This is a genomic window from Pyxidicoccus fallax (assembly GCF_012933655.1).
Lineage (GTDB): Bacteria > Myxococcota > Myxococcia > Myxococcales > Myxococcaceae > Myxococcus > Myxococcus fallax.
In genome coordinates, this window is sequence record NZ_JABBJJ010000075.1 from 1 (window position 1) to 42,465 (window position 42,465).

Sequence of the window (42,465 nt, forward strand, 5' to 3'; positions counted from 1 at the left end):
GGACGGGAGGGGCGCATCGGAGTTGTAGATGCAATGCTGCCCCGGCAGGCTGGCTCGGGACAAGCCGGGCTCCCTGAAAGTCAGGAGGGGGCTTCGCCTGCGAGGCCTGGAACATGAGCGAGCGTGAACTTGTCATTCGGGCACGTCTTTCAGCACAGCGCGCATTCCTGGGGGAGGTGCCGCCAGCGATGCGTGCCGCGGTGCTGTCCGTCGACGGGAACGACATCGAGGTGCGTTGCTACTTCGACGGAGCCATCGCTCCCGCCGATATCGAGTCCGTCTCAGTTGCTGAGACGGAAATGATGGCCGACTTCGAGCCGGAGCACTCAGTCGGTGTGAGGTGCATCCGTCTCGATGCGCCGGAGCCCATCACTGATGACGGGGTGTGGATCTACTTCAGGCGCGAGCGCACGACCTGAGCGGCTTCACTGCGGTATGGAGGGCCCGGTCCTCGATGCGCGGAGATGGGGAACGATGCTGCCGGACCTGGAGTCGCTGCGCTGCTTCGAGGCCGCCGCCGTACGGCTCAACTTCCGTGACGCCGCCAAGGCGGTGGCCCTCTCCCCCGCCGCCTTCAGTGAGCGCATCAAGCAGCTCGAGTACCAGGTGGGCCGCCCGCTCTTCCAACGCACCACCCGCCGCGTGTGGCTGACACCCTGGGGAGAGGCGCTCCTGCCGCAGGCGCGCCGGACGCTGGAGGAGGCGCGCCGCTGCCTCGGCGCAATGCCCCGGCTGCCCTATGCGCTGACCCTCGGAACACGCTTCGAGCTCGGCCTGTCATGGCTGACGCCAGCGCTCACACCGCTCCGCCGCGCTCATCCCGAGCGCACGCTGCACCTGACGTTCGGCGACAGCGCGGAGCTGCTCTCGGCGGTACGCCGGGGAGCGGTGGACTGCGCGGTGAGCAGCGTGCGCCTGGCCGGTGGCGACTTCCGCTACGCCCTGCTGCACGAGGAGCGCTATGTGCTCGTGGGGGCCCGCGCCCTGCTCGACGAGCGGCCGCTGCGGCGCGCCGAGGATTCCCGGCGGCACGTGCTCCTCGACGTCCACCCCGACCTGCCCCTCTTCCGGTACTTCCATGACGCCCGGCCCGCGGGCCAGCGCTGGGACTTCGCCAGCGTGGAGTACCTTGGCACCATCGGGGCGGTGCGCCTGCGCCTGCTCGAAGGCTGCGGAGTCGCCGTGCTGCCGCACTACTTCATCCGCGAGGACCTTGCCGCCCACCGGCTGGCCGTGCTGCTGCCCCGCGCGGACATCCTCCACGACCACTTCCGCCTCATCTGGCGCGCAGGCCACCAGCGCGAGTCCGAGCTTCGTCAGCTCGCCGAGGAGCTTCGGGCCTTCCCCCTGCGATGAGCCGCCGTTTGTTCCGCGCAGCCGAACAGTGGCGTTCACGTCGTTCTGATTCTGCGGGAAAGTCGGCTCTGACATGCTTTCCCCATCGATGCGGCGGCCCAGGTGGCGCGGTCGCACGAATGGGGAGGAATGCACATGCGGTCATTTCATTCCGTGGTGGGTAGCGTCGTCGCGGCATCGTTCGGCTGGGCCTGCGGAGGCGCCGCGGTGGCATCGGACGCGGAGGCCGTCGGAGCACGGCCAGAAGCGGTCCGCGCCATCGCTCAGGAGGCGGCGCTGACGGGCACGTGCCTCGCGACCGCGAGCGGGTTCGATAACGCGGTTCCGGAGGACCTGGTCCACGCCGTCGCGGCCAGCTACGTGAGCGACTACCGGATTGCCGTGCCCGGCGCCATCGAGCTGACCTGGGCGTACGGCGCCGTTGCCCACATCCCGGCCCGGGCCATCATGGAGCTGACCAGCCCGGACGGCTCGCAAGGGTGCGAGGTGCCGGAGGTCTCGTTCGGAGACTCCGACAACCCCAACGACACTTTTCCGGCCAACGCGGAGTTCAAGGCGGCCCAGCGACTCTACAACGCCATGACCCGCGCGCAGCAGACCCTCCTCGGGCCGGGCTGGACCCGCCGAAGCTCGCCGCAGGGGTTGGTGAAATGCGAGCGCCTGGTGGCGCAGGACTACGACGAGTTCCGATGCACCTTCTCGCGCGCCAGGAGCACCACGCCTGGCTTCAGGCCATGCCGGTAGCGGCGACCGCGCTGACCGGAAGCCGATACGCGGCCTGACGCACGCTGGCGCAACCCCCTGGGTTGACGCTGGCGCGCCCCAGGGCGAGAGTCTCCGGGCCGATGCTCAAGCTCCAGTGGCTCCAGGTCCACCAGTACCGCTCCGTGCGCTCCGGGACGCGGCTGTCGTTCAGCCCGTTCTTCAACGTGCTGCTCGGCGAGAACGGCACCGGGAAGTCGACGCTGCTGGACCTCGTCGCCGCCGTCGTCAGCTCGGACTTCACCGCGCTGACCCAGGAGCCCTTCGACCTGGAGTACGAGCTGGCCGCCGACACCGGCCGCATCACGGTGCGCGTGCGCAACCTGCCCTCGGAGGGCTCCGCCATCCCGGGGCTCGCCATGGACATCGCCGTGGCGCCCAAGGGCATGGCGTGGCCGCTCTCCATCCACCGCGAGGGCCCGCAGGTCACCATCTCCCGGCAGGAGGATGCCTCGGACGTGGTGCACGAGCGCATCGCCCCCGAGGTCGGCGGGCGGCTGTGGCTCGTCCTCATGTCCGGCGGCATCGCCTGGGTGGAGAAGACGGGCGAGGGCACCGCCGCCGTCGAGCCCCTGCTCGCCATGGCCCGCGAGGTGTCCGCGCAGGCCGGACTGAGCCGCTTCGACGAGGGGCTCGCCTACTTCGACCAGCTCTGCCAGGTGGAGCTGCGCCTGTCCCGGCGCGCCGAGGGCGTGCTCGCCACCGGCACCGGCCTCGCCTCCGAGGACCTCCTCGACGGCCTGCGCAAGGTCGCCGCCTCGCAGTGGGGTGCCTCGCGCTTCGTGCTCCCCGCGGAGAACGTCCCCTTCCTCCGAGACTCCGCCCGGCTGCTCGGCTTCCCCTCCGCCGAGGCTCGCCTCTTCCCGCTCGCGTCCCAGCCCCAGGGCAAGTACGAGACGCTGTCGCTCGGCGGCCTGGAGCTGTCCTTCGGTGACTCAGGCGGGCAGCACGTCTCCGCTCGGCAGCTGGGCTACGGCCAGAAGCGCCTCGTGGCCTTCCAGCACTACCTCTCGCACGCCCGCGCCGTGGTCATCGCCGACGAGCTGGCCCACGCGCTCCACCCCCGGCAGCTGCGCGCCTGCGTCGAGCAGCTCGGGCCCCGGCAGTCCTTCCTCACCAGCCAGAGCCCGCTCCTGTTCGACAGCCTCACCTTCGACTCGGCGGAGCAGGTGCGCTCCACCTTCGTCGCGTGCCGCCGCGAGAATGGCTCGGGGCTGCTCGTCTGGGAGGACCTGTCCCCCCAGGCCGCCGAGGCCTTCTTCACCGCCTGGCGCGCCGACCCCCACCGGATAGGCGAGCTGCTCCAGGCCCAGGGCCTCTGGTAGCGCTCCCGGCGGGACGCACTCCGGGTGGGGTCGAGAGCCTGCCCCCTACGACTCCGGGGCAATGGGGCGTTCGCTTCATGACGGACGGCGCTGCTTCGGGGTGTCACATCGCGTCACGGCCTGGCCTATCCTTCCCTCCCGGGGAGGGAGCCGCCAATGCCGATGCTGTCCGTCAATGGAACCGAGCTGTACTACGAGGACACGGGAGGCTCCGGGCAGCCCATCGTGTTCAGCCACGGCCTGCTGTGGAGCACGCGCCTGTACGACCCGCAGGTGGATGCGCTGCGCGGACGCTACCGCTGCATCGCGTATGACCACCGGGGCCAGGGCCGCAGCGCGGTGCCGCCGACGAGCGTCATCGACATGGAGACGCTGTACCTGGACGCGGTGGCGCTCATCGAGAAGCTCGGCGTGGGCCCGTGCCACTTCGTGGGCCTGTCCATGGGCGGCTTCATCGGCATGAGGCTGGCGGCGCGCCGGCCGGACCTGCTGCGCTCGCTGGTGCTGATGGAGACGTCCGGCGACCCCGAGCCCCTGGCCAACGTGCCGCGCTACACGCTGCTCAACCTCATCTGCAGGCTGGCCGGCGTGCGCCCGGTGGCGGACGCGGTGATGCGCATCATGTTCGGCCGCACCTTCCTGAACGACCCGAACCGCGCCGAGGAGCGGGCCCTGTGGCGCGCGCGGCTGATGGAGAACCGCAGGGACATCTGGCGCGCCGTGAATGGCGTCATCAAGCGCCAGGCCATCGCCCCGGAGCTGCCCAACATCCGCGTGCCCACGCTCATCGTCGTGGGCGAGGAGGACGTGGCCACCGTCCCCGCCAAGGCCGAGCGGCTCAGCCAGCTCATCCCCGGCTCGCGCCTCGTGCGGCTGCCGCGCGGCGGGCACTCCGCCACCGTGGAGGAGCCGTCCCTCGTCAACGCCGCCCTCGGCACCTTCCTGGATGCCCAGTCCCTGCAGGGAGCGTCCAGGACGGGGTGAGAGAGCGGCTGCGCGGCGGGCCTGACTCCCTCGGCCGGGGCTGGCTGGGGGCTGTTGTTCCTGCTGGGCGCGTCACCGCCTCGGCGGCGCGGGCACTGACGCCCGCGCGGCCGAGCGTGATGCGGCTCACGTCTCCAGTCTGTCAGCGCTCCAGCCGCTGCTGCCTCCGGCGCAGTTCCTCCCGTGCGCGCGCCGCGGCGGGGTCGCTCGCGCGCGCCGTCGGCGCGTCGCCCGCCGGACAGAACCCGTCGGGTGCGAGCGCGTCGCTCACGAGGTGGGCGGTGACCGCCTCCGTGACGCAGGCGTTCGCGGTGAAGACGTAGATGGCGTGGCCACCCTGGTCGACGGTGAGGAGGCTGGCGCGGCGGCCAAGCTTCTGCCGCATCGCGATGCCACCGACGTACGGCGTCGCCGGGTCGCGCAGCCCCTGGACGATAAGCACGTTCCGCGGCCCCTCCGCGGAGAGCTCGACCAGCGGCTCGGTGGGCGTGGTCGCCCAGAACGCGCAGGGCCAGACGTTCGAGCCGAGCTCACCGAACATGGGGAAGGCGAGCGTGTCGAACGCCAGCTCGAGGCGGTACTGCTCAACCGGGCGCGGCCATGCGACGTCGCCGCACAGGATGGCGAGCGCGGACGCCGTGCTGTTGTCGACGGGCACCGGCCCGGGCGGAAGCGGCGCGGGAGGCGGTTGGTCGACGCCGGCGCGGACCTCGCTCCAGAGCGTGACAATCGCGGGGAAGGTGTCGTCGCCATAGAGGAAGGCGAACGTCAGCTCGCGGAACCACTCCCCGTCGGCCACGTACCCGAGCGACGTCCTCACCGGCCGCGCGGTGGCCTGCCGCAGCAGCGCGAAGTAGGTCGAGCGGACCGCCTCCGGCGTCGCGCCGAAGCCCAGCTCGGCGTCCCGCGCCGCGGCCCACACGGCGAAGTCGCGGAAGCGCGGTTGGAGGAGCGGGCCCTGGCCGAAGTCGGGGTCGCCGGCGAGCTTCCAACTGCGGAACTGCTCGCGCCACACCCAGCCGGGATGAACGGCGCTGTCGAGCACGACCCGGTCGGTACGGTCAGGGAAGAGCGACGCGTAGACCGCACCGAGGTACGTGCCGTACGACCAGCCCAGGTAGGAGAGCCGCTCCTCCCCGAGCGCGGCCCGGACCCGGTCGAAGTCGCGCGCGGTGTTCGCGGTGGTCATGTGGGGGAGGAGGTCGCTGGACACGTGCGTGCAGCGCTCGGCCACGCCGCGCATGAACGCCGCTGTCGGTCCGAAGCCTCCCGGCTGCATCAGTGGCACGAGGGCTTCCGATGCCTCCTCCGCGCTGAGCCCGCATGAGACCGGGGTGCTACGCCCGACGCCGCGCGGGTCGATGCCGATGACGTCGTACCGGTCGCGGACCTCCTGTGGAAGCAGCGGCCGGATGAGCGCCGGCAGGTCGAGGCCGCTGGCGCCAGGCCCCCCCGGGTTCGTGAACAGGACGCCACGGCGCAGGGCGGGGTTCTCCGCCCGGATGCGGGAGACCGCCACGTCGATCGCGCGCCCGCCAGGGTTCCGATAGTCGAGCGGCACGGCGAGCGTCGTGCATTCGAGCGCGGGGTCGAGAGCGGAGGGGCACGGACCCCACGTGAGCGGCTCGGCGACCGTGGAGGACAGGTCGAGCGTCTCCGCCGCCAAGGCGGGTGAGGGCCCCAGGAGCGCCATGGAGGAGAGGGTCAACAGTCGGAGCAGATTCATTCTTGGAAGAGGCATCACGGTCTCCAGGACGGGGGCGAACTACCAATCTCCTGATGCATCGAGGAGCGGCCACGGCACGTCCCCGCTTTGATAGGCCGGCGGTTGCCAGGTCGCATTTGCCGCTGCATTGCATGTTCAAAAGTCCGTATTGACCCGGCCGCTCCTGCACGGGACATCCGCGCGGACGGACTCCTGGGGTGAGCGGGCCCGTGCGTAACGCCACTGCAGAAGTCGTGGCGTGGCGGAACGCATCCACACGAATGCGCGATGAAAGCGCGGGCCCGGGTTGATGCGCGCGTGCGGGCGGCTCTAGCGTTTCCGGAATGACCCATCTGACGAGCAGCTTGTGGCGTGGCGCTGTCGCGAGTGCCCTCCTGGGGCTGTCCGCGTGTGGTGGAGGAGGTGACGCCGCCGCGCCGGACGCGACGAAGGTGGAGGGAATCGTCTCCTCCGAGTCCCAGCTGACGTGCACGACGTGCGGCACCACGCGCTATTCCGACATCCAGGGAGGCTTCGGCTACATCTGCTCCGAGGCTCGCGCCGCCGCCGTCAGCGCCCTCGACTACACGATGCAATCGCAGTGTCCGGCGGGGAGCTGCAACGTGGTGTACACGAACGGACGGTGCACGCCCGTGGGGCCGAACCGAACGGACGGCTTCGAGATGAACGTCACCGCGACGTACTCCTGCTGCCAGTAGGCCGGGAGACGGTGTGGAGCACCTGACGGTCGGGTGCTCCACCCATGCGCACTCGTGACCGGGCCGTTATCGCCCCCTTCCGAGCGGTAACCCGGAGGAGGTGGCTCATGCCTGTCGCGAAGTGGAACGGGGTGGTGATTGCCGAGAGCGCCCGCTGCGAGAAGGTGGAGGGCAACTGGTACTTTCCGCCCGACGCCATCCGCCGTGAGTACTTCCGTCCCAGCGACACGCACACCGTCTGCCCGTGGAAGGGGACGGCGAGCTACTACGACGTCGTCGTCAACGGGCAGGTGAACAAGGACGCGGCCTGGTACTACCCGGAGCCGAAGTCCGCCGCCTCCAACATCACCGGCCACGTGGCCTTCTGGCGCGGGGTGACGGTGGAAGGCTGAGTCCCCTACGCCTTCTCTCCGAGCACCTTCTTCGCCGCGCGGGACAGCGTCTTGTCCCCGGCCACGGCGGGAATCGCCATCAGCGCCGAGGCCACCTGCTTCCCGGCGCCGTGCAGGTTCTCCGCCGCGAGCTTGAGGTACACGCCGCAGCGGTCGATGAACTCGGGATGCTCGCGCGAGGCCTCCACCCGCGCGAGCAGCACCTCCGTCAGCGCGTCAGCGGGGAATCGCTCGAACAGGTTGCGCAGCGCCTGACGCTCCACGGCTTCTGGCCGCACCTCCGCGAGCCGCACGGTGGGGTGCAGCATCGCGAGGCCGAAGGTGCGCAGCGACTCGGAGACGACGCCGGGCTTCCAGCCGTCCACGAAGGCCGCCAGCAGCGTCTCCGCGCCGCGCACGTCGCCCAGCACGCCCAGCGCGTACGTGGCCGTCTTCGCCTCCTCGTCGTCTCCGCCTCGCGCCTCCACGCTTCCCACGAAGCGCTCCAGCACCTCCGAGTCCCCCAGCCACGCCAGCGCCATGGCCGCGCGGTTTCGCACGTCGCGCGACGGGTCCCCGTACAGCACCTGCCGCAGCACCGGCCACGCCACCGTCAGCCCCAGCGCTTCCAGTTGGTCCACAGCGCCCCGGCGCGCCTCCTTCGTCGACTCCGTCAGCGCGCGCTGTGCGTGCGGGTGGATGCGCTCCTTGCGCGTCTTCAAGAGCGCCGCCACGGCCTGGGGACCGGACTCGCGCGCTCGTACGTCCTCCAGCACCTCGCGCGCGTACAGTCGCAGGCCCGCGTCGTGGCCCTTGCGCGTCAGCGCGTCCAGCAACTGCCGCGCCTCCGGGCCGCCCAGCAGGCCCAGCACGCGAATCGCGGTGCGGCGCACCATGCGGCTGTGGTGCTCGGCCAGCGCCCGCTTCGCCACGGCCAGGGCCTTCTCCCGCGAGCCCTCCGCCACCGCGCGCGCCACGAAGGTGCTCGCCGCGCCGTCGCTCCACGCCGGGTACAGCTCGCCCAGCAGCGCGTCCGGGTCCATGCTCGCGTAGTAGTGCGCCGCGTGCGCCGCCGCCTCGTACCGCGTCAGCTCGCCGCGCGCCCGCTTCAACAGGGCTTCTCCTGGAAGCAGCGGCACCTCGGGCTTGCGCACGTGGATGCTCGGGTGCGTGGGGACGGGCCGCAGCGCGCCCGCGTCCACCTGCACCGCGCCCGCCAGCCGCACCAGCGCGATGCCCAGCACCTGGTACACCTTGATGAAGTCGTCCAGCCGCTCCGCCGCGTCGGGCCGCGCCGCCAGCGTTTCCAGCAGGGCCGCCGGCTTCTCCAGCCCCAGCTCCCGCAGCCGTGCCACCAGCGGCTCCATCGCTCGCGTGGACACGGCGGGCAGCCCGTTGGCGAAGGCCTCCGCCAGCTCGTCCCGCACCTCCGCCAGCGCAATGGCCGCGCGCGATGCGCCCGCCGCCCGCGCCGACTCCGCCCACCCGCTCCGGGGCACCGCCACCGCCGCCGCCGGCCGAGCGCCTCCCCGCCGACGCGACGTCGTGGCCTCGTCGCCGGGCCTGCCCAGGCCGCGCAGCTCCAACCCCTCCGGCGTCTCCACCACCAGCGCCAGGGGGAACAGCGTGGGCAGCGCCGCCTCCAGCCCGATGTCTCCCATCACGCCCCGCAGCCTCGCGCCCTCCAGCGCCGCCGCCAGCGGCTCCTCCAGCTTCGCGTCCGCCGGCAGGAACAGGCCCCGGTCTCCGGAGTCCACCAACTGCGAGCGCTGGCCGCTCGCCAGCAGCGTCTCCACCCGCAGCGTCACCGGCAGCAGGTCCGGCGCGAAGACGTCCTTGCGGTGCTCCTGGAAGGCCGTCAGTGCCGCGCCCACGTCCGGCAGCGCCACGTCCAGCAGCCTGTGCAGCGCCGCGCCGTCCAGCGGCGGCTTCCGCGCCTCCGTCTCCAGGTCGAGCCGGTGCGGCGCGAAGCCCGGGTACTGGCCGCCCTTCGCTCCCTCCAGGACGAGCCCCGCGTGGCTCTTCTTGGGCTCCACGCTCCGGAGGAACGCGGGAAGAATCTGCTTCTCCGCGTAGTGCTTCCCGGACGCCAGGTCCACGAAGCGACTCTCACGGATGAGGAAGTTGTCCGGTGTGGCGCGCGTGGTGAATGCGTACTCCACCAGCGTCAGCCCCTCCACGGGCGCCCGGTCCTTCTTCGTCCAGGTCCGGCCAATCAGCTCCTCGACGTAGCGGTCCTCCAGCGCCTCACCGCCCAGGTGCTTCTCCACCTTGCGCACCGTGAGCAGCATGTCCGCCACGAGGTCCGTGTACACGGGTGCCTCGAAGGTGCCCGTGCGCGCCACCGCGAGGTCCAGGAGTCCCGCCACCTCCACGGTGCGCGCCGCCAGCCGGCGCAGGCCGTTGGCCCGCAGCGCCTCGCCGAGCTGCCGCACCTGCTCCGGCCGCTCCGCGCCCATCGACACCACGCCGGACAGGCCCAGCTCGCGCACCAGCGTGGACACCTGCGCCACGCCCGCCTTCATCAGGTCCGTGCTCTCCGCCTTGCCCTTCTTGACGCTCTTCTTGCGCGCCCCGTCCGTGCCCCCCGAGGGCGCCGCGTCCGCGGTGACGAAGGCCTCCGGCGCGCGCGCCCAGGCCACCAGCAGCGCCGCCGCGTGCTTGCAGAAGGGCCGCGAGCGCGCCGCCATGCACGAGCATCGGCCCTTCACCTCGCGCCCGTCGCCGAAGACCAGCGACACCTTGTACGGCGAGGCCCCCGAGCCCGACGCGTCCGCGAACAGCCGGTTCTCGAACCGCGACAGGTGGGTGAGCTGCTTGCCGTCGAAGAGCTGCGCGCCCTTCGCCAGCTCCGAGCGGTCGCTGATGATTTCCGTCAGCGCCCCGAGTCCCCCCGTAATCCTTCGCACCTCAGCCATGGCGCGTCTCCTTGTCCGCCGCGAGCAGGGGCGCCAGGTCCTGGTTGCGCATCACCCGCTCCACCACGTCCACCAGCTTGCGAGGCGTGCACCCGAAGCATGGAATCCCCAGCGCGGTGAGCCGCTCCGCCATCGCGTGGTCGTACGAGGGCTTGCCCCCATCCGACAGCGCCAGCAGGCACATCACCTTCGCCTTCGAGTCCACCAGCTGCCGGAGCCGTGACACCAGCTCCTCGGCGTTGCCGCCCTCGTACAGGTCGGTAATCAGGATGAAGAGCGTCTTCTCCGGCCGCCGGACGTGGTTCGCCTGCGCGTACGCCACCGCGCGGTTGATGTCCGTGCCGCCCCCGAGCTGCGCGGTGAAGAGCACCTCCACCGGGTCCGCCAGCATGGGCGTCATGTCCACCACTTCGGTGTCGAACAGGACGAGGCTCGTGCGCAGCACGTCCAGCGACGCGAAGATGGCCGCCATCACCGAGCTGTACACCACGCTCTCCGCCATGGAGCCGGACTGGTCCACCACCAGCGTCACGTCCCACTCGTGGTGCCGCCGCTGGTTGGGCCAGAAGTAGAAGCGCTCCGGCACCAGCCGCTTGCGCTCCGCGTCCCAGCCCTTCAGGTTCTGCCGAATCGTGCGCTTCCAGTCGATGTTGCGGGCAATGGGCAGCGGGCTCGTCCTGTCTCTCTTCAGCGCGCCGAACACCGCCGTGCGGATGGGCGCCTCCAGCTTCTTCCGCAAGTCCTCCACGACCTCCCGGACAATCTGCCGGGCGAGGTCCTTCGCCTGGTCCGGGATGAGCCCGCGCGCGCTGACCAGCGTCGTCACCAGCTCCACGTTCTTGTCGAGGAAGGGCAGCGTCTCCGGCTCGAAGAGCAGCTGCGTCAGCCCCTTCTTCTCGATGGCATCCTTCTGGACGAGCGCAATCACGTCGTCGCGGAAGAAGCCTCGCAGCGCGCTCAGCCACTTCGGGATGTAGGGCCGCGAGCCCGCCGTGCCCGCGCTCCGCTCGCCGTAGACGAAGGAGAGCGCGTCATCCAGCTCCTCCAGGTCGCCCTCGTCCACGCCCACCGAGGCGGCGGCGCCGCCCAGCGAGCGCAGTGACGGACACGCGCCCGTCTTCTCCACCGCGGGGCCCAACGCCAGCCGCCAGCGCAGCAGGGCATCCCGGTCCTTCTCCGACAGCGCCTTGGAGTCCACGCTCATAGCAGGTCGTCCAGGTCATCGAGCGCCTTGCCCAGCTCGGCGCTCATGCCCTCGAGTCGCTCCTTGTCTTTCTCTTCGAGCACGCCCTTCACCGCGTGCGCCCGCGCCCCGAGCTGCCGGACCGCCACCACGTTCTCCATGAGGTAGCGGCGCTCCGTGGGACCCAGCGCGCCCAGTGCTCTTCTCAATACCGGGAGGGTCTGACGGAAGCGCTCGGCGTCCACGCCGGAGAGGAAATCGTCCAGCGCCTTCACCACCTCGCGGCTCTTCACCAGCACCAGCGCGTTCACCTGGAGGAAGCCCTCCAGGTACGCGGCGCCCGCCTCCGGCTCCACCGCCAATGACAGACGCCGCCCCACCTCCAGCGCCACGTCCGACTCGGACAGCTCCCGTGCGAGATAGAGCAGGCCCGTGGCCAGTCCCGACGTGGCCGGGTGCACCGCGTGGCTCTCCATCAGCGCGCGAGCCTCGGCCAGCCAGCCGGCCTTGTCCGCGCGGGGTTGCGCCAGCGCCACCTCGTGCAGCGTGCGCAGCGCCTCCAGCACCGCGCCCACCGCGTCCGGCGCGCAGGCGCTGGCCTCGCGGACCCGCAGCAGCGCGCGGCCGAAGGTCTTCTCGCACAGCACGGCCACCGCCTCGTCGCCCACCTCCGCGTGCGCGCGGGATGTGCCGTACGCCACCAGCCCGGACAGGGCTCGTGCCGCCGACGCCAGCGAGGGCAGGTCCGAGTCCGTCGCCGCGCGCGCGTCGCAGGCCCGCAGTGCCGAGGCCACCGTCTGGGGACAGCCGGTAATCACGGACTCCAGCAGCACGTCCGCCGCCGCGGCCGTGGTCTTCGCCGCGGACAGGCGCTCTTGGAGGACGCGCGTCGTCACCGCCTCCAGCGTGTCCCCGAGGACGATCTTCTCCACCAGCGCCACGTCCGTGGACGGTGTCCACTGCGCCTGCCAGGACTCGCGCACCCGGGTGAGCGCGGCGTAACCCCCGGCCTCCTGGGGTGCCGCTCCGCGCTGCTGTCCCGCGCCAGAGAGGGAGGCGTACGGAATCCCCGCCACCCGCAGCCGATGCAGGAAGACGGACGAGCCCACCTCCACGTCGTTGTTCAGCCGCAGGGAGAACGTCTCCGGGCTGTCCGAGCGCGGCAGGCGGCGCGCGTCCACCTCGCGCCAGAACTCCGCCTGCAGGGAGTTGCGCCCGATGCGACTGGCCACCCGGCCCACCTGGTGGCCGATGACGCTCTTCCACAGGAAGTCATCCACATGCGTGGCGTCTCCCCGGCACAGCGTGGCCACGGTGGCCTCGCGCAGCTCGTCCAGGCCCGGCGCGCTCTTCTCGCGCATGTCCGCCAGCGCTAGCGCCAGCCGGTAGGCTTCCAGCACGTCCGACAGCGACGCGGTGAACCCGCGCATCCGCAGGTGCCCCGCGAAGTCGATGAGCACCTCCAGCGTCGCGCGCCGGAAGTCGCCCTGGGCCTCGTGCGCCTTCTGGTAGAAGTGCGGCGCCCGGTTGCCCGCGCCATACCCGAGCTGCTCCGCGAGCCGGGGGAAGCTGTACGGAATCACCGTCACCGCGCAGGGCACGCCTTCTGGCAGCCTCGACTCCTGCGCCGCATCCACGTCGTTCGCGAGGAAGGCCGCCACGTGCGCCGCGCCCGCGATGACGGCCACCTTCTCCGGCGGCACGCCCGATGCCACCACCTCCAGCACCCGGCGGGCCATGAAGGCCTCGCGCCAGCGGTGGTACTCGCGCCGGGGCCCGGCGTTCAGTACGTCCGCCCACGCGAGCAGCACCGGGCGGAAGTCCTCCGGCGTCCAGGCGGGCGCTTCGAAGAGCGCCTCCCAGAGTTCCTCGAAAGAGCGGTAGCCACGCTCGCGCGCGAAGCGCTCCGAGATGGGCTCCTCCCAGACATCGGACTCCTGTGCCTCGTCGTCAGGAGCGGGCTCGCCCGTAGCGGCAACGGCCCCTGGTGCCTTGGCGGGCTTCCGCGACACATTGCCGGGAGCACGCTTGCCCGTGGCGGTACCGGTTCCCGGTGCCTTGGCGTTCCCGGAGGCGGACTCGCCGGGCGTGACGCCGGACTCAGGTGCTTCCTCTTCTCCGTGCGCCTCCTCGCGGTCCACCTCGAGGCTGACGCCGACGGGGATGTCGATGAACTCCGCACGGGCCTTGGTCGCCTTCGCCCAGCGCAGCGCCGCGTACTCCGGCGAGTACTCCGCGAAGGGCCACAGCGCCGAGCCGGGCGTGCCGTCCGTGCGGTAGCCGAGGATGGCCACCGGCGGCTTCGTGCCCTCGTCACACAGCACGTCCACGAGGCCCGACGCGTCACACGGACCTTCCACCAGGACGACTTCGGGCCGGACGCGTTCCAGCCAGCGGACCAGCACCGCCGTGGTGCGCGGCGAGTGGTGGCGCACCGGGAACAGGTGCACCCGGGAGAGCAGGGCGAGGTCCATCAGCCCCTCAGCAGCTTCTTGCTCGCGGTGTACAGCTCCTTCCACGGACCCGTGCGGCCCTTGGCCACCGTCTCCATGTACTCGCGCAGGGCCTTCACATCGTCTTCCTGCTCCTTCACCACCGCGCCCACCAGCGACGCGGCCAGCTCGTTCGGCGTCACCTTCCCGCCGCCGAACTGCTCCGCGAGGATGGAGCTGTTGAACAGCACGCTGATGGCCTCCGCCGTGGACAGCACCGCCCCCGGCGTGCGCACCTTCGTCTTGCCGTCCTTCGTCACTCCCTTGCGCAGCTCCTGGAAGAGCGTCAGCAGCAGGCGCGACAGCTCCTCCGGCGGCGGCACGCCGACCTGATAGTCATTGCGCAGCTCCGCCTCGCGCTTCGTGACGATTTGAATCTCCTGCTCCAGGTCCTCCACCACCGGCACGGTGACGAAGTTGAAGCGGCGCTTGAGCGCGGCGCTCATCTCGTTGACGCCGCGGTCTCGCGTGTTCGCCGTGGCGATGAGGTTGAAGCCCCGCTGCGCGCTCACCACCTCGCCCAGCTCGGGGATGGAGACCTGCTTCTCCGAGAGGATGGAGATGAGCGAGTCCTGAATCTCGGGTGACGTGCGCGTCACCTCCTCGAAGCGTGCGAACTTGCCCAGGCGCATGGCGCGCAGCACCGGAGAGGGGACGAGCGCCTCCGCCGACGGGCCCTGCGCGAGCAGCAGCGCGTAGTTCCACGAGTACTTCAGGTGGTCCTCGCTGGTGCCCGCCGTGCCCTGGACGATGAGGGCCGAGGTGCCGCTGATGGCGGCGGACAGGTGCTCGGACAGCCAGCTCTTCGCGGTGCCGGGCTCGCCCACCAGCATCAGCGCACGGTCCGAGGCCAGCGTGGCGATGCACACCTGGATGAGGCTCTTGTCGCCAACATACTTGGGTGTGATTGGCACGCCGCCCACGGGCTTGGGGCTGCCCAGGATGTACGTCTCCACCGCGCGCGGCGACAGCGCCCAACCCGGCGGGCGGGGTCGGTCATCGTGCGCGGCGAGGGCTTCGAGCTCGTTCCGATACTTCGCTTCGGCAGGCAGGCGGATGTCCGGCATGCGGGAAAAGCTATCCGCCAGGTCTGACACTCCCGCTCAGCCAACACCCCAGAGTCCGCGCGCCTCTTCGGCGATGAGGTCCGGGAACTCCTCGGGGAAGAAGAGCTTTGCTCCCGGTACCCGCCGCACGCCTCGCGAAGCGCCGAACGTCCGGTCCAGATAGTCGGGGCTCTCCGGCGAGAAGATGGTGTCTCCCGTTCCCCAGAGGATGCGCGTCGGCGCGGTGCAACGCTTCAACGCGGGCTCGATGCCAGCCAGCGCATTGCGCTCCAGTGCAAGGGTATAGGCATTGACCTGCGCCCGGCCTCGCGGCGTGCTCACGAGGGGCGTGAGGTAGTAGTCCAACGCCTCGTCCGTGGGATTGTTGGAATGGGTATAGGTCATCCCGCCCAGCCCCTTCTCCGACCGCGCGAGGACCTTGTCCGCGAGCCAGGGCGCCAGCCACGTGTCCACGTACTTGTCGGCACGCGCCATCTCGATGACGGGCAGGATGGCGGGGGGCGGGCAGTCCTTCTCCGTATCGCAGTTCGTCAGCAGCAGCGTGCGGACGCGGTCCGGATGCCGGGTGACGAGGAGTTGCGCCACCGCGCCGCCGCTGTCGTTCGCGATGACGTCCACGGACCGGATGGAGAGCTGGTCCAGCAGCGTCACGAGCATGGCGACCTGCGCGTCGGGGGCGCAGCTCTGGCCTTCGGCGACCTCGGTGTAGCCGAGGCCGAGGAAGTCGGGAGCGACACAGCGGCGGTGCGGGGACAGGCGCTCGATGGCGCCGCGCCACTGGAAGTTATTGAGCGGGAAGCCGTGCAGGAACAGCGCGGCGTCACCCGTGCCGCGCTCGACGTAGGCGATTCGCCCGAAGCGCGTCTGCGCATAGCGCCGCGAGGCGCGGAAGGCCGCGGCATCCAGCGTCTCTCTCTCGCCTGTCATCGGCGAGGCGACACCGCCTCGTGAGGCCTGGGCGCTGCATCCCGCGAGCACGCTCCCCGCGAGCGCACCGGCCGCCAGGGTGACGAACTCGCGGCGGTGCAGGCGCAGTACGGGGCCGTTCGCGGTGCGCTCCGGTGAGGGGGTCTCCGCCGCGTGGGGTGTGTCTCTCCTCGAGTTCATGACGTCTGCCTTCCGTCCCTGATGTGAGTGGCGGGTGCCACGCTGTGACGGCGGGCTTGTAGCGAGGCGGCTCGGGGCCCCACTTGGTGGAAATTGCGCTCCTGCTAGGCTGCCGGCATGGGGCGCTCCAAGGGGGCTCAAGCACCGACGCCGACACCCACGTCCCGCCGCGAGCTGGGACGCGACGGGCTGGTGCGTGTCTCCGAGTACCGCTGTCCCCTGGAGAAGGGCGCGCCGACCGAGCCGGAGCAGTTCACCTCCACGTCCATCACCCTGGTCCGCTCGGGCGTGTTCGGCTTCCGCAGTGAGCGCGGGCCGCAGTTGCTCACCGCCGGCTTCGCGATGCTCGCCAACCCGGGGCAGCAGTACGAAATCTCGCACGAGCACGCCGGTGGAGATCGCTGCATCATCTTCCACATCGACGAGGCGCTCCTCGAAGAGGCGGTGGGGAGCGCGCCGCGTGGCGCCCCGCGCCGGTACTTCGCGCGGTCGGTGCTCCCGCCCCTGCCTCGCGTCGAGGCGCTCAGGCATCTCGCCGAGCAGCGGCTCTCGGAGAATGGGCCGGCGCTGGGTCTCGAGGAACTGGGGCTGGCGCTCGCCGCCAGCATCGGCGCGCAGCTCGGGCGCGCTCCCAGGTCCGAGGTGCCGCGTGACAGCCGGACCGCCCGGGACAGCGTGCAGGCCGCCCTCGCCGAAATCGAGCACGGTTCGGCGGACGAACTCCGCCTGGGAGACCTGGCGCGGGTGGCCGGCCTGAGCCCCTACCACTTCCTCCGCGTGTTCAAGCGCGAGACGGGCGTGACGCCGCACCGCTTCCTCACGCAGGTACGCGTCCGGCGGGCCATCGAGCTGCTCCGCGACACCTCCCGGCCGGTGACGGAGATCGCCCTCGACGTGGGCTTCGGCGACCTCTCCAACTTCATCAACACGTTCCGCCGCGAGGTGGGCTGCTCTCCGGCTCGCTTCCGCAAGACGACGCCGGAGGACTGGGCGGCCACCGTTCTCGCCACGCGTGCCGGTTAGCGACTCCCAGGCTTCGGGTCCGGAATCTCTTCCCCGGGGAACAGGGCCCCTGAACCCGAGACGGGTACCGGCTTCTCTTCGATCCAGGTGAGCTCGGCCTCTTGCGCGCAGACGTGCAGGTCCTGCCCGGTGTCTCGAAAGTAGATGTAGTGGACGAAGTGGCCTTCCGGAGTCGGAGGGTGTGAGGCCGCGGCCTCGGGCCGTGCGTGGCCGGAGCCAGCATCAATCCAGGAGCCCCTTTCCGGGTCTGGAGCGCCTTCCGGCGCGCTTCCCGTGGGCGGCGTCATCGTGAAGTAGCGCAGCCCGGAGAGTGTGATTCCAGCGAGCTGGTCCGTCTTCTGGTGTTCGTCCATCTTCACGCGGACATGCAGACTCAGCTTCCCTCGCCCCCAGTCGACCCACATCCAGGTGAGTCGGGCATCGTGAAGCCCCCAGGGCAGCGCGTCCTCGATATCGCTGAGTGTCATGGGTTTGCCCCTGGCGCGCCGGAGGCCCGAGGCGACACGGTACAGGCGCTCGCCCCAGCCCATGGCACGGTACAGCACGAACGGCACCAGCGCCCCGAGCAGCGCGCCTGGAAAGACGCCCACCCACCCGAAGTGACTCTGCATGAGGCTGGCCGAGCCGCCGATGCAGGCAACCCAGAACAGGATGACGAGAAGCTCGATGACCGTCATTCCACCTCCCGGGCGCCTGCCCCTTGCAGCGCACATGCCGCACCCACCGTCCGAGGAGGCCCGCTCCCAGACCGTGCGGCCGTGTGACGGAATGTCATCCGGGCCGGTCAGGAATCGCGCCGCCCGGTCATCCGTCCTTCCCGGAGAAACACGTCCCGTCACGAGCCGCTTGCCTCGCCTGGGGGTTCGCTCTACAGGGGGCGGGACCGCGGTCCGGTGGGGAGAATCGTCAGATGCGACAGAAGGTGCGCGCCGTCGTCGATGAGACGCTGTCGGCGCTGAAGTCCAAGGGAGTGCTCTCGTTCGAGCAGGTGCCGGGCTACGCCATCGAGGTACCCAAGAACCCCGAGCACGGCGACTGGAGCTGCAACGTCGCCATGGTGATGTCCAAGGCCGCCGGCAAGAAGCCGGGCGACATCGCCGATGCCATCATCGCCAATCTCGTGGACCCGGACGGCATCGTCACGAAGGTGGAGCGCGCCGGCCCCGGCTTCCTCAACTTCCGCCTCAAGGACTCCGTCTTCCAGTCCGTGACGCGCGACGTGCTGCGCGCCGGCGAGTCCTTCGGCCGCCAGCCCGCGAAGTCCTCCGGCAAGCGCGTGCAGGTGGAGTTCGTCTCCGCCAACCCCACCGGCCCCGTCCACATCGGCCACGCGCGCGGCGCCTTCATGGGTGACGCCCTGGCGCGACTCCTGGACGCCGCCGGCCACGACGTGACGCGCGAGTTCTACATCAACGACTACGGCAAGCAGGTGGAGACGCTCGGGCGCACCGTGCACAAGCGCTACCGCCAGCTCTTCGGCCAGCAGGTGGAGCTCGTCGAGGGCGAGTACCCCGCCGCCTACGTCATCGACATCGCCAAGACGTGGCGCGAGGAGGTGGGCGAGCGCTACCTGAACGCCCCCGAGTCCGAGTGGCTCCCCGCCGCCATGGAGGTGGGCATCCGGAAGAACCTGGAGGCCATCCGCGCCACCCTGGCGCAGGCCGGCATCCAGCACGACGTGTTCTACAGCGAGGCCTCCCTGCACGCGGCCGGCAAGGTGCGCTCCATCGTGGACGTGTACCGCGAGCGCGGCGCCACCTACGAGGCCACCGAGGCCCGCCGCAAGGACGCGAAGGTCCGCGCCGAGGACTCCAAGGCCGCGCAGTACTCCGACCGGCAGCGTGGCGGCACCTTCCTGATGACCACGCAGCTCAAGGACGACGAGGACCGCATCATCCTCCGTCACGACGGCACGCCCGTGTACCTGACGGCGGACCTCGCGTACCACAAGGACAAGTTCGACCGCGGCTTCGACCTGATGATCGACGTGTTCGGCGCCGACCACGCGGGCCACGTGCCGCGGCTCGAGGCCGGCATGCACCTGCTGGGGTTCGACCACAAGAAGCTCAAGTTCGTGCTGGTCCAGATTGTCCGCATCACCCGCGGGGGTGAGGAGGTCAAGGTCAGCAAGCGCAAGGGCACCGTGTTCGAGCTGGCGGACCTCATCGAGGAGGCTGGCGCCGACGCGTGCCGCTTCCTGTTCCTCATGAAGACGCCCAACGCCCAGTTCGACTTCGACCTGGACTCCGTGCGCGAGCAGAAGAGCACCAACCCGGTGTTCTACTTCCAGATGGGCCACGCGCGGTGCGCCGCCCTCCTGCGCAAGGCCGAGGAGAAGGGCCAGCCCTTCGTCGGCGTGGACCGGGTGACGGACGCGCAGCTGGCGCGGCTGACGCTGCCGGAAGAGAAGGCGATGCTTCAGAAGATGAGCCGGCTGCCCGACGTGGTGCAGACCGCGGCGGCCAACCTGGAGCCGCACCACGTGCTCTACTTCTGCCAGGAGCTCATCTCCGACTTCCACAGCTACTACACGCGCTACAAGTCGGACCCCATCGTCAGCGCCGACGCGGAGAAGACGCAGGGCCGGCTGGCCATGGTCGCCGCGCTCAAGCAGGTCCTGAAGGCCGCGTTCGGCATCCTCGGCATCCAGGCGCCGGAGGTCATGGAGGCGCCCCCCGAGGAGGAGGAGGTCGCCCAGTCATGACCCGGGCATTCGAGCACGTGGTGACGGAGCGGCTTCTGCTCCGCGCGCTCCGGGAGACGGACCTGGAGGTGATGTACGCCATCCACGCGGACCCGGAGACGAACCGATACCACCCGGGGGGACTGAGTCCGACACCGACCCTCGACGCGGCCCGCGCCCGGCTGGATTTGTGGTTGGGCGACTGGGCCGGGCGCGGCGTGGGGTACTGGGCCGTGGAGCGGCGGGAGGCTCCCGGCGTCGTCATCGGCTTTGGAGGCGTCCGGCACCGCGAGCTCGAAGGTCAGCAGGTGCTGAACCTGGCCTATCGCTTCACGCCGTCCGCCTGGGGGGCGGGGTACGCGACCGAGCTGGCTCGCGAGGCCCTGTCCCTGGCCGGGACGCACATCCCTGACGTCCCGGTGGTGGCCATCATCAGCGTGGCGAACGCGCCCTCGCTCCGTGTCGCGGAGCGGCTCGGTATGCGGTTCGACCGGCTCATCGACTACGAGGGCTTCCCGAGCCGCGTGTACCTGTCGCGGTGAGGGGCCTGGGGCTGTCCCTCATGGGTGCGGGACGGCGATGCCGAAGCGGGCGGAGAGCCAGCGGGCGATGCCGTCCTTGCCCGTGATGAAGCGGCGGCCCTCGTGGGTGCCCGTCGCGCAGCCGTGGTCGTCGGAGCCCTCGCCGAGCACCAGCAGGGGCAGCCACTGGTGCTCCTCGCCGACCCGTTCCACCACGGCGGCGCGAGGCCGGGGGAAGGGGATGCGCCGAATCTCCAGCGCGCGCGCCACTGACGGGAAGTAGCCGAGCACACCCTCCAGCTGCGCGCAGTGCTCGCAGTAGAAGCGCACGCCGGGGTACTGGGAGTCCTCGAAGTCGGGGGCGAGCAGGAACAGGGTGTCGGAGGGCATGGCGGGCCGTGGCTTACCTCCAGGGCACGCCCCTGGCGAGCCATCGCCGCACGGTTCTTCAGATTCTTGCAAAGCGGGAATTTCAGGGTCCAATCCTCGTATCAAGCCACTCCGAGAGGCGGATACGAACGATGAGGTACACGCGGACCTGGAAGCGGACCCTGCGGTTGCACGTCATGCCGGCACTGGCGCTCCTGATGGCGGGGAGCGCCGGGGCCGTGACGCCCACGGGTGTGACGAAGGTCTCGCGCGTGACGGGGGCGACTCCCGCCGGGGAGGTGCTGCCGAACCCCAACCAGACGCACTCGAACTACGAGGTGTACGGGACGGACCTCGGCATCGTCTGGGACAAGGGCGGTGGCGAGGTCTTCGTCCTCTTCGGTGACACGTTCGGCGCCGGGTGGTGCGGCAACGGCGGCTGCGGAGGCGGGTGGCGGAGCAACGTGCTCGCCCGGTCCTCGGACACGGCGCTGGCGAACGGGCTCTCGTTCTCCACGATGATTCAGGACTACGCGCGCCACGCGAAGGAAATCCTGCCGTCGAGGAAGATCGACAATGACGAGATGACCGTCATCCCCACGGCGGGCGTCACCGTCGGCTCGCGGCACTACATCCACTACATGTCCGTCCGCCACTGGGGGGAGGCCGGCACGTGGCAGACCAACTACGCGGGCATCGCGTACTCGGATGACAACGGGCAGAACTGGGTGAAGCACCCGACGGCGCGGTGGCAGAACAACGCCTCCTGGACGAACAACTTCCAGATGGCCGCCTTCGTGAAGAACGGCGGGTTCGTCTACATGTACGCAACGCCGAATGGCCGGCGCGGCAACGTCCACCTCGCGCGCGTGCCCGAGGGCTCGCTCCTGGACATCAACGCGTACCGCTACTGGGACGGCAATGGCTGGTCCACGTCCCAGGCGGCGGCGCGACCCGTCGCCATCGGCATCGCGGGGGAGCTGTCTGTCTCGTACAACGCCGCGCTCGGCCGGTTCTTGATGACGTACCTGAACGAGCACCGGCAGGCCATCGTGATGCGTGACGCCGCGACGCCCACGGGCCCGTGGAGCGGGGAGAAGGTGCTCGCCAGCGGCAGCGCGTTCCCCGGCCTCTACAACGCCTTCATCCACCCCTGGGGGAACACCGCCACCGAGCTGTACTTCGTGATGTCCCAGTGGACGCCGTACAACACGTTCCTCATGCGGGCGACGCTGACGGGGGACACGGAGGGAGACAACCTGCTCTCCGAGCCGAGCTTCGAGACCCAGGCGGCGACGCCGGTGATGGCGCCCTGGTACGTGCAGGGGCAGGCTGGCATCGACCGCAACCTCTTCTCGGCGCGGACGGGACAGGACAATGGCTTCGTGCGCAACAACAGTGGTTGGAACGCGCTGAAGCAGAGCGTGGTGGTCCAGCCGTACACGGACTACACGCTGCGCGGCTGGGTGCGCACCTCGTCCAACAACACCGCCGGCTACTTCGGGGCGCGAGGGGTGAACAACGGCCCCGTCCTGAGCGAGCGGGCCTTCGGCTCGCTGCCGGGGTACACGGAGCAGGTGGTGAGCTTCAACTCCGGGGCGAACTCCGTGGTGGAGGTGTACGGCGGCCTGTGGGCCAACGGGGACACGTGGCTCCAGCTCGATGACGTGAGTCTGACCCGCGTGGGGAACCTCGTCGCCCAGCCGGGCTTCGAGCAGCAGCCGTCCACGAGCGCGACCTCACCGTGGTACGCCGATGGCAACGCGGGCATCGACCGGGGACTGGGGTTCGCGAGGACGGGTGCCAACAACGCCTGGGCGCGCAACACGCAGGGGTGGAACGCCATCAAGCAGGAGGTCGCGGTGACGCCGAACACGCGCTACACGCTCACGGGCTGGGTGAAGACGGCGGGCGCGCACACGGACGGCTACTTTGGCGCGCGGGTGCTCCGAGGAGGGCCCATCCTCAACGAGGTCCCCTTCACGCAGCCGCTGGGCAGCTACACGCGGCTGTCGGTGACGTTCGACTCCGGTTCGAATCACAGCGTGGAGCTGTTCGCTGGGATGTGGGCGCACGGCACGGACACCTGGATTCAGGTGGATGACGTCAGCCTGACCCGAGAGTGAGGGGCCTCGGGTTCACGCCCGGCATGGGAGGGTGTGGCCAGCGCACGGTCCGTAGACGAAGCGGTTGACCCTCCCCCGTGTTTCGGGCGTGCTGTGCGGCATGTACCTGAAGAAGGTCGTCCTCAAGAACATCCGCTCGATTGATGCGCTTGAGTGGGAGCCGCCTTCGGCTCCCACTCTGGCGGGATGGCACGTCATCATCGGGGACAACGGTTCGGGGAAGAGTTCGGTGCTTCGGGCTATTGCCCTCGGTCTGGTGGGGCCGAAGGAAGCGAATGCCCTGCGCCAGGATTGGAACGAGTGGCTGCGGTGGAGCAAACGGGTCGGTTCGATTGGCCTCTCCTTGGAGCGGGACGAGTTCTGGGATCACCCTGAAGGGGAGGGGAAGAGGCCCGAGGACTTCGACCTCGAGCCTGAGCTGTGGCTGGAGCGCCTCGGCACTCATGTCGACCTTGGCTTCCCTTTCAGCTCTCGTTTCGAGAGCGGAGTCTTGGGAGACAGCTACGGCTGGTTCTGTGCCTCGTATGGACCCTTTCGCCGATTCACAGGCGGCGACAAGGACCAGGAAAAGATCTTCTCCTCCAATCCCAAGTTGGCACGGCATCTCTCGGTCTTCGGAGAGTCCGTCGCCCTGACGGAGTGCTTGGAGTGGCTCAAGCTGCTCCAGTTCAAGAAGCTGGAGGGGGGACTCAAGGAAGAGAAGTTGCTCGACTCCCTCAGGGAATTCATCAACCAGCCCGACTTCCTCCCCCATGAGGCCCGGTTGGAGTCCATCTCCTCGAACGGCGTACGTTTCGTCGATGGCAACGGCTGCGACGTTCCGGTTGAGAACCTGAGCGACGGCTATCGCTCCATCCTGAGCATGACCTTCGAGCTGATCCGTCAACTCGTAAGGACGTACGGCGCGGAAAACATCTTCGCCCCTGGCGATTCAACGACGATTCAGGTTCCGGGTGTCGTCCTCATCGATGAAGTCGACGTCCACCTGCACCCCACCTGGCAGCGACGTGTTGGCCACTGGTTCCGCAAGCACTTCCCGAAGCTCCAGTTCATCGTGACGACGCACAGCCCGCTCATCTGCCAGGCCGCGACGGTAGGAAGCATCTTCCGTCTCCCTCGCCCCGGGAGTGAGGAGCGAGGCGGCATGGTCACCGGCGTTGCGCGTGACCGGCTGCTCTACGGAAACGTCTTGGATGCCTACAGCACGGGCGTCTTCGGAGAGGTCTCCACCCGCTCGCCCGAGGCACTCGAACAACTCGAACGGCTCGCCATCCTCAATCAGAAGGAACTCGCGGAAGGGCTGACCGAGGAGGAGCGCGCGGAGCAGCGGAAGCTACGGGAGCGGCTCCCAACCGCGGCCAGCGCGCTCCCGTCTTCTAGCGTGGAGGTCATGGAGAAGTGATCCGGCTCCCTGATGTCCCACTGCCAGCGGATGCCCTCGCCAGCCTCGCGGACTACCAGCGGGACGTGGACGCCCAACCGGACTACGCGGCGCGCGTGACCCACGCGAAGGAGCGGTTCAGGGCGCTGAACACGAAGGGCAACAGAACCTTCGATAGTGTCAAGGCAACGCTGACGAAGATGAGTTCCGGTGCGCGCCGCTGCGCCTACTGCGAAGACTCCGCCGCCGACGAGGTGGAGCACATCCGCCCCAAGGCGCTCTACCCCGAGCTGGTCTTCGCCTGGACGAACTACCTTTATGCATGTGGTCCCTGCAACGGACCCAAGAACAACCACTTCGCCGTCTTCGCCGAAGGGACGGGCGTCCTGACGAACGTGGCGCGCGCACGGAACGCTCCGATCGTGCCTCCCATCGCAGGCAAGCCCGTGTTCATCGACCCCAGGGTCGAGGACCCGACCGAGTACCTGTCCCTGGACCTGGCGGATACCTTCTTCTTCACCCCGCGCGCCAAGCCAGGGTCGGTGGAGCATGAACGAGCTGGCTACACGATACGCGAGCTCCAGCTGAACATTCGGGACTGGCTGCCGCAGGCCAGACGCTCGGCCTACCTGGACTACCTGGCCCATCTGAAGGTCTACGCGCGGGACAAGGCGGAAGGCCTGCCGCAAGCCCATCTCGACAGGCTGGCGGAGGACATTCGTACGCGGCAGCACCCCACGGTCTGGTTCGAGATGAAGCGCCAGCACGCTCTCTTGCCTGAGCTGACGCTTCTCTTCTCCAGAGCTCCAGAGGCGCTGACCTGGTGAGGGAACGGACCGAGGTCACCCCCGGCGCGCCCAGCGCTCCGACCACTCCACGAGCGGGAGGAAGCGCTCCAGCAGCTCCTGGCCCAGGGGCGTGAGCGCGTAGCCCTCCGCCTCGTTGAGCGCCACGAGGCCGCTGTCCCGCAGCTCCTTCAGGCGCGTGTTGAGGACCGTGGGGCTCAGCCCGTCGCACGCCTCTCGCAGGGCCCGGAAGGTGAGGGGCCCTCCGCGCAGCTCCCAGACGATGCGCAGCGTCCAGCGCCGGCCCAGCAGGTCCAGCAGCACCATGATGGGTCGGCCGGTGCGGGAGCCTCGGACCGCGGAGCCTGTCCTGGGGGAGCGTGCCATGGGGGTTTCCTTGCGCTACGAAAAGCGTAGCGTTAATGCCAGGGTGCTACGGAATTCGTAGCAACTCGCAGCCAGGGAGGCCAGCCATGACCGAGGCCCGTATCGCACCCATGGAACCGCCGTACACCGAGGCCGTCGCCACGGCGCTCGAGCGGCTCATGCCAGCGGGCGTTCCGCCGCTCGTGCTCTTCCGCACGCTGGCGGTGAACGAGCGCGTCTTCAGCCGGATGCTGGCGGGCGGCCTGCTGGACAAGGGCACTGTGAGCCTGCGCGAGCGGGAGCTGGTCATCGACCGCACCTGCTGGCGCTGCGGCTCCGAGTACGAGTGGGGCGTCCACGTGGCCTTCTTCGGCGAGCGGGTCCGCCTGACACCCGAGGAGGTCCAGGGCCTGTGCACGGACGACCCGGAGGCCACGCCCTTCAGCCCGCGCGAGCGCCTGCTGCTGCGGCTGTGTGACGAGCTGCACGCGAGCGCCACCGTGTCCGACGCGCTCTGGGCCGAGCTGGCCAGGGAGTGGACCCCGTCCCAGCTCCTGGAGTTGCTCGCGCTGGCGGGCTACTACCACGCCATCTCCTACGTCACGAACGCGCTGCGCCTGCCGCTGGAGTCCTTCGCGGCGCGCTTCCCCATCAACCCTTCGCCGCCTGACTCTTCGCGCGGCGCTGGAGCCAGTTCTTGAGGAAGGCCTTCACCTGCGGGTGCTGGGATTCCTTGACCTTGTCGGGCGGGCCGGACTCGACGATCTGCCCCTCGTGCATGATGACGATCTGGTCCGCCATGCCGAACGCGGAGGCCACGTCCGGCGTAATCACCAACGACGTGGCGCCGAGCTGCTGCTTGCCCGTGAAGATGATTTCGTTCACCGCCGCCGTGGTGAGCGGGTCCAGGCCGGCCGTCGGGTCGTCGTAGAGGAGGATTTTCGGCTGGAGGATGGTGGCGCGCGCGAAGCCCACGCGCTTCTGCATGCCGCCGGACAGCTCGCCCGGGAAGCGCGTGGCCGCGTGCGACAGCCCCACCTTGGCCAGCGTCTTCTCCACCGTCTCCTTGATTTCCGCCTCGGACATCTTCGTGCGCTCGCGCAGGGGGAACGCCACGTTGTCGTAGACGTTGAGCGAGTCGAAGAGGGCGTTGGCCTGGAAGAGGATGCCCTGCTTGCGGCGCATCTCGTCCAGCGTCTTCTCATCCATCTTCGCCACGTCCTGGCCTTCCACCAGCACCACGCCCCGGTCCGGCTTCAGCAGGGCCATGATGTGCTTCATCAGCACCGACTTGCCGGAGCCGGACACGCCCATCAGCACCGTGGTGGTGCCCTCGGGCACCACGAGGCTCACCCCCTTCAGGGCCGGCTGGGCGCCGAAGGACTTGTAGAGGTCCCGGACCTCGATGGCCGGCGTACCCGCCGACGCGTTGCTCGTGTCGCTCATCGCCCGGCACCATAGTGCGTGTGGTCCCCTCGCGCCGCTGAAGACGTCCCATGACACGGCGGGCCACCTGTCCTCTGGCATGTCGACTGGTGGGCACACGGGCCGGTGTGCCGTTGGGGGCCCAATCCCCCCCTGGGAGGAGGCTTCCCCAGGAGCCGTCGGGGCTGGGATGCTCTCGCCCGTCCTCGGGCAGGGCCGGACCGCCGAGCACGGCGAGGTCCGACGCGGGTGGAGCCCCGGGGACGCGGGACGGCCGAGATGGAGCACTCGACGGGTTCGGAGTCGCTGGACGTCCGGCGGGGACAGCACGCCTGCCTTCTGTACGGAAAGGACGACGACCCGCTCGCCACGGTGGCGCCGTTCGTCGCCGCCGGCTTCGAGGCAAAGGAGCGCTGCATCTACGTGGTGGGCGAGCAGGACCCCGCGCGCATCCGGCGCAGCCTGGAGGCCGTGGGCATCGACGTGGCGGCCCGGCTCGCCAGCGGCGCCCTGGTCCTGGTGGAGCGCTGGGAGGTGTCCTTCCCGGACGGCGAGTTCGACCCGGCGGCGATGATTGGCTTCGTGCGCCAGGCCATCCAGCAGAGCCTCACGGACGGCTTCAGCGGCCTGCGCGTCATCGCGGAGATGACGTGGGCCCTGCAGATGGGCGTCAACGCCAACCGGCTCATCCACTACGAGGCGCTCGGCAACCACCTGTACCCGGATGAGCCGCTGGTGGCCGTGTGCATGTATGACCGCTCGCGCTTCCCGGCGGCCGTGTGCCGCGACGCCATGCGCGTGCACCCCTGGGTGTCCGTGGGCCAGGCGGCGTACGACAACCTGTACTACGAGCCGCCCGAGGCGGTGATGGACGGCGCCGCCGCCGAGCACCGCGTGGAGTGGATGCTGGCGCAGCTGGAGCGCATGCGGCAGGCGGAGGCGCAGCGGCTGGAGCTGCACTCGGCCCGCGTCGCGCGGGAGGAGGCCGAGGCGGAGGCGCGCTCCCGGGATGCCCTGCTGTCGATGCTCGCCCACGAGCTGCGCACGCCGCTGGCGAGCATGCTCGTGTACTCGCAGGCGGCGCTGCGCGGCATGGACCGGGCGCCCGCGGTGGAGCCGGGCACGCTGCGGCGCAGCCTGGAGGTCATCGTGCGCCAGGCCACGCGGCAGGCGCGGCTCATCGACCAGGTGCTCGCCGCGGCGCGGCTGGCCTCGGGGCAGCTGGCCCTGGAACCCGGGCCGTGCGACCTGTCGGCCCTCGTCCACGAGGCGGCCGAGATGATGCGGGCCATGGCGCCGGAGCACACCCTGGTGGTGCGCGCTCCCGACAGGGCCGAGGTGGTGGTGGACGCACGGCGCCTGGAGCAGGTGGTGATGAACCTGCTCGACAATGCGCGGAAGTACAGCCCGCCCGGCACCCGCATCGAGGTGGACGTCACCCGCGAGCCCGGCGGCGTCACCGTGGAGGTGAGGGACCATGGCGCGGGCATTCCCTCCGAGGAGCACGAGCGCATCTTCGAGCGCTTCCGCCGGCTGCGGACCGACCAGAACGGGCTGGGCCTGGGGCTGCACATCAGCCGTGAGATTGCCCGGCGGCATGGCGGCGACCTCCACGTGGAGCAGCCCCCGGGCGGTGGGGCGCGCTTCGTCGTCCGGCTGCCCCAGGAGGCGTCCGGGCGTGTGGCCGCGGGCTAGGGTCGGGCGGTCCTTGTTCCTGCTGGTGTAAGACGCGGAGACTGCCAGCGAGGGGAGCTCAACGTGAGGGGAGGCGTCGATACACGGGGAGGCACCGGGCCCGAGTCGAGGCGGGACGACCGGCCACGGCCCGGGCTCGTCGTCGTCTTCTCCGGAGGGACGCCGCTGGTGCGCGCCGTGGCGCTGGACGGCGCGCGGCTCATCCTGGGCCGCGAGGACGCGGGCGGGCAGCCGCTGCCGGACGAGCGGGTGTCCCGGCTCCACGCGGAGGTGGGACGCGAGCCGCGCGGGTGGACCGTGGCGGACCTGGGCAGCCGCAATGGCACCTGGGTGGATGGGGAGCGGGTGACGGGGCGGCGCATGTTCGCCTCGCCGCGCACGCTGCGGATGAGCAACACGGTGGCCCTGTTCTTCGAGGACGTGCGGCGCCTCGAGGAGGGCGGGACGTCCGCGCCGGACCTGGAGTTGGGCGTCACCCTGCGCGACCGGATGGAGGAGGTGCCCGGGCTGATGCTCCAGGCCGTGAGGGAGGTGGGCAAGGGCGCGCCGGAGGTCCATGCCAGCTTCGTGGAGGCGTGCCTGCTGCGGTCCTGGCCCGGGGAGGTCCGTGAGCTGCTGGACGAGGTGCGGCGCACGGCGCGGGAAGCCCAGGTCCTGGGCGTGCGCATCCTGCGCGCGGAGCATCTGGCGCCTGGCGCGGGGATGCCGCTGCCCTCGGACGCGGTGACGCCGTTCATCGGGCGGCGGGTGATGCCGATGCTGGCGCTGTCGGGCGCGGTGCCCGGGGCGGGCGGGCCGCAGGCTTCTCCGGGCGCGGTGTCCAGGCCGGGCGGAGCGCCGGTTCCTTCCGGTGGGGTGCCCGGGAAGGCGGATGGGGTGCCTGTTGCTCCGGGGGCGGTGCCGGCCTGTGCGGGCGGAGTGCCGGAGGCCACGTCGGGCCGGGGCGCGGTGTCGGGCCTGGACGCCGGAGACGGAGTGCCGGCAGCCACTCCGGACCGCGCGGCGGTGGAGGCCGCGCTGGCGGCCCACGCGGGCAACGTGAGCGGGGCGGCTCGGGCGCTCGGGCTGCATCGCACGCAGCTCTACCGGCTGATGCGGCGGTGGGGGCTGGTGCCGGAGTCCTCCGAGCCCGGGGAGTAGGGGCCGCTCCTGTCCGCGGGTGCACTGCCGGGTGAAGGAGTGCTTGCCGGGGGATGCGGGGAGGGCGCCATGCTCGGGCCATGCGGAGGACGGACGACTCGCGAGAACAGTCTGACACGCGGTGGGCCCGGGGCTCGGGCGCCGGGGAGGCGTAGCCGCGTGGCGACGGTGTCCCTGGAAGACGTGCGCAAGGTGTACCGGGGTGGCGTGGCCGCGGTGAAGGGCGTCACGCTGCACATCGCCGACGGCGAGTTCATCTCGCTGGTGGGCCCGTCCGGCTGTGGCAAGTCCACGACGCTGAACCTCATCGCCGGCCTGGAGGAGCTGTCCGGCGGCACGCTGCGCATCGACGGCGCGGTGGTGAACGGCATGTCCCCGCGCGAGCGCGACATCGCCATGGTGTTCCAGAGCTACGCGCTCTACCCGCACATGGACGTGGCCCGGAACCTGGCCTTTCCCCTGGTCGTCGCCGGCATGGCTCGCGGTGACATCGACGCCCGCGTGCGCGAGGTGGCGTCGGTGCTGGGACTGGAGGCCCTGCTGTCGCGCCGGCCGAAGGAGCTGTCGGGCGGGCAGCGGCAGCGCGTGGCGCTGGGACGCGCGCTGGTGCGCCGGCCGAAGGTGTTCCTGTTCGACGAGCCGCTGTCCAACCTGGACGCGGCGCTGCGCACGCAGATGCGCGGGGAAATCAAGAAGCTGCACGAGCAGCTCAAGGCCACGTTCATCTACGTCACCCACGACCAGGCCGAGGCGATGACGCTGTCGGACCGCGTGGTGGTGATGAACCAGGGCGAGGTGCAGCAGGTGGCGCCGCCGCGCGAGCTGTACGACGCGCCCGCGAACCTGTTCGTCGCGGGCTTCTTCGGCTCGCCGCGCATCAACCTGGTGAAGCCGGCGACGCTGGCCCAGCCGGAGGGGAACGTGGTGCTCGGCCTGCGTCCGGAGCACCTGCACGTGGGACAGGGTCCCGCGCCGGCTGGCACCCTGGAGGGCCGCGTGTACCTCGTGGAGCCCATGGGCGCGGAGAGCTGGGTGACGGTGGAGGTGGCCGGAGAGCGCATGGTGGCGCGAGCACCCGGAGACTTCCATGCGCCCACCGGCGCGCCCGTGTGGCTGCGCTACGACGCGGCCCGGCTGCGGCGCTTCGACGCAACGTCGGGCCGGGCGATGTGAGCCCGGTGGGGGCTATCTCCGCTCGCTCCGGCGCGCCGCGACCGCCGAGAGCGCCACTCCCACGGGCTGGGCGAGCAGCATGAGCATGGCCGCGAAGATGCCCGGACCATCCGCCACCACGCCGATGAGGAGCGGCAACGTCATGTCCAGCGAGCCGAGCAGGGAGCCCGTCGCGAGCACGATGTGGGGCCGGTCCGGCATGGCGGCGAACGCCCGTGCCCGCAGCAGCGGGTAGTGGGCCGCGGAGAACATCCCCGTCAATCCGAGCATGAGCGCGCTGGTGACCCAGGTGCTCGCCAGCATCAGCCACACGGAATAGGCGACGGCGCATCCCAGCCCCGACACGGCCAGCAGCGTGGAGGGACGGAAGCGCGAGGCGAAGCGCTCCAGGAGCGCCGAGCCGAGCAGTCCTCCCACCACCCACGCGGAGAGGATGGCGGCCCGCTCGGTGGCATCGGCTCCCAGCCGCTCGGTCATCCAGATGGCGCCGAAGCCGACGAGCAGCTCGTCGAGCAGGCCGCACAGCACCGTGACGGCGGACCAGGCCAGCAGCGGCCGGCAGCGCAGGGCCGCGCGCAGGGCCTCTCGCAGAGGGGCTTCGGTTTCCTCGTCTTCACCCGGGCCGTGCTCGGCGCCACCCGTCACACGTGAGGCGGCCACGGCCTGCGCCAGCGCGACCAGGCCCACCGCGAACAGCGCGCCTCGCCAGCCGAAGCCCAGGGCCACCGAGAGGGCCACGGCGGCGGGAGCGAGCAGGTCTCCGGCGTAGCCCAGGAATGTCCAGCGCGCGAGCACGGCCTCGCTCCGCTCGGGGTTCGCGGAGACGAGCGCCGCCTGGGCGAGGTTCACTCCGACGCCGCTCGCCGGGCCGTAGAGCATCAAGGCCGCGAGCAGCAGCCAGTACGAGGGCGCGAGCGCCGCCGCCAGGGTGGTGAGCGCCAGCACGGCCAGCCCCGCCACCCGCATGGGGCGCTCGCGCCGGCCATGGGCCATGGCCAGCAGCGGTGGCTCGAGCAGGGCGCCGAGCACCTGATAGGCGAACAGGGTCCAACCCGCCGCCCGCGCGGGCGTCAGGTCGAAGGCACTCAGCAGTTCGGGCGCGCCCGAGGGCACCACGCCCGTGGCGAGTTCATCCGTGAAGACGACGGCCAGCAGGACCGCCGTCCAACGTCGTTGAGCAGCGAGTACGGCTCAGGGGGGAGAGGTCTGCTTGAGCATGAGAGCATTCTAACCGTGCATCTCCATGGGCGCATGCGCCCGCTCGCCGGGGCGGTCCCGGACGATGTGGCCGAGCAGCGGCTCCTCCAAGGCGATGAAGTCCTCGAACGCCAGCTCGATGGCCTCCGCGTGTGAGCCCGCGCGGAACCACAGCCGCTCAGCCTGGCGCAGGTGCTCGTCCACCAGCACGGGCAGCCCGTAGAGCTGGCCGAAGGGGGGCTCGGCGCCCACCTCGCACTCGGGGAAGAGCTCGGCGAACTCGGACTCCTCCGCCAGCCGCAGGCGCCTGACGCCGAGCATCTCCGAGACGCGCCCCAGGTCGAGCGTGTCCGGCGCGCTCGTCACGCACAGCCACAGCCGGTCCTGCGCGTGGAGGATGACCGTCTTCGCCACCTGGAAGCCGCTGACGTGCAGCGTCGCCGCGAGCGCCTGCGCGGTGATGGCTCGCAGGTGTGGCCGGCGCTCGAAGGGGATTTGGTGGCGTTGGAGATACTGGATGATGGAGTCCGGAATCATCGAGCCACCCTGGCCATGGTCAGGCGTACACCTGGTTGCCTTCGAGCGACATCTCCAGTCGCCGGTTGAGCTGGTCCATCCGGTCGTACCGCTCGCGCAGCATGTCGCGATACGCGCGTTGATCCGCATGCGCGATTTCGTCCAGGAGCACGCGCAGCGCCGACTCGAGCGCCTGCTTCAGCTCGCGCGCCTCCACCGCCGACAGTTCCAACAACATGGGGCACCTCCTGCGGCGAACGTTAGCCACGCCTGGAGACGCGGGCTCCGCGCGCGAGTCCACCCGACGCCGGCTCCCTCTCCGGCACCGCATCGTGAAGGCGTGGCGCCCCGCCTCCTGCTCCGAGGCCCGCGTCGCGGGCATCGCTCGGCCACCCGCCACCCTCGGCCCAGGGGACTTCTCACGGTGGCGACCGCGCGGCGCGGAGGGAAGGGGGACGTCACGTCGCCGGGCTCCGGAGCAGGACGCCCGGTCGAGCGCTCCTCCGGCCGCCACCCCATGAGTGCCGTCCGCTCCCCGAGCCCGCACTGTTCCTCCTACGAGGGCCCGGATGGTCCGGGCACCGTGAGCACGAGGAGGCCCAGATGGTTCAGGTAGGGGAGGTGCGCGAGGGAATGACGGTGCGGACCGCGGACGGGCGCGTGGTGGGACGGGTGGCCGCGGTGGGTGACATCCACTTCGAGCTGGAGCAGGGACTCGTCCCCATTCCGCGGCGCGACTACCTCGTCGAGTACAGCGACGTGGACTTCATCACCGGGCAGGACGTGTACCTGGCGAACGCGGACCATCCGCTGCTCACGCTGGAGGAGGATGACGACGGCGGAGCCCTGCCGCCGCGCCGCCACGGGAGCATGGATGCCGAGCCCGTGAATGCCGCCGCCGACCTGGACGCCGGGCCCGCCCGGCACTGAGTGACGCGGGGCGCCAGGGCCCTTCCGGCGCGCCCCCCGTCACGCTCCCGGTTTTCGGGAATTCTGACCCGCGGGGCGGGGTAAGCGTCGGGAATCATTCAGGTGGGATAGCCCGGCGATGTCAGACCGTCAGGCTACACGAGCCCTCTCCGACCAGCCTTTCGGGTGGGCTCATGCAACGGTTTTCGACATCCTGCGTCACGGTAGCGCTCTTCGTGCTGGTGTTCTCGTGCAGCTCCGGTCCGCGGACCGAGGAGGGCGACACGGGCACGGTGGCACAGCCGCTGGCGTTGACGACGCCGCGCAAGCTGCTGCCCTTCGTCGCGCTCGCGGACGGGCGCGTGCTCGCGGTGGGCGGGCACGACGGGAATCGCACGCTCGCGAGCTGTGAGCTGTTCGAGCCCGCGTCGGGAACGTGGCGTGTGACGGGGGCCCTGCACACGCCGCGGCGCAACCACGCGGCGGTGCGGCTCGCGGACGGGCGCGTGCTCGCGGTGGGCGGCACGCACGGCGTGGCCATGGGAGCGCTCGCGAGCGCGGAGGTGTACGACCCGGCGAAGGGCGTGTGGTCGCAGGTGGCGCCGATGGCCGAGGCGCGCAACGACCCTGCGGCGGTGAGGCTGGCGGATGGGCGCGTGCTGGTGGCGGGCGGCACGGACGTGGACCGGCGGCCGCTGCGCACGGCGGAGCTGTTCGACCCGGTGACGGGCACGTGGAGCGCGGCGGAGGCGCCGGGCTTCGCGCGGGGTGGCTCGCGCTCGGCGGTGCTGCTGGCCAACGGCAAGGCGCTCTTCGCGAGCGGCCTGCAGGCGGAGCTGTATGACCCGGCCACGGGGCGCTGGGAGAAGGCGGGGCCGGCGGGCGGCGCGGCGGGAACGCACCGGCTGGCGCACACGGTGACGCTGCTGCCAGATGGGCGCGTGCTGGTGATGGGCGGCACGACGGCGCGCGCGGCGAGCACGGCGGAGGTGTACTCGCCGGAGACGGGCGAGTGGACGCTGGTGGCGGCGCCGGCGGTGGCTCGCGAGCACCACGCGGCGGTGGTGCTGCCGGACGGCACGGTGCTGGTGATGGGCGGTGAGCACTACACGACGGGGGCGCTCGCGTCGGTGGAGCGCTTCGACCCGGCGACGGGGACGTGGGCCTCGGCGCACACGCTGGCGGAGCCGCGCGGGAAGACCGGGGCGGTGGTGTTGCCGGACGGCGCGGTGCTGGTGATGGGCGGTGAGAACGAGGCGGCGGGCATGCTGACCACGAGCGAGCGCTACGTGCCGGGCGGCTGTGTGCCGGCGGTGTGCTCGGCGCGAGACGGCCGGTGCGGGGTGGTGCCGGATGGGTGCGGCGGGACGCTCGACTGTGGACCGTGCGCGGGCGACGTCTGCGCAGCCGGGGAGTGCCGCGCGGAGGGCACGAGCGCGGAGTGAGCAGGCGGGCACGCGGCGTCGCGGAGCATGGCGGCGCCGCTCGTGCTCCATGAGGAGGGCACGCGCGCGGAGCGGGTGGACGGGCACGCGGCGTCGCGGAGGATGGCGGTGCCGTGTGGGCGGGCAGTCACGCCGCATCGCGCGGATGACGGCGCCACCCGAATGGAGCGGGCGGACGGGCACGCGGCGTCGCGGGTGACGGCGGCGCCGCGTCCGGGTCAGATGCGGGGCATGAGACGGCTGATGGGAATGCTGATGGTGGCCGGGTTGCTCGCGGGCTGCGCGGGGACGGAGGAGACCGGGCTCACGTACGCGGAGCTGTCGGAGCGCACGGCCGAGGCCCGGTGCACGTACGCGGAGACCTGCTCCGGGAGCACGACGCCCCATGCGGAATGCGTGGCGGCCATCCGCGAATACTACGCGGCGGCGGGGCCCGAGCTGGACCGCGCCGCCGCGGGCGCGAAGTCAGGCTGTGTGCAGTGCATGCGCACCCTCGTCGCAGAGCTGGAGGCGTCGCTCGCGAGCAGCTGCCAGCGACCCGTCGACGAAGCGCGCGTGGTCGCGATGTGCGGCGAGAACGATGCCGCGTGCGTGGGCGCTCCGTGAGTTCCGCGCTGACGGGGAGTGCCGTTCAGGCAGAGGCTTCATGAGGTGTCGCGCGCCCGCCGTGCACGTCGCAGCGGCATGCCGCGCCGGTGCGTGACAGACTGCGCGCCCATGCGAACCCGGACCCGTCTCCTCGCGCCGTTGCTGCTGTCCACCGCCTGTGCCACCGCGCCCGCTCCGACTCCGACGCAGGGCGAGGCGATGGCCGTCACCGCCACCCGCGTCTCGCCGCCGGAGCGCCCCTTCGGCACCCTGCGTGAGCAGGCCCAGCGCCAGCAGGCGTGGCTCAACGAGCGCATGGAGAAGGCCCTGCCGCAGCTCATGCGCCAGTACGGCATCGAGATGTGGGTGGTGCCCATGCGCGAGTACAACGAGGACCCCGTCTTCACCGCGCTGTCCGCCCCCACCACGTACGCCGCCCGCCGCCGCACCATCTACGTGTTCCACGACCGCGGCCCGGAGAAGGGCGTCGAGCGGCTGGCGCTCGGCGGCGGCTCGCAGGGAGGCGTCTTCACGCCCCGCCGCGCGCAGCGCCAGGTGGACGGCGGCGGCGTCAGCCGCGAGGCGGAGCTGTGGGGCCCCGAGCAGTGGCTCGTCCTCAAGCAGGTGCTGGAGGAGCGCAATCCGAAGGTCATCGGCATCAACGTGTCGCGCACCTTCGCCTTCGCCGACGGCCTCACCCACGGCGAGTACGAGGGCATGGCCGAGGCGCTCGGCCCCGACTGGGTGAAGCGCTTCAAGCCCTCGGGAGGCCTGCCCGTGGACCTCATCGCCTGGCGCGGCCCGGACGAGGTCCGCTTCTACGAGGACCTGACGAAGCTCGTGTGGAACATCATCGAGCAGGCCTTCTCCAACAACGTCATCACCCCCGGCGTGACGCGTACGAGCGACGTGGAGTGGTGGATGCGCCAGCGGCTGGCGGACCTGGGCCTGGACACGTGGTTCCATCCCTCCGTGGACCTGCAGCGCCAGGGCGTCACCGAGGCGCAGCTCGGCGAGGACCCCGTCATCCAGCGTGGCGACGTGCTGCATTGCGACTACGGCATCACCGCGCTGCGGCTGAACACCGACACGCAGCACATGGGCTACGTGCTGCGCGAGGGCGAGACGGACGTGCCCGAGGGAATCAAGGCCGCGCTCAAGGTGTCCAACCGCCTCCAGGACATCGTCTTCGAGGAGCTGCGCCCCGGGCGCACGGGCAATGAGGTCCTGCGCGTCTCGCGCGAGCGGATGAAGGCCGAGGGCATCGACGGCACCATCTACTCGCACCCCATCGGCCTGCACGGCCACGGCGCGGGCGCGATGGTGGGCCTCTGGGACCGGCAGGAGGGAGTCCCCGGCAACGGTGACCACAAGGTGATGCCGAACATGTGGTACTCCATCGAGCTGCAGGCCACGAGCCCCGTGTCCGAGTGGAACGGGCAGCGCGTGCGCTCGGCGCAGGAGGAGGACATCACCATCGACGCCGAGGGCAAGGTGCACTGGGCCTGGAAGCGCCAGACGGCCTTCCACGTGGTGCGCTGAAGGCCTCGAGCGTCACGGGCGGGGCTCCCACCACCAGGAGGGAGCCCCACACCTGGGAGCTCAGTCCTCCCGGCCCGTCATCGACTTCAGCAGGTCCACGAGCGCCCGCTTCTCCGCGTCGGTCAGCTCGAGCGGGACGAGGGTCTCCGTCTTCTGGCCCACGAAGGTGCCGGCGGCGTCACCCCCCTCGTTGTAGAAGTCGATGACCTCCTCCAGCGTGGCCTGCGCCCCGGTGTGCATGTACGGCGCCGTCAGCGCCACGTTGCGCAGCGACGGGGTGCGGAACGCGCCCTCCAGCTCCAGCTGCTTCGCCTGCGTCCGCAGCGCGCGCAGCCGCAGGGCATCCGAGCCGGACGGCGCGTCGCTGTAGCGGCCCTCGGCGTTGAACGACCAGCCCAGCAGTCCCTCCAGCGACGCCCACTGTCCGCCCGAGCCCGGCCCGGTGTCCTCCACGCCGATGTTGTGGAACAGGTCGTCGCTCAGCGACGGGCCCTTGTGGCAGACGATGCACTGGCCCTTGCGCACGAAGGTCTTCAGCCCGAGGTACGCCGGGTCCTCCTCCGCCGTGCCCGCGTCCACCGCCGCGAGGAAGCGCCGCACGTCCTCGTCGAAGGGCGCGTCCACCTTCACCAGCGTCCGCTGGTACGCCGCCAGCACCTTGCCCACGTTGGCCAGCAGCACGTCGCCGGACTCGGCCGCCGGCTCCCGTCCGAAGAGGGCCTGGTACTCCGTCCGGTAGGACTCCACCGATTGCAGCCGCGCGGCCACCACCTGCGCGTCCGAGTTCATCTCGTCCGGGTTCAAGAGCGGCAGGATGGCTTGAGACCAGAGCCGGTCCGCGCGCCCGTCCCACATGAACCAGCGGTTGTAGGCCGCGTTCAACACCGTGGGCGGGTTGCGCAGCGTGCGCTTGCCGTCGCAGCCCTCCGCCAGCGCCGTGTCCACCGTGCGGCCCTCGCCGCCGTGGCAGCTCTGGCACGACACCGTCCCGCAGCGCGACAGCCCCGCGTCGTGGAAGAGCAGGTCTCCCAGCTGCTCCGCCCGCGCCACGCCGTCCACCCGGTTCGTCGGGTCCTTCGGCGGCTGTCGCGTCTGGGTGTGCAGGCTGCGGAGTTGGTCCAGTTCGTCGACGTTCGGGAACGCCTCTTCGGTGTCACACGCCAGCCCCAACCCACCCAGGGCCAGGGCGAGCACGGAGGCGCGCAAGCGGTGCGGAGTCTTCACCAGGTCATCCTTCTTCACGTCGCGGGGCGGCGATACATCCCGCCGCCCCGTGACCGGAGCCTGGAAGCTTCGCGTCCCCACCGCCGCGAAGCAATCCCCACGCCCCCTCTCAGCTTCTGAAGAGAAGAGGAGACGCGCGCTCCGTGCTCAGGCCCCGCAGCTCAGCGTGAAGTCGCGGTTGACGGTGGCGTAGTCGCCCAGCTTCACCGGGGAGGGCTCCGGGGTGATGGTGGGCGTGGCGCCGTTCTCGCACTTCAGGCCACCGTCCACCGCGACGCCCACCTGCAGGTCCGTGTTGCTCGGCAGGCTCGACACGGTGAACGAGCAGCGGCCGCCGCGGCTCGTCCTCACCATGGCGCTGCCCAGCGCGTCCGACGGGTTGCCCGGCGACGACACCACCACCCGGACCTGGTCGCAGGCGCCGTCGAGCTGCAGCCCGCTCTGGGGCAGCCGGACCACGCCGGCGACGGTGGCGTTGCCCTCGCGGCTTCCACCGCCGCCCGTGGTGGCGCAACCGGTGGCGGCAAGGACGAGGGCGGCAACGGCAATGCGATACATGAATTCCTCAATTCGTGGGGTAATGAGAAGGCGGCTCGGTCACCGCTCGGGCGACCTACGGCGCGCGCCACATACAATTGCGATGGGAATTCATTCCACCCATTTCGCATGGCTTTTTTGTGACGTGAATTGGTGAATTCGCCTGGAATTCCGGGGAGTTTCCGACGCTGTGTCTATCCCTGGAGACACCGGCTGTACCGGAAATCAGCCGGGTTCATCGGTGCAATCAAAGACAGACATGCCGCGCCGCGTGATGCCGGTCTCCGAGTCCCGGAATCGGGAATGCGTGAATCCCATTTCCGGAATCGCGAACACCGGCGAGGGGCCGCGTGGGGGGACCGAGGAGCGTGCGGCCGGGACGATGGTCCGCCGTCTGCTGCGAGCCACTCGGAGCGCCCTCACGGTGAAGGAGCAAGGAGAGGAGACGCGCATGTCGATGCAGAAGCAGGATCAAACCCAGTCCTGGTCGGGGCTGGGCGTGGGGACGGACCGGAAATCGTTTCTGGACAAAGTGTCGGCGCAGATTCCGGACTACGACGCGGAGCAGGCCGCCGAGGCGGTCTTCTGCGCGCTGACGGAGGAGCTCCCCGGAGGGCTGGTGCAGCACCTGAGGGACCAGCTTCCGCCGGACGTGCGGCCCATGCTGGGCGCCTGTCACCGGCACCGGGGCGAGGAGCCCGCGAAGATGGACCGCGACGACTTCTACCTCATGGTGGCCAACCACCTGAACGCCGAGCCGGAGAACGTGCGGCTCGTGCTGCATGGCGTGTTCGCCGCGCTGCACACGCAGATTGTCGAGGCGGAGGCGCAGAAAATCGAGCACCAGCTCCCCAAGTGGCTCCAGGGGACGTGGGCCGCGGCGCGCCTGCAGATTGACCGCCCCGCCTGAGGTGTCCCGAGCGCTGGCGCGGGAAGCGGGCGTGTGGCCCGCCTCGCGCCGGTGAAGAGGTGAGAAGGGTGGGGCGCCCGGAGCACACGCTTCCCGGGCGCCCGCCGTCATGGCGCGTGGAGGGCGCGCCTCTTCAGTAGGTGCCTCCCAGCGACAGCGTCACGTTGTAGCGGCCGTCTCCCGCGCCCGGGTCCAGCGTGGAGGGCGCGAAGTCCTGGCCGAAGAGGAAGTTGTAGTTCACGCGCGCGTCGGCGGTGATGAGACTGCCCACCTGGTAGCGCAGGCCCAGGCCCGCGGGCACGAAGCCGCTGGTGTCGTCGTCGTAGCCCAGCGGGTCCCCCAGCCTGTCGCTGCGGATGTTGTAGTTGTCGATGCCGATGCCCGTCATCACGTAGGGCTGCATCTTCGTGTCGGTGAAGTGGCCCACGATGACGGCCTGGCCGCCGTTGCGCACCAGGTCCGCGCCACCGGAGATGCCGCCGTCACCCGGGTCGAGGTCGCTGACGCCGCCGGTGTAGCCCACCTCGAGACCGAGGAAGGGGTTGGGCTTGACGCCCACCGTGGCCCCGTACGAGAAGCCGGGGTTGACGGCGGGGGCGAGCTGCCCGGTGTGGCCCTCCGCGCCGCCGCCTATCAGGGCGTAGACGCCCGTGTCGGCCTGGTTTTCCCGGGTGTCGAACTCCACCGTCTCCAGCTCCATGGACTGCGGGTTGTCACCCTGGGCCCACGTCGCGCTCCCCCAGAGCGCCACCACGCATGCTCCGCCGAGCACGTATCGCTTCATGTCGGACTCCTTTCGCCGCGTCCGAAAGGCAACGTGAAGCGCGGGGGAAGGCCCGGCAACGTCCGGATGGGGGCGCTGCCTCCACTCCCGAGCCCGTCCTCCCCACCCCGCGGGACGGGGCGGCCGCGCCCTCCGTCATCGGATGGCGGAGGACGGAGGACGGCCGGCGAGGCACCCGTCACTCACGGCAGGTACGACAGGGACTCCAGCGCCCGGCGGGCCTGCACCATGCCGTGGCCGTAGCCCTCGTCGTGGCCGACGGGGCCCAGGTCCCTCGCGGTGCTCACCAGCGCCTCGCGCACCTGCGCGGGCGTGGCGGACGGGTGGGCGCTGAACAGCAGCGCGGCCACACCGACGACGTACGGCGTGGACATGGAGGTGCCGGACATGTGCGTGTAGTCCGTCGGCTCCACGTGGACGCGCACGTTGTACCCGAGCACCCGGTCCAACATCGTGCCGCCCGCCTGGTTGATGGTGACGGCCGGCACCCACCGGCCGCGCCGGGGCAGGGAGAAGATTTCCAGGCCGCCCTCCACCACCTCGTTGCCGATGATGACGGCCTGCGCGCCCTGCTTCATCACGTTGACCATGACCTGCTCGATGGGGAGGAAGCCCGGCCGCACGTAGGCGATGAAGCCGCTGCACGTGCTGTCCTTGCACGACTCCAGCGAGTCACCCGCGCCGCAGTCCACCAGCGGGGCCACCTTGGTGCCCGCGGGGCTGTACTGCAGCGGGCGCGACATGAGCTGCGTCTCGTTCGCGTCCAGCTCCAACACCTCGGACCTGCCGCCCAGGCCGCGCGGGAAGAGGGACAGCACGTCCACGCCCGGCGCCACCAGCGCCAGCTCGTGCCCGCCGGAGGAGAAGTCCGCCCGCCGGCCCTGGTCGTCCACCGCGCCCACCGCCAGCACGGACGGGTCCGACGCGGGATAGGACACCACCTGTCCACCGTCATTGCCCGACGCGGCCACCACCAGCATCCCGCTGTCGTACGCCGCCTGGAACGCCTCCAGCGTCGTCTTCGAGGCGAAGCCCCCGCCCAGCGACAGCGAGGCCACCTTCGCCTTCTTGGCCGAGCAGTACTCCAGCGCCGCCAGCACGATGCTCATCTGCGTGCGGCCGTTCAGGTCCAGCACCCGGGCGATGACGAGCTCCGTGCCGGGCGCCACGCCCACCAGGCTTCCCGTCTCCATGCCCTTGATGGGCGCGCCCGGCCGCGCCGCGACGATGCCCGCCACGTGCGTGCCGTGGCCGGAGCCCCACGCGCCGAGGACGCCGTCACTGGTGTTCGTGTCGCCGTCCAGGAAGTCCCAGCTGGCCACCACCGCTTGCCGCAGCGACGGGTGCTCCATGTCCAGGCCGCTGTCGATGATGCACACCCGCGTGCCCGCGCCCGTGGGCCGCCCCGGGTCCGGCTGGCCGTCCTCGTCCAGGTCCCAGACCTCGTTGGCCTGCACCTGCCGCAGGCCACCGGCATATCCACCGGGGATGCGGCCCCGCGCCGCCGCGGACGCGAACGACAACGCCGGTGCCGTGGCCGCGCCCAGCGAGTGCCACACCTGGTCCGGCTCGATGCTCTCGACGCTCGGGTCCTTCGCCAGCGCCTCCCGCTCCCGGGACGACAGGCGCGCGGCCACCGCGGGCACGCTGCGGAAGGTGGCCGTCACCTGGCCGCCGAACTGGCGCACGCGCGAGGCGGCCGACACGCCGTCATCCCGGTAGCGGATGATGAACGGCTCCCGCCCGTCGTCCAGGGGCAGGCTCGGCGCGGTCAGCGCCCGTGCCTCGTCCGTGAGCGCGCCCGCGGTGACACCCGGACAGGCGCCTCCCTGGGCCTCCGTGTACAGAGTGTTCTCCGGCGCGCATGCCGCCAGTGCCATCAGCCCGACGAGTCCCCACCGATTCATGAGCCACTCCTTCCGTCAACGCCGCCTGACGACATCGTCACCGCTCGGGCCGGAAGGAGATTCCAGCCAACGGAGCGCGGATGCCTTCAGGGAGTGCATCCCTCCGCGCCTCCGCAATGGCCGCGGGGAGGCGCCGAGCACGCGAGGTGCGCGGGTTCACATCGCGTGTGTTGGGCCCCGGAACCGCGGACCCCTTCGACCCTGGCCGCCCCCAGGGCCCTCTCCTGCCT

39 protein-coding genes are annotated in these 42,465 nt (G+C 70.7%); 22 read left to right on the forward strand and 17 right to left on the reverse strand.

Going from position 1 to position 42,465, the window contains the following annotated elements; genetic code table 11:
- Positions 1-113: 113 nt before the first annotated feature.
- The 5 genes from HG543_RS17625 (at position 114) to HG543_RS17645 (ending at position 4,427) form a co-directional block, all read left to right on the forward strand.
- The gene (locus tag HG543_RS17625; RefSeq protein WP_169345954.1) at positions 114-419 is read left to right on the forward strand and encodes a MafI2 family immunity protein; all 306 of its coding nucleotides are present in this window, start codon (positions 114-116) and stop codon (positions 417-419) included.
- A 55-nt stretch (positions 420-474) separates the two neighbouring features.
- Positions 475-1,356 (forward strand): LysR family transcriptional regulator, encoded by an 882-nt coding sequence (locus HG543_RS17630; protein ID WP_169345955.1) that lies wholly within the window; start codon positions 475-477, stop codon positions 1,354-1,356.
- 135 nt (positions 1,357-1,491) lie between these two features.
- A complete protein-coding gene (locus HG543_RS17635) occupies positions 1,492-2,100 on the forward strand; it encodes a hypothetical protein (protein WP_169345956.1) in 609 nt (202 codons plus the stop codon).
- A 101-nt stretch (positions 2,101-2,201) separates the two neighbouring features.
- Positions 2,202-3,443 carry a hypothetical protein gene (locus HG543_RS17640; protein WP_169345957.1) on the forward strand — a complete coding sequence of 414 codons (1,242 nt, stop codon included), beginning with the start codon at positions 2,202-2,204 and terminating at the stop codon, positions 3,441-3,443.
- Between the two features lie 156 nt (positions 3,444-3,599).
- Positions 3,600-4,427 carry an alpha/beta fold hydrolase gene (locus HG543_RS17645; protein WP_169345958.1) on the forward strand — a complete coding sequence of 276 codons (828 nt, stop codon included), beginning with the start codon at positions 3,600-3,602 and terminating at the stop codon, positions 4,425-4,427.
- A 142-nt stretch (positions 4,428-4,569) separates the two neighbouring features.
- On the opposite strand, the gene HG543_RS17650 is transcribed toward HG543_RS17645, so the two are convergent.
- On the reverse strand, positions 4,570-6,153 hold the full coding sequence (locus tag HG543_RS17650; RefSeq protein WP_169345959.1) for an alpha/beta hydrolase: 1,584 nt from the start codon (positions 6,151-6,153) through the stop codon (positions 4,570-4,572).
- Between the two features lie 323 nt (positions 6,154-6,476).
- Here HG543_RS17650 and HG543_RS17655 point away from each other — a divergent pair, with 323 nt between their 5' ends.
- Positions 6,477-6,851, forward strand: a complete 375-nt coding sequence (locus HG543_RS17655; protein WP_169345960.1) for a hypothetical protein — start codon at positions 6,477-6,479, stop codon at positions 6,849-6,851.
- A gap of 107 nt (positions 6,852-6,958) precedes the next feature.
- A complete protein-coding gene (locus HG543_RS17660) occupies positions 6,959-7,243 on the forward strand; it encodes a DUF427 domain-containing protein (protein ID WP_169345961.1) in 285 nt (94 codons plus the stop codon).
- A 5-nt stretch (positions 7,244-7,248) separates the two neighbouring features.
- On the opposite strand, the gene HG543_RS56350 is transcribed toward HG543_RS17660, so the two are convergent.
- From HG543_RS56350 to HG543_RS17685, 5 genes are read right to left on the reverse strand one after another with little or no spacing between them, the layout of a single operon-like run.
- Positions 7,249-10,140, reverse strand: coding sequence for a HEAT repeat domain-containing protein (locus HG543_RS56350; protein WP_169345962.1), 2,892 nt, complete (start codon positions 10,138-10,140; stop codon positions 7,249-7,251).
- Positions 10,133-11,344, reverse strand: a complete 1,212-nt coding sequence (locus tag HG543_RS17670) for a VWA domain-containing protein (RefSeq protein WP_169345963.1) — start codon at positions 11,342-11,344, stop codon at positions 10,133-10,135. The genes HG543_RS56350 and HG543_RS17670 overlap by 8 nt, the downstream gene beginning before the upstream one ends.
- Entirely contained in the window at positions 11,341-13,797 is a 2,457-nt protein-coding gene (locus HG543_RS17675) for a DUF5682 family protein (RefSeq protein WP_169345964.1), read from the reverse strand. The genes HG543_RS17670 and HG543_RS17675 overlap by 4 nt, the downstream gene beginning before the upstream one ends.
- Entirely contained in the window at positions 13,797-14,882 is a 1,086-nt protein-coding gene (locus HG543_RS17680) for an ATP-binding protein (protein ID WP_169345965.1), read from the reverse strand. The genes HG543_RS17675 and HG543_RS17680 overlap by 1 nt, the downstream gene beginning before the upstream one ends.
- A gap of 36 nt (positions 14,883-14,918) precedes the next feature.
- On the reverse strand, positions 14,919-15,989 hold the full coding sequence (locus HG543_RS17685; protein WP_169345966.1) for an alpha/beta fold hydrolase: 1,071 nt from the start codon (positions 15,987-15,989) through the stop codon (positions 14,919-14,921).
- 117 nt (positions 15,990-16,106) lie between these two features.
- Here HG543_RS17685 and HG543_RS17690 point away from each other — a divergent pair, with 117 nt between their 5' ends.
- Entirely contained in the window at positions 16,107-17,012 is a 906-nt protein-coding gene (locus HG543_RS17690) for a helix-turn-helix domain-containing protein (RefSeq protein ID WP_169345967.1), read from the forward strand.
- On the opposite strand, the gene HG543_RS17695 is transcribed toward HG543_RS17690, so the two are convergent.
- A complete protein-coding gene (locus HG543_RS17695) occupies positions 17,009-17,689 on the reverse strand; it encodes a hypothetical protein (RefSeq protein ID WP_169345968.1) in 681 nt (226 codons plus the stop codon). The genes HG543_RS17690 and HG543_RS17695 overlap by 4 nt on opposite strands.
- Before the next feature lie 233 nt (positions 17,690-17,922).
- Between HG543_RS17695 and argS the strand changes: the two genes are divergently transcribed.
- Positions 17,923-19,716 carry an arginine--tRNA ligase gene (gene argS / locus HG543_RS17700; protein ID WP_169345969.1) on the forward strand — a complete coding sequence of 598 codons (1,794 nt, stop codon included), beginning with the start codon at positions 17,923-17,925 and terminating at the stop codon, positions 19,714-19,716.
- Positions 19,713-20,237: a GNAT family N-acetyltransferase gene (locus HG543_RS17705; protein WP_169345970.1), complete on the forward strand. Its 525-nt coding sequence runs from the start codon at positions 19,713-19,715 to the stop codon at positions 20,235-20,237. Before argS ends, HG543_RS17705 begins: the two co-directional genes overlap by 4 nt.
- Before the next feature lie 18 nt (positions 20,238-20,255).
- Here HG543_RS17705 and HG543_RS17710 read toward each other — a convergent pair whose 3' ends face one another.
- Positions 20,256-20,606: a DUF3088 domain-containing protein gene (locus tag HG543_RS17710; protein WP_169345971.1), complete on the reverse strand. Its 351-nt coding sequence runs from the start codon at positions 20,604-20,606 to the stop codon at positions 20,256-20,258.
- 131 nt (positions 20,607-20,737) lie between these two features.
- Between HG543_RS17710 and HG543_RS17715 the strand changes: the two genes are divergently transcribed.
- From HG543_RS17715 to HG543_RS17725, 3 genes are all read left to right on the forward strand, one after another.
- Positions 20,738-22,711, forward strand: coding sequence for a glycoside hydrolase family 183 protein (locus tag HG543_RS17715; protein ID WP_169345972.1), 1,974 nt, complete (start codon positions 20,738-20,740; stop codon positions 22,709-22,711).
- Positions 22,712-22,811: 100 nt separating this feature from the next.
- On the forward strand, positions 22,812-24,113 hold the full coding sequence (locus HG543_RS17720; RefSeq protein WP_169345973.1) for an AAA family ATPase: 1,302 nt from the start codon (positions 22,812-22,814) through the stop codon (positions 24,111-24,113).
- Complete coding sequence (locus HG543_RS17725; RefSeq protein WP_169345974.1) at positions 24,110-24,919, forward strand: HNH endonuclease family protein; 810 nt, start codon at positions 24,110-24,112, stop codon at positions 24,917-24,919. The genes HG543_RS17720 and HG543_RS17725 overlap by 4 nt, the downstream gene beginning before the upstream one ends.
- Before the next feature lie 15 nt (positions 24,920-24,934).
- Here HG543_RS17725 and HG543_RS17730 read toward each other — a convergent pair whose 3' ends face one another.
- On the reverse strand, positions 24,935-25,264 hold the full coding sequence (locus HG543_RS17730) for a winged helix-turn-helix transcriptional regulator (RefSeq protein WP_169345975.1): 330 nt from the start codon (positions 25,262-25,264) through the stop codon (positions 24,935-24,937).
- 86 nt (positions 25,265-25,350) lie between these two features.
- On the opposite strand from HG543_RS17730, the gene HG543_RS17735 reads away from it, so the two are divergent.
- Positions 25,351-25,944: a carboxymuconolactone decarboxylase family protein gene (locus tag HG543_RS17735; RefSeq protein ID WP_169345976.1), complete on the forward strand. Its 594-nt coding sequence runs from the start codon at positions 25,351-25,353 to the stop codon at positions 25,942-25,944.
- Here HG543_RS17735 and HG543_RS17740 read toward each other — a convergent pair.
- Positions 25,895-26,689: an ABC transporter ATP-binding protein gene (locus HG543_RS17740; RefSeq protein ID WP_169345977.1), complete on the reverse strand. Its 795-nt coding sequence runs from the start codon at positions 26,687-26,689 to the stop codon at positions 25,895-25,897. The two genes, HG543_RS17735 and HG543_RS17740, sit on opposite strands and share 50 nt — an antisense overlap.
- 258 nt (positions 26,690-26,947) lie before the next feature.
- Here HG543_RS17740 and HG543_RS17745 point away from each other — a divergent pair, with 258 nt between their 5' ends.
- From HG543_RS17745 to HG543_RS17755, 3 genes are all read left to right on the forward strand, one after another.
- Positions 26,948-28,363, forward strand: coding sequence for an MEDS domain-containing protein (locus HG543_RS17745; protein ID WP_169345978.1), 1,416 nt, complete (start codon positions 26,948-26,950; stop codon positions 28,361-28,363).
- Between the two features lie 63 nt (positions 28,364-28,426).
- Entirely contained in the window at positions 28,427-29,503 is a 1,077-nt protein-coding gene (locus HG543_RS17750) for an FHA domain-containing protein (RefSeq protein WP_169345979.1), read from the forward strand.
- 159 nt (positions 29,504-29,662) lie between these two features.
- Positions 29,663-30,676, forward strand: coding sequence for an ATP-binding cassette domain-containing protein (locus HG543_RS17755; RefSeq protein WP_169345980.1), 1,014 nt, complete (start codon positions 29,663-29,665; stop codon positions 30,674-30,676).
- Positions 30,677-30,688: 12 nt separating this feature from the next.
- Here HG543_RS17755 and HG543_RS17760 read toward each other — a convergent pair whose 3' ends face one another.
- The 3 genes from HG543_RS17760 to HG543_RS17770 all read right to left on the reverse strand — a co-directional run bounded on the left by HG543_RS17760 (position 30,689) and on the right by HG543_RS17770 (position 32,627).
- Complete coding sequence (locus HG543_RS17760; RefSeq protein WP_343073386.1) at positions 30,689-31,831, reverse strand: MFS transporter; 1,143 nt, start codon at positions 31,829-31,831, stop codon at positions 30,689-30,691.
- 72 nt (positions 31,832-31,903) lie between these two features.
- Positions 31,904-32,410 carry an aminoacyl-tRNA deacylase gene (locus HG543_RS17765; protein WP_169345982.1) on the reverse strand — a complete coding sequence of 169 codons (507 nt, stop codon included), beginning with the start codon at positions 32,408-32,410 and terminating at the stop codon, positions 31,904-31,906.
- A 19-nt stretch (positions 32,411-32,429) separates the two neighbouring features.
- Complete coding sequence (locus HG543_RS17770; protein WP_169345983.1) at positions 32,430-32,627, reverse strand: hypothetical protein; 198 nt, start codon at positions 32,625-32,627, stop codon at positions 32,430-32,432.
- A gap of 365 nt (positions 32,628-32,992) precedes the next feature.
- Here HG543_RS17770 and HG543_RS17775 point away from each other — a divergent pair, with 365 nt between their 5' ends.
- The 4 genes from HG543_RS17775 (at position 32,993) to HG543_RS17790 (ending at position 36,873) form a co-directional block, all read left to right on the forward strand.
- Positions 32,993-33,319 carry a DUF2171 domain-containing protein gene (locus HG543_RS17775; RefSeq protein ID WP_169345984.1) on the forward strand — a complete coding sequence of 109 codons (327 nt, stop codon included), beginning with the start codon at positions 32,993-32,995 and terminating at the stop codon, positions 33,317-33,319.
- Between the two features lie 173 nt (positions 33,320-33,492).
- On the forward strand, positions 33,493-34,743 hold the full coding sequence (locus HG543_RS17780) for a Kelch repeat-containing protein (RefSeq protein WP_169345985.1): 1,251 nt from the start codon (positions 33,493-33,495) through the stop codon (positions 34,741-34,743).
- Between the two features lie 27 nt (positions 34,744-34,770).
- Positions 34,771-35,349 carry a putative periplasmic lipoprotein gene (locus HG543_RS17785; RefSeq protein WP_169345986.1) on the forward strand — a complete coding sequence of 193 codons (579 nt, stop codon included), beginning with the start codon at positions 34,771-34,773 and terminating at the stop codon, positions 35,347-35,349.
- Positions 35,350-35,460: 111 nt separating this feature from the next.
- Positions 35,461-36,873: a M24 family metallopeptidase gene (locus HG543_RS17790; RefSeq protein WP_169345987.1), complete on the forward strand. Its 1,413-nt coding sequence runs from the start codon at positions 35,461-35,463 to the stop codon at positions 36,871-36,873.
- A 60-nt stretch (positions 36,874-36,933) separates the two neighbouring features.
- Here HG543_RS17790 and HG543_RS17795 read toward each other — a convergent pair whose 3' ends face one another.
- Positions 36,934-38,097 (reverse strand): cytochrome c peroxidase, encoded by a 1,164-nt coding sequence (locus HG543_RS17795; RefSeq protein WP_169345988.1) that lies wholly within the window; start codon positions 38,095-38,097, stop codon positions 36,934-36,936.
- Positions 38,098-38,244: 147 nt separating this feature from the next.
- Positions 38,245-38,655 (reverse strand): hypothetical protein, encoded by a 411-nt coding sequence (locus HG543_RS17800; protein WP_169345989.1) that lies wholly within the window; start codon positions 38,653-38,655, stop codon positions 38,245-38,247.
- Positions 38,656-39,085: 430 nt separating this feature from the next.
- Between HG543_RS17800 and HG543_RS17805 the strand changes: the two genes are divergently transcribed.
- Positions 39,086-39,544 carry a DUF2267 domain-containing protein gene (locus HG543_RS17805; RefSeq protein WP_169345990.1) on the forward strand — a complete coding sequence of 153 codons (459 nt, stop codon included), beginning with the start codon at positions 39,086-39,088 and terminating at the stop codon, positions 39,542-39,544.
- 133 nt (positions 39,545-39,677) lie between these two features.
- On the opposite strand, the gene HG543_RS17810 is transcribed toward HG543_RS17805, so the two are convergent.
- Together HG543_RS17810 and HG543_RS17815 are read right to left on the reverse strand one after the other, a co-directional pair.
- Positions 39,678-40,328: a hypothetical protein gene (locus HG543_RS17810; RefSeq protein WP_211193997.1), complete on the reverse strand. Its 651-nt coding sequence runs from the start codon at positions 40,326-40,328 to the stop codon at positions 39,678-39,680.
- 182 nt (positions 40,329-40,510) lie between these two features.
- Entirely contained in the window at positions 40,511-42,235 is a 1,725-nt protein-coding gene (locus tag HG543_RS17815; protein ID WP_169345991.1) for a S8 family serine peptidase, read from the reverse strand.
- Between the last annotated feature and the right edge of the window lie 230 nt (positions 42,236-42,465).

Coding starts and splice junctions, on each gene's coding strand:
- HG543_RS17625 (WP_169345954.1), top strand. CDS start 114: ATGAGCGAGCGTGAACTTGTCATTCGGGCACGTCTTTCAGCACAGCGC.
- HG543_RS17630 (WP_169345955.1), top strand. CDS start 475: ATGCTGCCGGACCTGGAGTCGCTGCGCTGCTTCGAGGCCGCCGCCGTA.
- HG543_RS17635 (WP_169345956.1), top strand. CDS start 1,492: ATGCGGTCATTTCATTCCGTGGTGGGTAGCGTCGTCGCGGCATCGTTC.
- HG543_RS17640 (WP_169345957.1), top strand. CDS start 2,202: ATGCTCAAGCTCCAGTGGCTCCAGGTCCACCAGTACCGCTCCGTGCGC.
- HG543_RS17645 (WP_169345958.1), top strand. CDS start 3,600: ATGCCGATGCTGTCCGTCAATGGAACCGAGCTGTACTACGAGGACACG.
- HG543_RS17650 (WP_169345959.1), bottom strand. CDS start 6,153: ATGAATCTGCTCCGACTGTTGACCCTCTCCTCCATGGCGCTCCTGGGG.
- HG543_RS17655 (WP_169345960.1), top strand. CDS start 6,477: ATGACCCATCTGACGAGCAGCTTGTGGCGTGGCGCTGTCGCGAGTGCC.
- HG543_RS17660 (WP_169345961.1), top strand. CDS start 6,959: ATGCCTGTCGCGAAGTGGAACGGGGTGGTGATTGCCGAGAGCGCCCGC.
- HG543_RS56350 (WP_169345962.1), bottom strand. CDS start 10,140: ATGGCTGAGGTGCGAAGGATTACGGGGGGACTCGGGGCGCTGACGGAA.
- HG543_RS17670 (WP_169345963.1), bottom strand. CDS start 11,344: ATGAGCGTGGACTCCAAGGCGCTGTCGGAGAAGGACCGGGATGCCCTG.
- HG543_RS17675 (WP_169345964.1), bottom strand. CDS start 13,797: ATGGACCTCGCCCTGCTCTCCCGGGTGCACCTGTTCCCGGTGCGCCAC.
- HG543_RS17680 (WP_169345965.1), bottom strand. CDS start 14,882: ATGCCGGACATCCGCCTGCCTGCCGAAGCGAAGTATCGGAACGAGCTC.
- HG543_RS17685 (WP_169345966.1), bottom strand. CDS start 15,989: ATGAACTCGAGGAGAGACACACCCCACGCGGCGGAGACCCCCTCACCG.
- HG543_RS17690 (WP_169345967.1), top strand. CDS start 16,107: ATGGGGCGCTCCAAGGGGGCTCAAGCACCGACGCCGACACCCACGTCC.
- HG543_RS17695 (WP_169345968.1), bottom strand. CDS start 17,689: ATGACGGTCATCGAGCTTCTCGTCATCCTGTTCTGGGTTGCCTGCATC.
- argS (WP_169345969.1), top strand. CDS start 17,923: ATGCGACAGAAGGTGCGCGCCGTCGTCGATGAGACGCTGTCGGCGCTG.
- HG543_RS17705 (WP_169345970.1), top strand. CDS start 19,713: ATGACCCGGGCATTCGAGCACGTGGTGACGGAGCGGCTTCTGCTCCGC.
- HG543_RS17710 (WP_169345971.1), bottom strand. CDS start 20,606: ATGCCCTCCGACACCCTGTTCCTGCTCGCCCCCGACTTCGAGGACTCC.
- HG543_RS17715 (WP_169345972.1), top strand. CDS start 20,738: ATGAGGTACACGCGGACCTGGAAGCGGACCCTGCGGTTGCACGTCATG.
- HG543_RS17720 (WP_169345973.1), top strand. CDS start 22,812: ATGTACCTGAAGAAGGTCGTCCTCAAGAACATCCGCTCGATTGATGCG.
- HG543_RS17730 (WP_169345975.1), bottom strand. CDS start 25,264: ATGGCACGCTCCCCCAGGACAGGCTCCGCGGTCCGAGGCTCCCGCACC.
- HG543_RS17735 (WP_169345976.1), top strand. CDS start 25,351: ATGACCGAGGCCCGTATCGCACCCATGGAACCGCCGTACACCGAGGCC.
- HG543_RS17740 (WP_169345977.1), bottom strand. CDS start 26,689: ATGAGCGACACGAGCAACGCGTCGGCGGGTACGCCGGCCATCGAGGTC.
- HG543_RS17745 (WP_169345978.1), top strand. CDS start 26,948: ATGGAGCACTCGACGGGTTCGGAGTCGCTGGACGTCCGGCGGGGACAG.
- HG543_RS17765 (WP_169345982.1), bottom strand. CDS start 32,410: ATGATTCCGGACTCCATCATCCAGTATCTCCAACGCCACCAAATCCCC.
- HG543_RS17770 (WP_169345983.1), bottom strand. CDS start 32,627: ATGTTGTTGGAACTGTCGGCGGTGGAGGCGCGCGAGCTGAAGCAGGCG.
- HG543_RS17775 (WP_169345984.1), top strand. CDS start 32,993: ATGGTTCAGGTAGGGGAGGTGCGCGAGGGAATGACGGTGCGGACCGCG.
- HG543_RS17780 (WP_169345985.1), top strand. CDS start 33,493: ATGCAACGGTTTTCGACATCCTGCGTCACGGTAGCGCTCTTCGTGCTG.
- HG543_RS17785 (WP_169345986.1), top strand. CDS start 34,771: ATGGCGGCGCCGCTCGTGCTCCATGAGGAGGGCACGCGCGCGGAGCGG.
- HG543_RS17790 (WP_169345987.1), top strand. CDS start 35,461: ATGCGAACCCGGACCCGTCTCCTCGCGCCGTTGCTGCTGTCCACCGCC.
- HG543_RS17800 (WP_169345989.1), bottom strand. CDS start 38,655: ATGTATCGCATTGCCGTTGCCGCCCTCGTCCTTGCCGCCACCGGTTGC.
- HG543_RS17805 (WP_169345990.1), top strand. CDS start 39,086: ATGTCGATGCAGAAGCAGGATCAAACCCAGTCCTGGTCGGGGCTGGGC.
- HG543_RS17810 (WP_211193997.1), bottom strand. CDS start 40,328: ATGAAGCGATACGTGCTCGGCGGAGCATGCGTGGTGGCGCTCTGGGGG.
- HG543_RS17815 (WP_169345991.1), bottom strand. CDS start 42,235: ATGAATCGGTGGGGACTCGTCGGGCTGATGGCACTGGCGGCATGCGCG.